The sequence below is a fragment of the Phenylobacterium sp. genome (assembly GCF_041913825.1).
Taxonomy (GTDB): domain Bacteria; phylum Pseudomonadota; class Alphaproteobacteria; order Caulobacterales; family Caulobacteraceae; genus Phenylobacterium.
On record NZ_JAYSEO010000013.1, the window covers coordinates 57,672 to 110,689 of the forward strand.

The following is a 53,018-nucleotide window of genomic DNA, read 5'->3' on the forward strand; positions in this document are numbered from 1 at the left end:
GCGCTCGCCGAGATCATCTGGGAGTGCGGCGCGCCGGCCGGCGTCTTCAACATGATCTTCGGACCCGGCCAGATGGGCGCGAAGCTGGTGGAGCACCGCGACGTGGACGGCATCTCGTTCACCGGCTCCCAGGGCGTGGGCGCGACGGTGGCCAACGCCGCCGTGGCCCGCCAGGCCCGCCTGCAGCTCGAGATGGGCGGCAAGAACCCGCTGGTCATCCTGGACGACGCCGACATCGACCGCGCGGTCATGGTGGCCCTGGACGGCTCCTTCTACGCCACCGGCCAGCGCTGCACCGCGTCGAGCCGGATCATCGTGCAGGACGGCATCCACGACCGCTTCGTCGCCGCCCTGGCCGAGAAGGTCGCCAGCCTTCGGGTCGGCGACGCGCTCGACCCGAACACCCAGATGGGCCCGGCGGTGAGCGAGTCGCAGATGGAGACCAGCTATCGCTACATCGACATCGCCAAGTCGGAGGGCGGCCGCATCGTCACCGGCGGCGGGCGGCTGAAGCTCGACAACCCCGGCTGGTACGTCCAGCCGACGCTGATCGCCGACACCCACAAAGACATGACGATCAACTGTGAGGAGGTGTTCGGGCCCGTGGCCTCCACCGTTCGCGTGAAGGACTACGACGAGGCGCTGGCGGTTGCCAACGACGGCGACTTCGGCCTGTCGGCCGGGATCGTCACGACCTCGCTCAAATACGCCAGGGACTTCCAGAGGAGAGCGAAGGCCGGAATGGTCATGGTCAACCTGCCCACCGCGGGCGTCGACTACCACGTGCCGTTCGGCGGCATCAAAAAGTCCAGCTACGGGCCGCGCGAGCAGGGCTTCGCGGCCGTCGAGTTCTACACCCAGACCAAGACGGCTTACTCATGGGCGTGATGGCGGACGTGAATGCGGACGTCGCCGCCGCGGGGCAGGGGGCGATCTACCCGAGCCTGAAAGGCAAACGGGTGGTGATCACCGGCGGCGGCTCCGGCATCGGCAAGGGCCTCGTGGAGGCGTTCGCCGGCCAGGGCGCGGAGGTGCACTTCCTGGACGTCCTGACGGAGGAGTCCGAGGCCCTCGTCAAGGCGCTGGAGGTGTCGCCGATCCAGCCGGTGTTCCACCGCTGCGATCTGAAGGACGCCGACGCCATCGCCGCGTGCTTCGACAAGATCGGCCCCGTGCACGTGCTGGTGAACAACGCCGGCAACGACGACCGCCACAGCCTGGATGAGGTCACGCCCGCATACTTTGACGACCGGATGGCGGTGAACCTGCGGCACATGCTGTTCTGCACCAAGGCGGTGGTGGACGGCATGAAGAAGGCCGGCGGCGGGGCGATCATCAACTTCGGCTCGATCTCCTGGCACCTCGGCCTGCCGGACCTGGTGCTCTACGAGACCGCCAAGGCCGGCATCGAGGGCATGACCCGGGCGCTCGCCCGCGAGCTCGGCCCCGATGGCATCCGCGTCACCTGCATCGCGCCGGGCAATGTGAAGACCCCGCGGCAGATGAAGTGGTACACGCCGGAAGGCGAGGCCGAGATCGTCGCCCAGCAGTGCCTCAAGGGGCGGATCGAGCCCAGGGACGTGGCCGCCCTGGTGCTGTTCCTGTCCTCGGACGACGCCCGGTTCTGCACCGGCCACGAGTACTGGATCGACGCAGGCTGGCGATGAGCGCGATCGACGAACCGCAATGCGTCTTCACCGCCGACGCCGAGCTCGGCGAAGGCCCGGTCTGGCGGTCCGCCGATGACGCGCTCTGGTTCGTGGACATAAAGGGGCTGCGGATCCACCGCTTCGAGCCGGCGACGGGCGCGGCGTGGAGCTGGGCCGCCCCCGCCCAGCCGGGGTTCATCGCGCCTGTCTCCGACGGTGGCTGGATCGCCGGCCTGAAGACCGGGCTGCACCGCTTCGATCCCCGCAGCGGACGGTTCGAGCTGATGACCTCGGTCGAGGACGCCAGCCTCGACAACCGCCTGAACGACGGCTTCGTCGACGGCCAGGGCCGGCTCTGGTTCGGCTCGATGCACGACGGCGAGACCAACCTCACTGGCGCGCTCTACCGCCTGGACGGCCGCGGTCTGGTGCGCTGCGACACCGGCTACTGCATCACAAACGGCCCGGCGGTCAGCCCCGACGGACGGACGCTCTACCACACCGACACGCTGAAGAAGGTGATCTACGCCTTCGACCTGTCGCCCGGCGGCGACCTCTCGAACAAGCGCGTCTTCGCCAAGGTGGATGAGGGCTATCCCGACGGCCCGGCGGTCGACGCCGAGGGCTGCATCTGGACCGGCCTGTTCGCCGGCTGGCACGTCCGGCGCTACGCCCCCGACGGCAAGCTGATCGAGAAGGTGCGCTTCCCGGTGGCCAACATCACCAAGCTGGCTTTCGGCGGCGACGACCTGAAGACCGTCTACGCCACCACCGCCTGGAAGGGTCTCTCCAAGGCCGAGCGCGACGCGCAGCCCCTGGCCGGCGGCCTGTTCAGCTTCCGGGTGGACGTGGCGGGCCTGCCGCAGCACGAAGTCCGCCATGCCTGATCGCACCCCCGTTCGGCCGTTCCGCTCGCGCGAGTGGTTCGCCGCCCCCGGCCGCTCCGACATGACGGCGCTCTATCTAGAGCGCTTCATGAACTACGGGATCACCCCGGAAGAACTGACCGGCGGCAAGCCGATCATCGGCATCGCGCAAACGGGCTCCGACCTGTCGCCGTGCAACCGAATCCACCTGGACCTCGCCCGCCGGGTGCGCGACGGCATCCGCGACGCCGGCGGGATCCCGATGGAGTTCCCGGTCCATCCGATCTTCGAGAACTGCCGCCGGCCGACGGCCGCGCTCGACCGGAATTTCGCCTACCTCGGCCTCACCGAGGTGCTCTACGGCTACCCCATAGATGCGGTGGTGCTGACCACCGGCTGCGACAAGACCACGCCCAGCGGGATCATGGCGGCCTCCACCGTCGACATCCCTGCCATCGTCCTCTCCGGCGGCCCGATGCTGGACGGCTGGCACGAGGGCGAACTGGTGGGCTCGGGCACGGTGATCTGGCGCTCGCGCCGCAAGCTCGCCGCCGGCGAGATCGACGAGGCCGAGTTCCTGCGCCGCGCCGCCGACAGCGCCCCCTCCGCCGGCCACTGCAACACCATGGGCACCGCCTCGACCATGAACGCCGTCGCCGAGGCGCTCGGCCTGTCGCTCCCCGGCTGCGCGGCCATCCCCGCGCCCTACCGCGAGCGCGGACAGATGGCCTACGAGACCGGCCGCCGGATCGTCGAGATGGCGTATGAGGACCTGCGGCCCTCGAAGATCCTGACGCGGGCCAGCTTCCTGAACGCCATCCGAGCGGTGAGCGCGCTCGGCGGCTCGTCCAACGCCCAGCCGCACATCGTCGCGATGGCGCGCCACGCCGGCGTCGAGGTGAGCCACGACGACTGGATGGTCCACGGCTACGACATCCCGCTGCTGGTCAACATGCAGCCGGCCGGCAAGTACCTGGGCGAGCGGTTCCACCGCGCCGGCGGCGTCCCCGCCGTGCTGTGGGAACTGCTCAGGGCCGGCAAGCTCGACGGCGACTGCCTGACGGTGACCGGCAAGCCGCTGGCGCAGAACCTGGAGGGCCGCGAGGCCCGCGACCGCGAGGTGATCACGCCCTACGATGCGCCCCTCAAGGCGCGCGCGGGGTTCCTGGTGCTGAAGGGCAACCTGTTCGACTTCGCGATCATGAAGACCAGCGTGATCAGCGAGGACTTCCGCGCCCGCTACCTGTCGGAACCCGGCCGGGAAGGGGTCTTCGAGGGGCGCGCCGTCGTATTCGACGGCTCCGACGACTACCACCACCGGATCAACGACCCGGCGCTCGGGATCGACGAGCGGACGATCCTGGTGATCCGCGGCTCGGGCCCGCTGGGCTGGCCGGGCTCGGCCGAGGTGGTGAACATGCAGCCGCCCGACGCTCTGATCCAAAAAGGAGTCATGAGCCTGCCCACCCTCGGGGATGGCCGCCAGTCGGGCACGTCCGACAGTCCCTCGATCCTCAACGCCTCGCCCGAGAGCGCGGCGGGCGGCGGGCTCGCCTGGCTGCGCACCGGCGACCTGATCCGCATCGACCTGAACGCCGGGCGCTGCGACGCGGTCGTGGATGAGGCCGAGATCGCCCGGCGCAAGGCCGAAGGTCCGCCGCCGATCCCGGAGAGCCACACCCCGTGGGAGGAGATCTACCGCGAGAAGACCGGCCAGCTCGCCGACGGCGGGGTGATGGAGATGGCGCTCAAGTATCGGGGCGTCGCCGCCAAGACTCCGCGGCACAACCACTAGCTCGGCGAACACCAGCATTTGGCTTGACGATGATAGCGCTATCAATCAGCGTCTGACCTGATCCGGCGGCGCAGAACCGCCGGGCATCACGAGGAAACCAGGGCCCCGAGAGGCCCGCCCAGGAGGCGTCAGTGACCACCACAGGGAATGCGCCGGCGACGCCCGCCGGCCTGAGCGGGGAGGCCGCCCGCGTCAACATGGCCTTCATCGCCGCCATCGTCGCCGTCGCGACCATCGGCGGGTTCATGTTCGGCTACGACAGCGGCGTGATCAATGGCACCCAGGAGGGGCTCGAAAGCGCCTTCCACCTGTCCAAGCTGGGCACCGGCTTCAACGTCGGGGCGATCCTGATCGGCTGCGCCGTCGGAGCCTTCATCGCCGGCCGCCTGGCCGACCGCATCGGCCGGCGCACGGTGATGATGCTGGCCGCCGTGCTGTTCATCCTGAGCGCGCTCGGCACCGGCGCGGCCGACACCTCGGCGGTGTTCATCGTGGCCCGCTTCATCGGCGGTCTGGGGGTGGGGGCGGCCAGCGTGCTGTCGCCGGTCTACATCTCCGAGGTGACGCCCGCGAGCATCCGCGGCCGGCTGTCCTCGGTGCAGCAGATCATGATCATCACCGGCCTGACCGGCGCCTTCGTGGCCAACTATGTGCTGGCGCGCACGGCCGGCGGCTCGACCGCCGAGTTCTGGTTCGGCCATCCGGCCTGGCGCTGGATGTTCTGGATGCAGGTGATCCCGGCCGGCGTCTTCCTGCTCACCCTGCTGCTGATCCCGGAGAGCCCGCGCTACCTCGTCGTGAAGGGCCGGGAGCGCGAGGCCGAGGCGGTGCTGTCGAAGCTGTTCGGTCCCGCCGAGGGCCGCCGCAAGGTGGAGGAGATCCGCGCCTCCCTCGCCGCCGACCACCACCGGCCGAAGCTTTCCGACCTCGTGGACAAGACCAGCGGCAAGCTTCGGCCCATCGTCTGGACCGGCATCGGCCTGGCCGTCTTCCAGCAGCTCGTCGGCATCAACGTGGTCTTCTACTACGGCGCGGTGCTCTGGCAGTCGGTGGGCTTCTCCGAGGACGACGCGCTGAAGATCAACATCCTTTCCGGCTCGCTCTCCATCCTCGCCTGCTTCGCGGCCATCGGCCTCATCGACCGCATCGGCCGCAAGCCGCTGCTGCTGATCGGCTCGGCCGGGATGGCCGTGACCCTGGGGATCATGGCCGTGGCCTTCTCCACCGCCAGCCTGGTGAACGGCGCGGTGCACCTGTCCGACGGCTGGGGGCTGACCGCCCTCGTCGCCGCGAACCTGTACGTCATCTTCTTCAACCTGAGCTGGGGCCCGGTGATGTGGGTCATGCTGGGCGAGATGTTCCCGAACCAGATCCGCGGCTCGGGCCTGGCGGTGGCCGGCTTCGCCCAGTGGATCGCCAACTTCGCCATCTCGGTCAGCTTTCCGGCGGTCGCCGCCTCGCTCGGCCTCGTCGTGACCTACGGCTTCTATGCGCTCAGCGCGGCCGTCTCCTTCCTCTTCGTCCGCGCCATGGTCCACGAGACCCGCGGCCGCGAACTGGAAGAGATGACCGGCTGACCACCGTGTCCCGGGGGCCGCACCCGAGCGGCCCCCGGCCTTCCCCGAACCGCGTTCTGTTGCGCCGCCGGAATCGGGGCGCCTAAGCTCGGCCGAGTCGCGGGCCTGACCCGCGGCGTGAAAGAGGGAAGGAAACCAAGATGCATTCCGTCGAACGGAAGCGCGTACGCCTGCGCCTGATGGCGGCCACGTCCCTGGCGGCCCTGCTGGCCGCGCCCGGGCTCGCCCTGGCCCAGACGCCCGCCGAGGTGGAGGAGGTGATCGTCACCGCCACCAAGCGGGCCACCACGATCCAGGACGTGCCCTTCTCGATCAACGCCCAGACCCAGGAAGACATCCAGCGCTCCGGCGCGACCACGCTCGAGGACCTGTCGCGGAACGTCGCCGGCCTGACGATCCAGAACCTCGGCCCCGGCCAGAGCCAGGTCTCCGTCCGCGGCGTCTCGGCGGGCCAGGTGGTCCGCGACCAGCCCGGCGTGAAGGAGCAGGTGGGCGTCTACCTCGACGAGTCGGTGATCTCCCTGTCGCTGTTCACGCCCGACCTCGACCTCTTCGACCTGAACCGCGTCGAGACCCTGCGCGGGCCGCAGGGGACGCTGTTCGGCTCCGGCTCGGTGGGCGGCACCATCCGCTACATCACCAACCAGCCGCAGATCGGCGTCTTCGAGGGCCAGATCGAGGGCAACCTCAACCTGGTGGACGGCGATGACATGGGCGGCCACCTCAAGGGGGCGGTGAACATCCCCGTCTCCGAGACCATGGCGGTCCGGGCGGTGGCCTACCACACCAAGTACGGCGGGTTCATCGACGCCCTGCGCGAGGGGGGCGGCCGCACGGAGGACGTGAACGACGGCACGCGCACCGGCGGGCGCCTGGCGGTGCTGTTCCAGCCCACCGAGAGCCTCAGCCTGACGCCCCGCGTGGTCTACCAGAAGATCGAGGCCGACGGCTTCAACCGGCAGGAGGTCTACAACCTCTTCGCCAACCCGTTCACCACCACCCGGCCGGCGGTCACCTTCGACGAGCGCGAGCAGTTCCTGCTGCTGGACGAAGCCTTCGAGGACGAGACCTTCATCGCCGACCTCACCGCCGAGGCGGACTTCGGCGCGGTGACGCTGACGTCGATCACCAGCTACATCGACCGCAACATCCTGGTGAGCCGCGACGCCAGCGCCCTGTCGGGCAGCGTCTCGGTGGACCTGGGCTTCCCGGCCGCGGCGGTGGTCCTGCCGTCGAACCTGGTCGACCGCACCGACCTCGAGCAGTTCTCGCAGGAAGTCCGGCTGAGCTCGAACAGCGACGGCCCGCTGCAGTGGCTGGTGGGCGCCTTCTACTCGCAGGTGGACCGCGTCTATGGCCAGCGCCTGCCGACCCCCGGCTACGACGCCTTCACCGACGCCACCCTCGGCGCCGGCACCTCGGCGGCGGTGGCCAACGGCTTCCCGGCCAACTCGCCCTACAACGCCGACATTCCCTACGACATCAAGCAGCGGGCCATCTTCGGCGAGGCCACCTACGACTTCGGGCGGCTCTCGGTGACCGCCGGCGGCCGCTACTACGACTTCGACGAGGAGCGGCGGTTCACCTCGGGCGGCCTGTTCGCCAACGGCGACGACCAGACCGACAAGACGAGCTCCAACGGCTTCACGCCGCGCGTCCTGGTCTCGTTCGACGCCAGCGAGAACATCACCCTCAACGCCCAAGCCGCCAAGGGCTTCCGCCTGGGCGGGGTGAACGACCCCCTGAACCTGCCGCTCTGCACCCCCCAGGACGCGGCCATCTTCGGCGGCTTCCAGAGCTACGATGACGAGACGCTGTGGAACTACGAGGCCGGCGTGAAGTCGACCTTCGGCGCGGTCACCTTCAACGCGGCAGGCTTCTACACCGACATCAAGAACCTGCAGACGACGCTGGACGCCGGCTCCTGCTCCTCGCGCGTGGTGTTCAACGTGCCCGAGGCCCACACCATGGGCGTGGAGGCGGAGTTCACCGCAAGGGTGGCAGAGGGGCTCGACCTCTCCGTCTCCGGCAGCCTTCTGGAGGCCGAGTTCGACTCGACGGTGCGCGACGGGACCGGCGCGGTGATCGGCGGCATCCGGGAAGGCAACCGCCTGCCCAGCGTGCCGAAGTTCCAGATCGCCGCCAGCGCCACCTACACCCGGCCGATCCGGGCCGGCATGGACGGCTTCATCAATGTCTCGGCCCAGCACGTGGGCAGCCGCTACACCCAGGCGAGCGACCAGGAGAACAACCCGCGCTCGTTCGTCTCCGGCCTGCCGTTCGGCGGGGCCACGGGCACGGCGGCCACGGTCGTGAACCTCAAGCTGCCCAGCTACGAGCTGGTGAACTTCAGTCTAGGGGTGGAGATGGACAACGGCACCGACATCGTCGCCTACGTGAACAACGTGTTCGACGAGAACCCGCTGCTGTCCTTCGACCGCGAGCGCGGCGGCCGCGCCCGCCTGGGCTTCCAGGTGGGTCAGCCCCGGACCATGGGCGTCACGGTCCGGCGGAGCTTCTAAAGGCCGCGCCGCGCGGAGGCGGCGGAATGTCCCGTCGCCTCCCGCGATACGATCCGCCTAGTGACGTGGGCCTTGCGCGCCGCCTTGGGGCCCCGCCTTGCGGTAGTGTTCGGCCAGGAGGGCGCTGTGGTCCTCCTCCTGGATCGTCTGGCCGATGCTGGCGCGCCAGGACTCCGACATGGCGCTGGCCTTCGGCAGGCCGTCCTCGTCGTGGGTGTCGGCGATCGGGGCCATCAGCGGGCTGAGCTTCGCCTCCGGCGGCGGAGCCTTCCGCGGCTTCTTCAGATGCACGACGGCGGCGAGCCCGGCCATCGGCCCGACGAGGAAGAACAGGCCTGCGAGTGGCGGCACAGGAACTCTCCAAGCAACGGCGATCCGAGGACCGCCCCCGATCCACGCCGAGCCGCGCATCACCACGAGATCGAGTCGGAATTGCGGCCGCGTGGCTTGAGAGCCGCCAGCTGCGCGCGTGCGCCGCTGTGTGAGCCCGTCACGCGACCGGCCACGCCTGCGGCAGAAGGGGCGGTTGGCAGACAAGGTGGCGGTGAGAGAGGGATTCGAACCCTCGATAGGCTTTCACCTATACACGCGTTCCAGGCGTGCGCCTTCAACCACTCGGCCACCTCACCACGCGCCACGAAGGGGAGCGGGCTCCCCTCGGGAGGCGCGCAATATAGTCAGGACGCCCCGCGGAGCAAGCGGCGTTCTTGGGTGTGGCGACAGGCCTCCGCGGCGCCGTGCAAGTCGGGCTTGGAGCGCCTATATTCCGGGACCAGTTCCAGGAGCCTTCCATGCTGTTCCAGAAGACGCTCGAGCTGCCGACGCAGGAGACCGCTCTCCCCGGCCGCGCGCACCCGATCCCCACCGCCGAGACCCACTTCGTCAACGGTCGGCCGCTGAAGGGACCCTATCCCGACGGGCTGGAGACGGCGGTCTTCGCCATGGGCTGCTTCTGGGGCGTGGAGCGCGTGTTCTGGAACCTGCCGGGCGTCTACGTGACGGCGGTGGGCTATGTGAACGGCATCACGCCCAATCCCTCCTACGAGGAGGTCTGCTCGGGCCGGACCGGCCACACCGAGGCCGTGCTGGTGGTCTACGATCCGAAGGTCGTCACGTACGAGGACCTGCTGAAGGCCTTCTGGGAGAACCACGATCCGACCCAGGGCATGCGCCAGGGCAACGACATCGGCACCCAGTACCGCTCGGGCATCTACCCGGTGAACGATGCCCAGGCCCAGGCCGCCGAGGCCTCCCGCGAGGCCTACCAGCAGGCGCTTTCGAAGAGCGGCCTTGGCCGCATCACCACCGAGATCGCGCCGGCCGGGCCGTTCTACTTCGCCGAGGACTACCACCAGCAGTACCTGGCCAAGAACCCGAACGGCTACTGCGGCATCGGCGGCACGGGCGTCACCTGCCCGATCGGCGTCGGCGTCCAGGCCTGACGCCGTGACGCCCACCGAGGTCGAGGCGTTCGCCCTGTCCCTGCCCGCCACCGCCAAGGTGGTCCAGTGGGGCGGGTCGGACGTCTACAAGGTGGGCGGCAAGGTGTTCGCCATCTGCGGCGAGGGAGCGATCTCGTTCAAGGTGACCGAGATCGGCTTCGTCGTGCTCACCGAGGAGGGCGGTCCCGCTCGCCAGGCGCCCTATCTGGCCAAGGGCCAATGGGTGATCGTGGACCTCGACGACGTGTCTCGTGACGAGCTGGAAGGCTGGCTCGTCACGGCTCATTCCCTGATAGCGGCGAAGCTGACGAAGAAGGCTCGGCTGGAACTGGGGCTCGCCTAGGCGTCGCCTCCAGCAGCCGGCGAAGGTCGCCGATGGCCTTGGCGGCCGGCGAACGCCGCTGGCGCCAGAACAGCAGGGTGATGGAGCCCAGGGTGGCGGCCATGAAGGCCCAGGGGCCGAACAGCCAGGCGCCGGCGGCGATGGCGAAGTAGTAGCCGCGGATCCCCGAGTTGAACGACGAGAGCGCCGGGTTCAGGAGCCGGGCCGAGATCTGCCCGAACTGCTCGGTCTCCTCCGTCGTCAGGCCGTCCGGCACCGCGCCCACGGTGGCGATGCAGTAGTTCATCTGACGGATCGACCAGATGAAGTCGAGCAGGCCGCGGGCCAGGCAGACCAGCACCAGGGCGAGCTGGAACTCGAACAGGAAGCGCGAGGAGGTGCGGATCACCTCCAGGGCCGAGACGCTGCGGAACGTCGCCTCGCCCCCGAACAGCGCCCCGGCGGCGGCGGCGATCAGGATCAGGTTGGACGAGGCGAAGAACGAGGCCGAGTTGAGGGCATGGCCGAGGAGCTGGCCGTCCATGAACCGGTTCTCGCGCCCCACCATGTTGCGCATCCAGGCCGCCCGGATGACCGTCATGTCGGTGTTGATCACCCCCCCGCGCTGCTTGGACACGAAGCCCAGCAGCGGCTGGTAGGCGAGCCAGCAGACGAGGAAGACGCCGAAGGCGGCGATGTCGAGCGGGCCCACGCCTCAGTCCTCCAGGATCAGGCTCTGCCGGTTGGTGTCGCGCAGCCTCAGGGCGACGAGAAGGCCAGCGGCCATCATCACCGAGACGTAGATATAGAAGCCGTGCTCCATGCCGGCGTCCTTGAACCAGAGGGCCACGTACTCGGCGGTGCCGCCGAACATGGCGTTGGCGACGGCGTAGGGGAGGGCGACGCCCAGGGCGCGGACGTGGGCGGGGAACAGCTCGGCCTTCACCAGGCCGCTGACCGCGGTGTAGCCCGACAGGATCACCAGCAGCAGGATGATCAGCGCCAGCGCGCCGGCCGCCGAGGTGGTCCCGGCCAGGGCGGTCATGACTGGATAGGTGGCGACGGCGCCACCGCCGAAGGCGATGGCGATGGCCCCGCGCCGGCCGATCTTGTCCGACAGCCAGCCGAACGCCGGCTGGGCGAGCATGTAGACGATGAGGGCCACGGCGGTGATCGAGGTCGCCGCGCCCTTGGTGAAGCCCGCGGTGTTGACCAGGAACTTCTGCATGTAGGTGGTGTAGGCGTAGAAGGCCAACGACCCCGCCGCCGTCAGGACGAAGATCATCGCGCTCTCCCGCGGGAAGCGGGCGAACAGCATCATGGTGTGGGCGCGCTCGGCGCCCTCGGCCTTGGCGGTCAGGTACGACGTGCTCTCGTCCATGCCGCGGCGGATCCAGAACACCACCACGGCCAGCGCGCCGCCGATGAAGAACGGGATGCGCCAGCCCCAGTCCTCCAGCGCGGCCCGCGGCATCAGGTTCTGGAGCAGGATCAGCACGCCCAGCGCCAGGAGCTGGCCCGCGATCAGCGTCACGTACTGGAAGCTCGCCCAGAAGCCGCGTCGGGCGCGGCTGGCCATCTCGGAGATGTAGGTCGCGCTCGCGCCGTACTCGCCGCCCACCGACAGGCCCTGCAGAATGCGGGCGGCGAGCAGGCCGAGCGGCGCCCAGGCGCCGATCTGGCGGGCGTCGGGCAGCACCGCGATGGCCAGCGCGCCGGCGCACATCATCGCGACGCTCATGGCCAGCGCCGCGCGTCGGCCGTGCCGATCGGCGTAGAGGCCCATCAGCCAGGCGCCCAGCGGCCGCGCGAAGAAGCCCACCGCGAAGATCGCCGCCGTCTGCAGGAGCTGGGCGGTGGTGTCGCCGGCCGGGAAGAAGTGCGGCGCGAAGTAGAGGGCGAAGGACGAGTAGGCGAACCAGTCGTACCACTCGACGAGGTTGCCGGCCGAGCCGCCGACGATGGCCCTCGCCCGCTGGAGGGGCGTCAGCCCGCCTTGCCGCAGCGCGCCGGGCGCCTGGGTGTCGACACCCGTCTCTTCCGCCGTCATCCGTCCCCCTGGTCCGATGGGGGGATGCTAAGGGATCAGGCGCGGCCGCGCCAATCGTCAGTCTGCGGCGTCCGCGGTATGCAGGCGCGCCTCGCGGTCGGTGACGCCCAGCGCATACATCAGCCCGATCCAGCCGCCCTTGATGCGCGGCAGGGCGAGCAGGGTGATGACGCCCAGCGAACCCAGCAGGATGGGCACGGAGTAGACCGCCGGGCTCTCCCAGACGATCGGGAAGAAGAACAGCGGCCCCACGATCAGGTGACCGACCAGCAGGATGGTCAGGTAGGCCGGGCCGTCGTCGGCCGGGTAGCGGGCCAGGTCGTGGTCGCAGGCCTCGCAGCGCGGCGTGACCTTCAGGTACTTCCGGAACAGCTTGCCTTGCCCGCAGGCGGGGCAGCGGTGCTTGAGGCCGCGGGAGACCGACGGGCCGAGCGGATAACGGATTTCAGCCATGGCCGCCCCATATGGCCCGCCGGACTCCGCGTGGGAAGGGCGCGAGACGAAGAGTCGCCGGCTTACGGATGGGAGCGTTGCTGCTCAATCGGCGTCGGCGCGCCGGTGGCGTCGGTGTCGTTGCCGACGTCGCCTTCCTCGGTGTTCTCGCCGTCCTGGCGCAGGATGTGCGGATCCTCGCCCGAGATGGTCGTGCCGCGCGAGGCGCCGATGCCGGGATCGTCCTGCAGGTCGTCGCGGGGCGGCTGGGCCTCGCCGGGGCCGGGGTGCTTTGACGTGCTCATGGGGACCTCCTCGTGGGCTTGGTCCCCGTCGAACGGCGCGCGCGGCGCGGCCGTTCCCTCCCGTCTCAGCGCTTGGCGTCCTCGGCCGCGCCGCTGACCGCCGAGCCCGCAGCCTCCAGGTCGCGCCCAATGCCCGACATGGTGTTGCAGCCCGACACCCACAGCGCCGAAAGAGCCGCGCCGAGCACGATCAGTTTCCGCATCCGGTTCCCCCACCGAGTTCTTGGCGAGCCATTTCCGGCGCCGTCATCAAATCGTCAAGTGCCCGGCGAAGCGAGCCCGCCGAGCCTCGCCGACATGCGCCGCACATGGCTGCCCGGCCAGTAGAGGCGCCCACAGGCGGGGCAGGCGCGGAACGGTCCGGGCAGGGCCTGGGCCTGCGGCGGCATGGTGTCGATCTCGTCGAGCGTGGCGGGCCGCAGGCGCGCATTGTCCATGACGCAGCGGGTGAACGGCGCGCAGGACCAGTCCAGGGCCACGGCGGCGCTCAGCGACTGCGCCTGGGCCTCGACGCCGCGGCCGGCGATCAGCACCGAGTCGGGCTCCGCCGCCTCGGCCAGGCGCCGGTCCTTGGTCAGCAGCAGCCGGCCCTCCTCGCGGGCGATGTGCAGCAGGGCCGCATCGTTCTGCCCGCCGCTCGCCAGGTAGGTGTCATACCCCGCCGCCCGGAGCAGGCGGGCGAGCCGCACCAGCATCTCGTCGCACAGGAACCGCATGCCAACCAATCGCCGCGGCGGGAAACGCGTTCCTTCTCTGCGCCGCAGGGCACGGGCAGGATGGGCGGATGAACGCCGCGCTCGGCCAGCTCGTCCTGCTGCTGCACCTGCTGGTGATCGCCTTCAACGTGCTGGGGCTTGTCGCCATCCCGGTGGGCGCGCGGTGCGGGTGGGACTGGGTGCGGATCCGCGCGTGGCGGGCGCTGCACGTGGTCTCGTGGGTAGTGGTGGCCCTGCAGGCCGTCCTCGGCCGTGCCTGCTTTCTCACCGTCTGGCAGGACGGCCTCACCGGGGGCGGAGCGCAGGACCCGCTGATCATGCGGGCTGTGAACCGGCTCATCTATTGGCCGCTTCCCATGTGGGCGTTCACGGCGATGTACCTGGCGTTGTTCGCGCTCGTGCTGGCGCTCTGGCGCGCCGTGCCGCCCCGCAGGCGCCCGGCCGCCGGGCAGGGGCCGCCTCACACCTGAGCATTGGGGGCAAACGGCGTTCAAAGAACGTTGCGTTGCAACAATGGCGGCTTACAAGAGTTTTTGCAGGTGCGAAGGGGCTGGGTTATAGGCGGCCCAGGTTCAGGAGTAGACACGTCCCATGCTCGAGGTCTCGATGCGCACCTTCCCCGGCCTGTTCGTGGGCCGCCGGACCGTGGTGGAGGCCCAGGATCAGGTCGCCGCCGGCGCCACCGCCAAGTTCGTTTGCGGGGCCTGCGACGACGTCATCTTCACCGCCCAGGACCGCTCGGTGCTGGCCGACATGGTGGTGAAGTGCCGCTGCGGCGAGTTCAACCAGCTCTGAGCCGGTTCTCTCCCGCGGCTCTAGCGGGAGAGGCGAGCATAGGATCCCCGCGTCAGTCCGCGTCCATCTTGAGGGCGGCGATGAAGGCTTCCTGCGGGATCTCCACCTTGCCGAACTGGCGCATGCGCTTCTTGCCCTCCTTCTGCTTGTCGAGGAGCTTGCGCTTGCGGGTGGCGTCGCCGCCGTAGCACTTGGCCGTCACGTCCTTGCGGAGCGCGCGCACCGTCTCGCGCGCGATGATCCGCCCGCCGATCGCCGCCTGGATCGGGATCTGGAACATGTGCGGCGGGATGAGTTCTTTCATCTTCTCGACCATGCCCCGGCCGCGGCTCTCGGCCCGGTCGCGGTGCACCAGCATGGAGAGCGCGTCCACCGGCTCGGCGTTGACCAGGATCGACATCTTCACGAGGTCGCCCGTGCGGTACTCCTCGATCGTGTAGTCGAACGAGGCGTAGCCCTTCGAGATGGACTTCAGCCGGTCGTAGAAGTCGAACACGACCTCGTTCAGCGGCAGGTCGTAGACGACCATGGCGCGGTTGCCCACGTAGGAGAGCTCGCGCTGCTGGCCGCGGCGGTCCTGGCAGAGCTTGATGATCGGGCCGAGGTAGTCGTCGGGCGTGAAGATGGTCGCCTTGATCCACGGCTCGGCGATGCTCTCGATCTTCACCGGGTCCGGCAGGTCCGCCGGATTGTGCAGCTCGATCTCGTCGCCGTTGGTCATCGTCACGCGGTAGACCACCGACGGGGCCGTGGCGATCAGGTCGAGGTCGAACTCGCGGCTCAGGCGCTCCTGGATGATCTCCAGGTGCAGCAGACCCAGGAAGCCGCAGCGGAAGCCGAAGCCCAGCGCCGCGCTGGTCTCCATCTCATAGCTGAACGAGGCGTCGTTCAGGCGCAGGCGCCCGATGGCGGCGCGCAGGTCCTCGAAGTCGGCGGCGTCCACGGGGAAGAGGCCGCAGAACACCACCGGCTGCACCTCGCGGAAGCCGGCAAGCGGCGCATCGGTAGGCTTGCGGGTGTCGGTGATGGTGTCGCCGACGGCGGCGTGGGCGACTTCCTTGATCGAGGCGGTGATGAAGCCGACCTCGCCCGGGCCGAGCTCGGCCACGTCCGTCTGCTTGGGCCGGAAGACGCCGAGGCGGTCGATCTGATACTCGGCCCCGGTCTGCATCATCTTGACCTTCTGGCCGACCTTCAGAGTGCCGTCGAAGACGCGGACCAGCACGACCACGCCCAGGTACTGGTCGTACCAGGCGTCCACCAGCAGCGCCTTCAGCGGCGCGTCGCGGTCGCCCTTCGGCGGCGGCAGGCGCTTCACGATGGCTTCCAGAACGTCGTGGATGCCGATGCCGGTCTTGGCCGAGCACTCCACAGCGTCCGAGGCGTCGAGGCCGATGACGTCCTCGATCTGCTGGCGCACCCGTTCCGGTTCGGCGGCCGGCAGGTCGATCTTGTTCAGGACGGGCACGATCTCGTGATTGTTGTCGATCGCCTGGTAGACGTTGGCGAGGGTCTGGGCCTCGACGCCTTGCGAGGCGTCCACCACCAGGATCGAGCCTTCGCAGGCGGCGAGCGAGCGGGAGACCTCGTAGGCGAAGTCCACGTGCCCGGGGGTGTCCATCAGGTTGAGGACGTAGGTCTCGCCGTCGTCGGCCTTGTAGTGCAGCCGGACCGTCTGGGCCTTGATGGTGATCCCGCGCTCGCGCTCGATGTCCATGTTGTCGAGCACCTGCTCGGACATCTCGCGCGCGGTCAGCGCGCCGGTCTCCTGGATCAGGCGGTCGGACAGGGTCGACTTGCCGTGGTCGATGTGCGCGACGATGGAGAAGTTGCGGATCTTGTCGAGGGAAGTCGTCATCAGGCGCGCCTCCTAGCACATATCGGGCGCTCTGCGAGGGACGCGGCGTCGCGTCACGGACGTGCGTGGTTAATCCGGCGTTAAGCTGCGCGCAGCCATCAGTCACCTGGGCGGGAGCTGGCTGAAGACCTCTGGAGGAATAGGCGCCCATGGATCGCCGCACCCTGATCATGACCGGCCTGGTGTCGCTCGGCGCCGCAGGCCTCGCCCGCGCCCAGTCCACCGAAGTCCGCGAACTGCCGCCCGTCCGCTCGGCTGACGACCCGGCCCCGCCGGCCGGCCGCGCCGAAGCGCCGCCGCCGCCGAACTCCACGCCCAGCTATCCGGCGCAACCGCCGGGCCAGGCGCAGACCTACACGCGCGACGAGATCGTCCAGAACGTTTCGGACTTCATGGGCGTGACCGCGGAGACGGCGGGCGCGGCGGTGGAGAAGATCTTCGCCAACAACGGCCGTCCCACCGCCTACATCGCCGGCGAGGAAGCCTCCGGCGCCCTGGTGTTCGGCGCCCGCTACGGCCGGGGCCTGCTGTACATGAAGGGCCGCGAGCCGGTGGAGGTGTTCTGGCAGGGCCCGTCGGCCGGCTGGGACTTCGGCGGCAACGCCAGCCGCGTGTTCACCCTCTGCTACGACCTGCAGGAGCCGGACACGATCTTCCAGCGGTTCCCGGGTGTCGAAGGCTCGGCCTATTTCGTGGGCGGCCTGGGCGTGAACTACCAGAAGGCGGCCGGGGTCACCCTCGCGCCGATCCGCGCAGGCGTCGGCGTCCGGCTGGGCGCGAACGTCGGCTACCTGAACTACTCGCGGAAGCGGAACGTCCTGCCGTTCTAGGCGGGGGCGCCGGTCAGGCGGCGTAGTCGGACCTCGGCACCGCCACGATGGCGCCGCCCTCTGGGAAGACCTCGGGATGCAGGGTGCGGGAATAGACCCGCCCGCTGGGTGCGAAGGCGTGGGTGGCGCAGCCGTGCGGGTCCGTAATCGTCACGACGCCGTTCCACGCCGTGGCGAGCGCGCTGAAGGCCGCCCGGTTTTCCGGCGTGTTCCAGGCGTGGCGGCGGCCGGGCAGCGACACGACCTGCACGGCGACCGGCCAGCGGTCGCGTTCGCCCGCCGCCAGCACGAAGCCGCACGACGGCGGAAATAGCCGCTCAGGCGCCTCGCCGTGCCGCCACAGGCAATGGAAGGTCTGGCACGAGGGCGGATGCTCGCCCCATACGGCGCAGCCGCGGGCCTCGCCCAGCAGATGCCGGCACGGCTCCCCCGCCGGCTTCGGCAGCTCGCGCACCGCCATCACCGTGCAGCAGGCGTCGCAGCCCAAGCAGGTGCGCGGCGGTGAGGGGGAGTCGCTCATCGTCCGAGCATGGCGGAGCGGCCGCCGCGGTCCAATGGGCCGCGGCGTCGCGCCGGGATTAGCCGCGGAGCTTCGCGCCCACGGCCTTTTCGGCCACCGCCACGATCTTGGCCGACAGGGCCTCGATCTCCGCGTCGGTCAGGGTCTTCTCGCGCGGCTGCAGGAGGACCTCCACGGCGACCGACTTCTGGCCTTCGGGAACGCCCTTGCCCTGGTAGACGTCGAAGATCCGCACGTCGGCGATCAGCGCCTTGTCGACGCCGGCGATCGGCCGGACGAGGTCGCCGGCCGGGGTCGCCTCGTCGACGACGAAGGCGAAGTCGCGGCGCAGCGGCATAAGCGCGGAGAGCTCCAGCGCCGGCTTGGTCTTCACCGCCTTCTTCTTGGGCTCGGGGATCGCCTCGAGGTTCAGCTCGAAGGCCAGCATCGGCCCCTCGGCGTCGAGCGCCTTGAGGATGCGCGGATGAAGCTCGCCGAACTCGGCGACGACGGTCTTGGGTCCGAGCTGCAGGCGGGCCGAACGGCCAGGGTGCCACCAGGGCGAGTTCTGGCCCTGGACCGTCTGCAACGCCGGCGCGCCCAGCTCCTCCAGCAGGAAGATCAGGTCGCCCTTGAGCCGGAACAGATCGTCGCCCGCCGCGCCCGCCCAGTGCTTGGGTCGGTGCGGCGCGAGCAGGGCGGCCACCGCCGTCCACTGGTCGCCCGGCTGGTCGCCGCGGAAGTTCGGGCCGACCTCGAACAGGGCGGCGTCGGGGAACCCCTTGCGCGCGTTGCGGGCCGCGGCCTCGATCAGATTGGGCAGCACGGACGGCCGCATGCAGGCGAGGTCCGCGGCGATCGGATTGGCGAGCACCAGTTGCGGCTGGCCGCCGCCGAAGAGCTGGGCCCACTCCGTACGCAGGAAGCTCCAGGTGACGGCCTCGGCATAGCCGCGCGCGGCCATGGCCCGGCGGGCGGTGCGCATGCGCGACTGGCGCACGGTGAGCGCGCCGCCGGCCGGGGCGGCGACCTCGGGAAGCGGCTCGAGCGGCAGGCGATCGTAGCCCTCGATCCGGGCGATCTCCTCCACGAGGTCGGCCTTGCCTTCCACGTCGCGGCGCCAGGAGGGCGGCTGGACGCGCTCGCCATCCAGCTCGAAGCCGAGCTTGCGCAGGATGTCGTCCGTGCGCTCGCGCGGCAGGTCGAGGCCGGAGAGCTTCTTCACGTAGCCGCGATCGAACTCGAACGCCGCCGGGCGGGCGGGGGCCTGGCCGGCGACCCGGATCTCCGACGGCTCACCGCCGCACAGCTCCAGGATCATCCGCGTGGCGAGCTCGAGGCCCGGCACGAGGCTCTCCGGGTCGACGCCGCGGGCGAAGCGGTACTGGGCGTCGGAGGTGATGCCGGTGGTGCGGCCGGTCTGGGCGGTGCGGATCGGGTCGAACCAGGCGCACTCGACGAACACGTCCACCGTCGTCTCGGAGCAGCCCGTGCTCTCCCCGCCCATGACCCCGCCGATGCCGATCGGCCGCTGCCCGTCGGCGTCGGCGATGACGCTCATCTCGGGCGTCAGGTCATAGGTCTTGCCATCGAGGGCGATGAGCTGCTCGTCCTTGTGGGCGTGCGGCGTCGGCGTGTCCTCGCCGGAAGGTTCGGCCGGGCCCTTGCCGAGCCGCGCCTCGATCACGTCGCCGACCATCAAGGCGCGGTCGTAGACGTGCAGCGGGCGGGCGCGGTCGTAGGTGATGTAGTTGGTGACGTCCACCAGGGCGTTGATCGGGCGCAGGCCCACCGACACCAGCCGCTGCTGCAGCCAGGCGGGCGAGGGGCCGTTCTTAACCCCGCGGATCACCCGGCCGGCGAACACCGGGCAGGCGTCGCCGTCGACGCGGATTTCGACGGGGCAGGGGTACCGCCCCGGGACCGGCTCCAGCGGATCGGGCTTCAGCGTGCCGAGGCCGGCGGCGGCGAGGTCGCGGGCGATGCCGCGCACGCCCAGCCAGTCGGGCCGGTTCGGCGTCACCTCGAAGTCGATGACGGCCTCCAGGCCGAAGGCCTCCACGGCCGGAGCGCCCACCGGCAGCTCGTCCGGCAGCTCGACAATGCCGTTCGACTCCTCCGAGACCTCCAGCTCCTTGGCCGAGCAGAGCATGCCGTTGGAGACCACGCCGCGCACCGGCCGCGGCTCCAGCGTGATGCCGCTGCCGGGCACATAGGCGCCGATGGGGGCGTAGATGGTGGTCAGGCCCGGGCGCGCGTTCGGGGCGCCGCAGACGATCTCCAGCCGGCCGTCCTTGGTGTCGACCTGGCAGACCCGCAGCTTGTCGGCGTTCGGGTGCTGCACGGCCTCGACGATCTTGGCGACCGAGAACTTGGCGAGCTTGGAGGCGGGGTCCTCGACCCCTTCGACCTCGAGGCCGGCCATGGTCATGGCGTCGACCACCTCCTGCACGGAGGCGGTCGTGTCCAGGTGCTCCTTGAGCCAGGAGAGGGTGAACTTCATCGCTTTATCCTCTCAGGCGCTCAGCTCAGGCCGGTGGCCGGGTTCGGCGCCTGGAAGGCCGAGAAGCCCCAGTGCTCCAGCCAGCGGGTGTCGGCGGCGAACATGTCGCGCAGGTCGGGCATGCCGTACTTCAGCGCGCCCAGGCGATCGATCCCGAGGCCGAAGGCGAAGCCCTGCCATTCGTCCGGGTCGAGGCCGCAGTTGATGAGCACCTTGGGGTGGACCATGCCGCCGCCGAGGATCTCCAGCCAGTCGGAGCCCTCGCCGATCTTGATCGAGCCGCCCGACCGGTCGCACTGCACGTCCATCTCGCAGGAGGGCTCGGTGAACGGGAAGTGGTGGGGGCGGAAGCGGGTGACCACCGCGTCCGTCTCGAAGAACCGGCGGGTGAAGGCGTCGAGCGTCCACTTCAGGTGGCCCATGTGGATGTTCCGGTCGATGACCAGGCCTTCCATCTGGTGGAACATGGGCGTGTGGGTGGCGTCGCTGTCCGAGCGGTAGACGCGGCCCGGCACGATGACGCGGATCGGCGGCGCCTGGCCTTGGGCGATCCAGCTCGGGAGCTTGGCGTTCTGGCCCTGCTGCATGACCCGCACCTGCACCGGGCTGGTGTGGGTGCGCAGGAGCTTGCGCTCGCCGTCGGCGTCCACGGGCAGCCAGAAGGTGTCGTGCATCTCCCGCGCCGGGTGCTTGGGCGGGAAGTTGAGCGCCGTGAAGTTGTGGAAGTCGTCCTCGATGTCCGGGCCCTCCGCCAGGCCGAAGCCCATGTCGGCGAAGATGGCGATCATCTCGTCCAGCACCTGCATGGTGGGATGCACGCGGCCCCGGCGCTCCGGCGGAGGGGGCAGGGTCAGGTCGACGCGCTCGGCGGCGAGCCGCGCCTCCAGCTCGGCGGCCTCCAGCTCGGCTTTGCGCGCGGCGATGGCCGCGGTGATCCGGTCGCGCAGCCCATTGATCAGCGGGCCGCGCTCGCGGCGCTCGTCGGGGCTGAGCTGGCCCATGGTCTTGAGCAGCTCGGAGACGGAGCCGGACTTGCCGAGGGCGGCGACGCGCACCGCCTCGAGGGCGGCCACATCGCCGGCGGCGGCGATCGCGCCGGTGAGGTCGGCTTCGAGTTGGGAAAGGTCGGTCATGACGGTGGGGTTCTTAGAGGGGGAAGGGACGTTCGTGAACCCGGAGCGCGCACAGCAAAAAGCCCTCCGGCGGTTCGGCCGGAGGGCTTTTCCTTAAGTCCCGGATCTCGAGGACCCCGTAGCCTTAAGCCAGCGCGGCGCGAACCTTGTCGGCGATGGCCTTGAACCCGGTCGGATCGTTACCCGCGATGTCCGCGAGGACCTTGCGGTCCATCTCGATCCCGGCCTGGCTCAGGCCGTGGATAAACTGCGAGTAGGTGAAGCCCTCGAGGCGCGCCGCGGCGTTGATCCGCTGGATCCACAGCGAACGGAAGTTGCGCTTGCGGACCTTGCGGTCGCGGTAGGCGTACTGGCCGGCCTTGTCCACCGCGGCCTTGGCCGCGCGGATGGTGTTCTTGCGGCGGCCGTAGAAGCCCTTGGCCTGCTCCAGGACCTTCTTGTGCTTGGCGTGGGCGGTGACGCCCCTCTTCACGCGAGCCATCTGTCAGATCTCCCTTAGAGGCCGTACGGCAGGAACTTCTTGATGATCTGAGCGTCGGCTTCGCTCATCACCTTGGTCCCGCGGTTCTGACGGATGTACTTGGCGTTGTGGCTGATCAGGCGGTGGCGCTTGCCGGCCACGCCGGCCTTGAGCTTGCCCGTCGCCGTCAGCTTGAAGCGCTTCTTCGCGCCCGACTTCGTCTTCAGTTTCGGCATTTCACGTCGGAGCCGCGAAGCTCCGTCCTTCTGGTCGTGTTTATGAACCGCCATGGCATGCCTTTGGCCAGGCGGCTCCGAAGGGGCGGGCTAATACGCGAAACGGGCCGGCGGCGCAAGGCGGCGGCCCTCAGGCCGTCATGGCGGGCCGGCGCCGCCGCGCCTGCGCCGGGCGATCTCGCCGGCGGCGAGCGCCAGCCACACGGCCGGCGCGACGGCCAGCGCCCCCTGGAGGAAGGGGCCGTGAATGGTCAGCCCTGCGAAGGAGAGACCGGCGCAGAACGGCCCGATCACCCGGGCCAGCGCGCTCATGGCGTTGTTGAGCCCGAGGATCTGACCCTGGCGGTGCGGGTCGGCGGACTCCGAGATCATCGCCGCCACGTTCGGCCAGGCGATGGAGGCGCCGATGGCGCTCAGCGACATGACGGCGATCGTCGCCGGCCCGCTGTTCACCACCGGCTGCAGCGCGAGACAGACCATGGTCAGCGCCATGCCGACCGCCAGCATCCGGCCCTGGCCGTAGCGCTCGGCCAGCGGCCCGGTGAACGTCATCTGGGTCACCGCCGAGGCCGCGCCGGCGAAGGCGAAGGCGATGCCGACCTCGCGCGGACCCCATCCGTAGCGCTCCTGCGCCCACAGGCCGAAGATCGACTCCACCCCGGTGAAGGCGAAGCCGACCAGGAAGGTGACCAGCATCAGCTTGCCGATCACCGGGTGGCGGGCCGCCTCGCCGGTGGCGCGCCACCGGCTCGGATGGCGGGGCGGGCCGACCTCGCGGGCCCGGCTCTCGCGGATGACCAGCAGGATGCCGAGTGCGCAGGCGCCGAACATGCCGGACGCGATGAACAGCGGGAGCTGGAAGCCGACAGGTCCCGCCTCGGGATGGGCGAACAGGCCGCCGAGCGAGGGGCCGACGATCAGGCCGACGTTCCAGGCCGCGCTCTGGTAGCTCAGCGCGCGCGTGCGGCGCTCGGGCGGCGTCACGTCGGCGATGTAGCCCTGGATCACCGACCCGTTGCCGGAGAACAGCCCGCCCAGCAGCCGGATGCCGAACGCCGCCCAGGCGTTGGGCGCGAACGCCAGCGCCAGGTAGCAGAGGCCATTGGCGATGATGGTCGAGATGAGCAGCGGCTTGCGGCCGTAGCGATCCGAAAGACGTCCCCAGAACGGCTCGCCGAAGAAGGTGCCGACGGAGAAGGCCGAGAAGATCAGCGCCACCTGCCAGGGCGGGGCGTCGAACGACTTCGCATAGAAGGGCAGCAGCGGGACGATGATCCCGAAGCCCAGCATGTTCAGGAAGATGAGAGAGATCAGGGACGCGGCCGCGAAGCGGGGCGGCTTCGTCGCCTCCCCAGGCGGCGTTTCGGACATGCCCTAGGCTAGGACTGAGCCGCGGCGATCAGCAACACCTCAGTTCGTCCGACTACTTCGCGGTCGTGGCCTTCTGCTGCTTCTCGAGCTCGGTCCGAAACGCCTTGTAGGAGGCCTGGTAGTAGGCCTTGCAGCCAGCGGGATCGACGAAGGCGTCGACCTTGCCACCCTTCAGGGCCTCGTGCTTGGCCTTGAGATCGAAGAACCGCGTGTGGCTGGCCAGGAACACCTCGCACGGGGCGTTCAGCCAGAAGCGGTGGCTCCGTTCGTAGTCGGCGGCCATGCCTGGATAGGTCTCGGGCGCCACCAGGCGGTAGCCCGGCAGGACGCTCGACGAGCAGTGGACCAGCGCCTGGCGCACCTTGCCGGCGACGGTGACCGGAAAGGTCCAGGTGGTGCAGCCCTTGGTGTGGCCGGGCGTCACGTGCGCGGTCAGGGTCACGCCGCCGAGGGTGATCTTCTGCCCGTCCTTGATAATCGCATCGACCTTGGTGGGCGCGTACTCCCACTGCGGGCCCTTCAGGTAAGGGTCGCCCTTGCCGCCGGCCTCGATGATCGGCGCGTCCGCGGCGCTGGCGTAGAGCTTCGCGCCCGGCGCGGCCCGCTTGACCTCGGCGAGGCCCGCCGCGTGGTCAAAGTGCTGGTGGGTGTTGACCAGCACCTTCACCGTCTTCGGGTCGAAGCCCAGGGTGCGGATGTTGGCCACCACCTGCCGGCCGGTGGGCCCGTCGCCGCCGTCGATGACGATCAGCCCGGCCCTGGTCGTGAGCAGGTAGGCCGCGTAGTCCGCCGCGCCCACGTAGTAGAGGCCCTCGGCGATCTTGAACGACGGGTAGGGTGCGTTCTCCGGCGTCGTCTTGTCTTGCGCGGCGGCGGGCAAATGAAAAGCGGCCGCCGTGACGGCGACCGCTCCCCAGATTCCGAGATGTCCCGGCTTCACGCGTCTACCGCGGCGCGAGGATCATGATCATCTGGCGGCCCTCCATCCGGGGCTCGTACTCCACCTTGGCGACCGGCTCGAAGTCGGCCTTCACCTTCTGGAGGAGCTTCATGCCCAGTTCCGGGTGGGCCAGCTCGCGACCGCGGAAGCGCAGGGTGACCTTCACCTTGTCGCCCTCTTCGAAGAACCGATGCATCGACTTCGCCTTGGTCTCGTAGTCGTGCGTGTCGATGTTCGGGCGGAGCTTGATCTCCTTGATCTCCACCACCTTCTGCCGCTTGCGCGCCTCGTTCTTCTTCTTCTGCTCCTGGAACTTGAACTTGCCGTAGTCCAGGATCTTGCAAACGGGCGGATCCGCATTCGGAACGATTTCCACCAGGTCGAGGCCGGCCTCTTCGGCGGCCTCCAGCGCGGCGGAGGTCGGCATCACGCCCTGCTTCTCACCGTTCTGGTCGATGAGGAGGACGCGGGGAACGCGGATTTCATCATTGATGCGCGGACCGTCTTTGACGGGCGGCGCCTGCATGGGGCGGCGAATAGGCGAGGCTCCGAGTGTTGTTTCAACGCAAAACGCCGGCGCGCTAACTGCGCTCCGGTCGCTCGATAAAGTATATGCGTGAGCGCCGCCCCGGTATCAACCCGCGCTGGCCGGGGTTGGCGCGAGAGAAACTGCAGCCTGTGCCACCTTGGCCACAGGAAGCTCCGACAGTTTCTCCGCCCGCAGGACGGCGACCTTCCCCCGCGGGGCCGACAGGGCGGGGTCCGACGCGCCCGAGAACAGCACCACGGTCGGGGCTCCGGCGGCGGCCGCGAGGTGCAGCGGGCCCGTGTCGTTCCCCACCGCCAGCGCCGCCTTGGCGCCCAGCACGGCGATGCGCGCGAAATCGGTGCGGCCCGTGAGGTCCCGGGCGCGCGGCACGGTGCGCTGGATCGCATGCGCCAGCGCCGTCTCCTGCGGACCGCCGATGATCACGATGTCGAAGCCGCGGCCGTAGAGGATGCGGGCCAGTTCGGCGTAGCGGTCCACCGGCCAGCGCTTCTCCGGGCGGTGCGCCGAGCCGCCGGGGACGAACATCACATAGGCCCTCGGCTTCACCGCACCCGGCACGGGCCGGTCGGAGGGCTGGTTCTTCCAGATCCACGACAGGTCGGGGGGCGGCGCCTCGCCGGGCGCGGTCGGCGCGTCGGGCCAGATGCCGGCGTACATCAACTGGTCGGCGTGCCGCTCCAGCGTGTGCATGTGGTCGCGCAGCTTGTTCCGGTGCGGCAGCGAGCAGCCGAGCGCGATGCCGGACCAGGCCGGCGGGTTGGGGCGCAGGATCTGGAAGATGCGGTTGGAGGCCGACGAGGTCTGCAGGTCGTAGACGCGGTCGTAGCCCGCCGCCTTCAGGCGCTTCCGGAGCGCCATCCACTGGGCGAAGGTCTCGGGGCGACCGTCCGTCTCCACCGCGTTGAAGTAGGGGCAGGACTTGGCCAGCGCCTCGAACGGCGGCGTGGTGAGCAGGGTGATGTGATCCTTGCGGTGCGCCTCGCGGATCTTCTTCATCGCCGCCAGCGCCAGGACGAAGTCGCCCAGCGCCCCCAGCTTGACGACCAGGATCTTCTTTACGCCGCGGGCCATCAGGCGCGGGCCTCCAGCACCCGTTCGTAGGCCGCCAGCGTCGCGGCGCACATGGCGTCCACCCGGTAGAGCTGACGGGCGCGGTCCATGGCGGTGCGGCCCATCTCGCCGCGTCGGGCGGGACCAGCGTCCACGGCGGTGCGAAGCGCCTCGGCCCAGGCCGGAGCGTCGCCCGGCGGGACCAGCCAGCCGGTCAACCCGTCGACCACCGTCTCCACCGTGCCGCCGTGGGCGGAGGCGACGACCGGCCGGCCCATGGCCTGCGGCTCAACCGCCGCGCGGCCGAAGGACTCCGGCACGGTCGTGGGCAGGATGGCCAGGTCGCAGAGCAGGAAGGCCGCGGGCATGTCGTCACAATGCCCGACGATCTTTACCGTGTCCTGAAGAGCGGCGGCGGCGATCTGCGCCTCCAGCTCCTGGCGGTACTCGGTGCGGCCCTGGTCGTCGCCGGCGAACAGGACGAGCAGGTCGCGCCGGCCCTCCGCCGCCAGCCGCGCGACAGCGTCGACGATGGTGGCGTGGCCCTTGATCCGCGTCAGCCGGCCGGCGAGCAGCACCTTGGTCCGTGGATCGCCGGGCGGGATCCCCCAGGCCTCGCGCAGGCGCGCGACGCGCTCGGGCGCCACCTTCTCCGGATCGAAACGGTCGAGATCCACGCCGCGGGGGATGGTCACGACCTTCTCAGCAGGCAGGTGGTGCTCGGCCAGGACGTGGGCGCGAGTGTAGTCGGAGTTGGCGATCACGAGGTCGCCGCGGGTCATCACCGCATTGTACCAGCGCTTCAGCCCGGACTTGGCCTTGTAGACCCCGTGGTAGGTGGCCACGAACGGCCTGCCGGTGGCGCGCGCCGCCCACAGGGCCGAGAAGGCCGGGGCCCGGCTGCGGGCATGGACGAGGCTGACCTTCTCCCGCCGGATCAGCGCCGCCAGGCGTCGCGCGTTGCCAAGTATCACCAGCGGGTTCTTGGACTGGGCCTCCAGCGGCACGAGCTCGCCGCCGTCGGCCGCCAGCCGCGCCGCCATGCGCCCGCCACGGCTCGCCACGATCGCCCGGCCGCCGGCCTGTACGACCGCGCGGGCCACCTCCAGGGTGGTCTGCTCGGCGCCGCCGGTCTCGAGCTCCGGGACGACCTGCAGGAGGGTGAAACCAGGGGGCAGGGCCACGTCCTTCCCATAGCGCGAAACGGGCGATGGTAAACACCGCCGGCCCCGGGCTAAGACCCCGCCATGAGCGAAGAGAGCGGACACCTCGCGCGGCCGGGCTACCGGATCGCCTGGAAGCGCGTCGCCGGCGAAGGCCCGACGGTCGTGTGGCTGGGCGGCTTCAAGTCGGACATGGCCGGCGCCAAGGCCGAGGCGCTGGCGGACTGGGCGCAGGCCCGCGGCCGCGCCTATGTGCGGTTCGACTACTTCGGCCACGGCGAGTCCGAAGGCGACTTCCGCTCCGGGACCATCACCCGCTGGCGCGAGGATGCGCTGGCGGTGATCGACGAACTCGCCGCGGGCGAGACCGTGCTGGTCGGCTCGTCCATGGGCGGCTGGATCGCCTGCCTGGCGGCCATGGCCCGGCCCGAGCGGGTGAAGGCGCTGGTGCTGATCGCGCCGGCGCCCGACTTCACCGAGAAGCTGATGAAGCCGGAGATCCCGCCGGAAGGGCTGGCCGACCTCGCGCGCGACGGGGTTTGGCTGAGGCCATCGGAGTACGGCGAGCCCTATCCGATCACCCGCGAGCTGCTGGAGGACGGGGCGCGCTGGTCGATCCTGGAGGCTCAGGAGATCCCCATCGAGGCGCCGGTGCGCATCCTGCAGGGCGGCGAGGACCCCGACGTCCCCTGGCGCCACGCACTGGAGCTGGCTCAGGGCCTGAAGGGCCGGGACGTGGTCTTCACCCTGATCAAGGACGGCGACCATCGCCTGTCCCGGCCGCAGGACATCGCCCGGATCGTCGCCGCCGTGGACGAGGCCGTCTCCTGAGCCCCGCCGCCCTCTGGCGCGCCGCGCCCCTGCTGCTCTGCCTGACCATGCTGTTCTGGGCGGGCAACTCGATCGCCGGCCGGGCGCTCGCCGGCGCCGTACCGCCCGTCGCCCTGTCGTTCTGGCGCTGGGCGGCGGCCCTGGTGCTGGTCACGCCGCTCGCCTGGCCGCACCTGAAGCGCGACTGGCCCGAGCTGCGCCGCCGGTGGAAGATGATCGTGGCGCTGGCCGCCATGGGCGTGGCGAGCTTCGGCGTCCTGCTCTACTTCGGCCTCCAGACCACCACGGCGCTCAACAGCGTGGTCATGCAGGCGGCGATCCCGCCGCTCGTGATGCTGTTCGGCTGGCTCGCGCTCCGCGACCGGGTGAACAGGTGGCAGATCGCCGGCATGGCGCTGTCGCTGGTCGGCGTGCTGGCGGTGGTGACCCATGGCCGGCCCTGGGACCTGCTGCACCTCGGGCTCAACGCCGGCGACGGCCTGATCCTGATCGGCGTGGTGCTCTACGCGGTCTACTCCCTGATGCTGCGCCAGCGGCCGCAGGTGCATGCCCTCAGCCTGCTGTGGGCGACCTTCGTGGCCTCCCTCGTCCTGCTCGCGCCGCTCTATGCGGTGGAGCTCGCCGCCGGACACCGGATCGTCGTCTCGCCGGCGAGCTTCGCGGGCATCGCCTATGTGGCGATCTTCCCGTCGTTCCTGTCCTACCTGTTCTACAATCGCGGCATCGAACTTTCGGGGGCAGCGCGGGCCAGCCAGTACCTGCACGTCCAGCCGATCTTCGGCGCGATCCTCGCGGTCCTTCTGCTGGGCGAGGCCTTCGGTCCACACCACGCTGTGGGCATGGTCCTGATCCTGGCCGGCATCCTCGTGGCCGCCCGTCGCCCGCCGGCCTAGCCGCCGGCGGCCAGGATCGCGGCCAGGCCTTCGCGGTAGGTCGGATAGGCCGGCCGCCAGCCCAGCTCGGCCTTGGCGCGGGCGTTCGAGACCCGTTTGCTCTCGGCGTAGAAGCGCATGGCCTGGGCGGACAGGCCGGCCTCGGCCAGCGGGATCTCCGGCGGCGGCGCAATCCCCAGCAGGCGCGCGGCGTAGGCGATCACGTCGGGGTTCGGCGCCGGCTCGTCGTCGCACAGGTTGTAGATCCCGCCGGCCCGCGGCCGGGCGATCGAGGCCTCGAGCCCCGCCGCCAGGTCGTCCACGTGGATGCGGGAGAACACCTGCCCCGGCGCCGTGATCCGCCGGGCCTGGCCGGCGCGCAGGCGGTCGAAGGCGGAGCGGCCCGGGCCGTAGATGCCGGGCAGCCGGAAGACGGTGACGCTCAGCCCCATGCCCCGGCCGACCTCCAGCCAGTCGCGTTCGGCCGCCACCCGCCGCGCGCCCTCCACTGACTGGGCGGCGAGCCGGCTGGTCTCGAACACCCAGCGGCCCCGGCGGTCGCCATAGACGCCGGTCGTGGAGAGATAGCCGGTCCAGTCCGGGAAGGCCCGGGCGTGGGCCAGCGCCGGAACCAGCACGGGCAGGGCGGGGCAGCCCTCGGGTCCCGGCGGGGCGGTGATCAGCAGCGCCTGCGCGCCGGCCAGGGCCGCCGCGATCGTGTCGGGCGAGCTCAGGAGGTGGGCGATCACACCTTCCGCGGCGAGCGCCGGCGCGTCCTCGGGCCGGCGGACCGTGCCGTGCACCTCCCAGCCGCACGGCTGCAGCCGTCTCGCCAGCGCCCGGGCGGTGAAGCCGTAGCCGAAGACGAACAGCCGCAAGCGCTATTCCGCGGCGACGGCGCCCGCCCGGGCGGCCGCCGTCGCGGCGGCGCGCTCCGCGTTCCAGGCCGAGACGCAGGGGATCTTCGACAGGTCCGCGCGCTCGGCGTAGGCCCGGGCGATCTCGGCGACCTCCAGCAGGAGGCCGTCCTCCAGTGTGATCGGGTCTAGCCCGTACGAGAGCAGGCGCCGGTTCTCGACCGCGAGGTCGTTCTCGTCCGCCTCCTGCCGGGGGTTCGGCAGGTGGGCCACCTCCGCGCCGGTCAGCCGCGCGATCATCTGGGCGAGGTCGCGGACCCGCCAGCATTCGGTCATCTGGTTCATCACCTTCACCCGCTCGCCGCGCTCCGGCGGGTGCAGCAGGGCGAGCTCCACGCAGCGCACGGTGTCCTGGATGTTGATGAAGGCCCGCGTCTGGCCGCCCGGCCCGTGCACGGTGAGCGGATAGCCGACCGCCGCCTGCATCAGGAACCGGTTCAGCACGGTCCCGTAGTCGCCGTCGTAGTCGAACCGGTTGATCAGCCGCGGATCGAGACGGGTCTCGGCGGTCTGGGTGCCCCAGACGATGCCCTGGTGCAGGTCTGTGATCCGGACGTGGTCGTTCTTGGCGTAGAACTGGAAGAGCAGGGCGTCCTGCGTCTTGGTCATGTGGTAGATCGAGCCCGGGTTCGCCGGATACAGGATCTCCCGCGGCGCCCAGCCCGAGGGCGTCTCCACCTTCACCGTCAGATAGCCTTCCGGGATGGCCATGCCGGCCGTGCCGTAGCCGTAGACGCCCATGGTGCCGAGGTGCGCCAGGTGGACGTCGAGGCCGCTGTCCACGATCGCCGCCAGGATGTCGTTGGTGGCGTTCAGGTTGTTGTCGACAGTGTAGCGCTTGTGCCGCGCCGACTTCATCGAATAGGGCGCCGCGCGCTGCTCGGCGAAGTGCACCACCGCGTCCGGCCGGAACGCCTGCAGCAGGGCCAGCAGCTCGTCGTAGTCCTTGCCCACCGTGAGCCGGTGGAAGCCGATGTCGCGGCCCGAGACCTCGCGCCAGGCGGCCAGCCGGGTCTCGATGTCGGCGATGGGGGTCAGCGACCAGGCGCGCAACTCGTCGTCGATCCGGCGTCGGGACAGGTTGTCGGCGATCGCCACCTCGTGGCCGCGCGCGGAGAGATGCAGCGCGGTCGGCCAGCCGCAGAATCCGTCCCCGCCGAGGATCAGTACGCGCAAGGCGCCGCTCCCTTCTCCCCCGTTTTGTGAACGGCTACCGCAGACCGCGGGTCTGCGGAAGCCTCTGGGGTTAAAGCAGTTCCCGGATCGCCGCGCGGGCCGCGTCGGCCAGGTCGGGGCGCCGGAGCGCGAAGGCGACGTTGGCCCGCAGCAGGCCGATCTTGTCGCCGCAGTCGTAGGTCGTGCCCTCGTACTCCAGCGCATGGAAGTCCTGGCGCTTCATGAGGTTGGCCATGCCGTCGGTGAGCTGGATCTCGCCGCCCGCGCCGCGCTCCTGGGTCTCGAGGATCTCGAAGATGTCCGGCTGCAGGATGTAGCGGCCCGAGATGAACAGGTTCGACGGCTCCGTCCCCGGCGCGGGCTTCTCGACCATGCCGGTCATCCGGTTGAGGCGGCCGTCCTGGCCGTCCAGCGCGACGATGCCGTACTTGTGGGCCTCGCCCTCCGGCGCCGGCTCCACCACCACGATGTTGCCGCCGACCTTGTCGTGGGCGGCCACCGCCTGGGCGAGGGCCGGGGTCTCGGCGGCCATCAGCATGTCGGGCAGCATCACGGCGAACGGCTCGTCGCCGATCACGTCGCGGGCGCACCACACCGCGTGGCCGAGGCCGAGCGGGGCCATCTGGCGGATGAAGCTCATCTGGCCGGGCTGCGGCAGGTCGCGGCGGACCTCCTCCAGGATCGCCGTCTTGCCCTTGGCCTCGAGCGCCTGCTCGATCTCGGGCGAGGCGTCGAAGTAGTCCTCGATCGCGCCCTGGCCCCGGCCGACGATGAACACGAAGTGCTCGATGCCGGCGGCGCGCGCCTCCTCGACGATGTACGACAGGATCGGCCTGTCGACGACGTTCAGCAGGTTCTTGGGCGTGGTCTTGGCCCCCGGCAGCACACGGGTCCCCAGCCCCGCCACCGGCAGGACAGCCTTACGGACGCGCTTCGTCATCGACACCCCTCTCCACCCGTTCCCCAAGCTTCGCCTTGCGGCGGACACCCAACGCCTGGACGCGCCGAGCGATCCCTCCGCGGTAGAGGACAGGCGCCCGGAAATCCACAGGCGCGTGCGACAAAAGTGATCAGGTCGACCCTGTTCACGATTTCGGGAACGTGTAACCTGCCGCCACAAGTCGGGGGAAAATCGTCCTCCAGGGGAGACACCCATGAAGCTCCGTATCCTCACCTCCGTCGCCGCCGCGGCCGTCCTCGCCGCGGGCCTGTCCGCCTGCGGCCAGAAGACCGAAGAAGCGCCGGCCACCGGCACCGCCGCGGACGCCTCCGCGACCGCTCCGGCCGCCGACACCTCCGCCATGGGCGCGGCGACCACCACCGATCCTGCCGCCGCCGGCGCCATGGGCACGACGACGGATCCGGCCGCGGCCGGCGCCACGACCGGCGCGACCACGGGCGACACCACCGGCGCCATGGGCGCGACCGGCACGACGGGGACCACCGGCACGACCGGAACCACGGGTACGACCGGCACGACCGGTTCGACGACCACCCCGTAAGACCTTTCCGGCCTCAGGCCAGGAACGGAGCGGCCGCCCCCTCAGGGGCGGCCGTTTTCGTAGGCGCTATTCGACGGTGACGGACTTGGCCAGGTTGCGCGGCTGGTCCACGTCGGCGCCCTTCTGAACGGCCACGTGATAGGCCAGGAGCTGCACCGGCGCCGACAGCACCAGCGGCGCGATCAGCGGATCGCAGCGGGGCGCGGTCACCACCACCCGCGCGCCCTTGGGGGCGTGGCGCTCGCCGTCCGGATCGGTGATGAAGATCACCTGGCCGCCGCGCGCCATGACCTCCTGCATGTTGGAGGCCGACTTCTCGAAGTAGCTGTCGAAGGGCGCCAGGATGACGATCGGCGTCTGCTCGTCGACAAGGGCGATCGGCCCGTGCTTCAGCTCGCCGGCCGCATACCCCTCGGCATGGATATAGCTGATCTCCTTCAGCTTCAGCGCGCCTTCCAGGGCCAGCGGGTACATCGGCCCGCGCCCGAGGTAGAGCACGTCCCGGGCCTTGGCGACCTCCTGGGCGATGCTGCGGACGGCGTCCTCCAGCTTGATGGATTCCGCGATCAGCCGCGGCGCCTCGAGCAGCACGCGCACCAGCCGCTGCTCCTCGGCGGCGTCGATGCGGCCGCGGGCGCGGGCCGCCGCGATGGCCACGGCGGTCAGCACGCTCACCTGGGCGGTGAAGGCCTTGGTGGAGGCGACGCCGATCTCCGGACCGCAGTGGATCGGCCACACCACGTCCACCTCCCGGGCCATGGTGCTCTCGGTCGCGTTGACCACCGCCGCCGTGGTCATGCCCTTGCTGGCGCAGAACCGCAGCGCCGCCAGCGTGTCGGCGGTCTCGCCCGACTGCGACATGGCGATGGCCAGGGCGTCCTTGCGCAGCGCCGGCTGGCGGTAGCGGAACTCCGAGGCGATCTCCACGTCCACCGGCAGGTCGGCCAGTTGCTCGATCAGGTACTTGCCCATCACCCCGGCGATGTAGGACGTCCCGCAGGCGACGATCTGGACGCGGTCGAGCTCGGCCCAGTCGATGTCGCCCGGCACCGCGGTGCTGGCCGACAGCGTGTCCACATAGGCCGCGATCGTGTGCTGGCACCCTTCGGGCTGGTCGTGGATCTCCTTCTCCATGAAGTGGCGGTAGTTGCCCTTCTCCACCAGAGCGGCCGAGGCGGGCACCTGGCGGACCGGGCGGTCGGCAGGCTGGCCGGTCTCGTCGAAGATCCGCGCCTGGCCGTGGTCGATGGCCACGTAGTCGCCCTCGTCCAGGTAGGCGATGCGGTTGGTGAACGGCCCGACCGCCAGGGCGTCGGAGCCGATGAACATCTCGCCGTCGCCGTACCCGACCACAAGAGGGCTGCCGCGGCGGGCGCCCATCACCAGCGAGTCCTCGCCCTCGATCAGCACGCCGATGGCGTAGGCGCCCTTGAGCTGGTCGAGCGTGGTCTTCAGCGCCTCCAGCGGCGGCCTGCCGTCCAGCTCGCAGTCCAGAAGCTGAGCGATCACCTCGGTGTCGGTGTCGCTCTCGAAGGTGCGGCCGCGCGCCTTCAGCGCCTCGCGCAGCTCGGCGTAGTTCTCGATGATGCCGTTGTGCACCAGGGTGACGCGGCCGGCCTTGTGCGGGTGGGCGTTGCGCTCGGACGGCGCGCCGTGGGTCGCCCACCGCGTGTGCCCAATGCCGACGGTGGCCTGCAGCGGCTCGGACGCCAGCCGCTCCTCCAGCGCGCGGATCTTGCCTTGGGCCCGCCGGCGCTCGACCTTGCCCCCGACGACGCCCGCCACGCCGGCGGAATCATAGCCGCGGTACTCCAGCCGCTTCAGGCTTTCGATCAGCCGATCCTGAACCGGACGCGTACCGACGATGCCGATGATGCCGCACATGAGCCCTTGATTCCTTTGTGGTAGAGCGCCGACTTGCGCACTCGGCTGTAACGCTGGGGCTTTAGCATCGGCTAAGCTGCCGGCCACTAAATCTCAGTTTCGGATCGTTTCGGGAGCATCGATGAGCAAGCGCGCCTATTTCGGCACCGACGGCATCCGCGGCCAGGCCAACCGTCACCCCATGACGGCGGAGGTCGCGCTGCGGGTGGGGATGGCCGCCGGCAAGCTGTTCATGTCCAAGGACGAGCGGCGGCACCTGGTGGTGATCGGCAAGGACACCCGGCTCTCGGGCTACATGATCGAGCCGGCGCTGGTGGCGGGCTTCACGAGCGTGGGGATGGACGTGCGCCTGTTCGGGCCGCTGCCGACGCCGGGGGTGGCGATGATGACCCGTTCGCTGCGCGCCGATCTGGGCGTGATGATCTCCGCCTCGCACAACCACTTCGCCGACAACGGCATCAAGCTGTTCGGCCCGGACGGCTACAAGCTCTCCGACGAGCGCGAGCTCGAGATCGAGGCCCTGATGGACCAGGGCCTGGAAGAGGGCCTGGCGGCTCCGAACGGCCTCGGCCGGGTGCAGCGCATCGACGACTGCCAGGCGCGCTATGTGGAGATCGCGAAGGCCTCGTTCCCGCGCCGGCTCAGCCTGGCGGGCATGCGGGTGGTGATCGATTGCGCCAACGGCGCCGCCTACAAGGTCGCCCCCGAGGCGCTCTACGAGCTGGGCGCCGAAGTGATCCGCATCGGCGTCGCGCCGGACGGCTTCAACATCAACGACGAGTGCGGCTCGACCGCCCCGGCCGCCATGCAGAAGGCGGTCAAGGAGTACCGGGCCGACATCGGCATCGCGCTGGACGGCGACGCCGACCGCCTGGTGATCTGCGACGAGAAGGGCCAGATCGTCGACGGCGACCAGATCATGGCCCTGATCGCCGACCACTGGGCGCGCACCGACCGGCTGACCGGCGGCGGGGTGGTGGCCACGGTGATGTCGAACCTCGGCCTCGAGCGGTTCTTGGCCGCCCGGCGGCTCAAGCTCGAGCGGACCAAGGTGGGCGACCGCTACGTCATGGCCCGCATGCGCGAGGGCGGCTTCAACCTGGGCGGTGAGCAGTCCGGCCACATCATCCTGTCGGACCTCTCCACCACCGGCGACGGCCTGCTGGCCGCCCTGCAGGTGCTGGCGGTGCTGAAGGAGAGCGACCAGCCGATGAGCGCGCTCGCCCGCCAGTTCGAGCCGGCGCCGCAGAAGCTGGAGAACGTGCGGTTCTCGGGCGGCAAGCCGCTGGAGAACGAGCAGGTGAAGAAGGCTATCGCCGAGGCCGAGGCGCGGCTGGACGGCGTCGGCCGGCTGGTCATCCGGCCCTCCGGCACCGAGCCCCTGATCCGGGTCATGGCCGAAGGCGATGACGAGAAGCTGGTCAGCCAGGTGGTCAAGGAGATCGTCGGCGCGGTGAAGAAGGCCGCCGCCTAGGCGCGGGGGGGCGGCCCGCTCTCCGCCGCGGCGCGCCGCCACCGCGCCCGTGCGCCATCCGAGCCCTCGCGAACAAGGTCTTGTCAGCTGCCGTGGCGGCAACCCTACCCATGGTTAGCGACTTGTGTCAGCATCGTCACAATGCTGCGTCGCTCGAACGGCGTGGCGCATAATGGGTTGGAGGAAACATGCGGCGCGACCTCGCTTTCGGCGGGGCGGCGCGGCCAATGGTCGGCAGGGGCGTCAGCTCCATCGCCTGCCTGGCCTTCGTCGTCGTCCTGGCGCTGGCCTTCTGGGCCGGTGCGGTCTGGCTCGGTCAGCTTCTGATGCAGGTGAGTTCCGGCGGGTTCTGAGCCCCGCCGTCACGTCCCTCAGGCGCGTCCCACGCTGGTGTACGCGAAGCCGCGCGCGCGCATGTCGTCCGGCTTGTAGATGTTGCGCAGGTCGACCAGCACGGGCGTCTTCATCAGCAGCTTGATGCGGTCGAGGTCGAGCGCGCGGAACTGGTCCCATTCGGTGATGATGACCAGCGCGTCGGCGCCCTCCGCCGCGGCGTAGGGGTCGTCCCGGAACGCCACGTCCTTCAGCATGTGCCTGGCCTCGTGGCCCTCGGGGTCGAAGGCCTGCACCCGCGCGCCGGCCGCCTGCAGGGCCGGGACGATGTCGAGGCTGGGCGCGTCGCGCATGTCGTCGGTGTTCGGCTTGAAGGTGAGCCCCAGCACGCCGATGGTCTTGCCGGCGAGGCCGTCGCCGTCCACCGCCTGGATGACCTTCTGGGCCATGGCCTTCTTGCGGGCGTCGTTGACCCGCACGGTGGTCTCGATCAGCTCCACGGGCGAGCCCGCGTCGCGGGCGGTGCGCACCAGGGCCAGGGTGTCCTTCGGGAAGCAGGAGCCGCCGTAGCCGGGCCCGGCGTTCAGGAACTTGGAGCCGATCCGGCCGTCCAGGCCGATGCCGCGGGCCACCTGTTGCACGTCGGCGCCCACCGCCTCGCAGAGGTCGGCGATCTCGTTGATGAAGGTGATCTTCATCGCCAGGAAGGCGTTGCCCGCGTATTTGATCAGCTCGCTGGTCCGCCGGCCGGTGAACTGGATCGGCGTCTCGTTGAGGTAGAGCGGCCGGTAGAGCTCGCGCATCACCGCCTCGGCGCGCGGATCGTTCGTGCCGACGACGACGCGGTCGGGGCGCTTGAAGTCCTCGATCGCCGCGCCCTCGCGCAGGAACTCGGGGTTAGACACCACGGCGACCTCGGCCTCGGGCCGCACGCGCTTGAAGATCGCCTCGATCTCGTCGCCCGTGCCCACCGGCACCGTCGACTTGGTCACCACCACGGTGAAGCCTTCCACCAGCCCGGCGATCTCCTCGGCGGCGGCGTAGACGTAAGACAGGTCCGCATGGCCGTCGCCGCGGCGCGAGGGCGTGCCCACCGCGATGAACACCGCGTCGGCGTTCTTGACCGCCTCAGCCGCGTCGGTGGTGAAGAACAGCCGGCCGGCCTTGACGTTGTTGGCCACCAGCACGTCGAGGCCCGGCTCGTAGATCGGGATGCCGCCGGCCTGCAGCCGCTCGATCTTGCCCGCATCCTTGTCGATGCAGGTCACGATGTGACCGAAGTCTGCGAAACAGGCGCCGCTGACCAGGCCCACATAGCCTGTGCCGATCATCGCCACGTGCATGAGTCGTATCCCCGACTGGAGTTGGCGCCTTTCACCACGCAGGCGCGGCCATAACAACGGGCCGCCGGACGGCGGCGGCACAATTCCGAAAGACGCAGCAAATCGGCCGCCGTCAGATTTCCTGGTTGTAGGCGCCCACCTGCGGCCGCTTGGCCAAGCGGGGCTTCACCTCCTCGCGGAAGAGGGCGCGCATGTCGTCCTCCGACTGCGAGCTTTCCACCACCACCACGATCTCCGGCTTATTGGACGAGGCGCGGACCAGCACCCAAGAGCCGTCCTCCAGCGCCACGCGCACGCCGTTGACCGTGATCACCTCGGTGATCGCCCGGCCCAGGATCTTGCCGCCGGACTTGGCGAATTCGGTGTATTCGCGGACCACGTCCTCGACGACGCCGTACTTCTCCTCGTCGGCGCAGTGCGGACTCATCGTGAGCGAGGTGTAGGCGACCGGCAGGGCCTTCTTCAGGTCCGACAGCTTCTTGCCCGGGTTGCGGTCGAGCATGGCGAGGATCGCGGCGGCCGCCACGATGCCGTCGTCGTACCCGCGCCCGATCGGCGGGTTGAAGAAGAAGTGGCCGCTCTTCTCGAAGCCCGCCAGCGCGCCCAGCTCGGCGGTCTTGCGCTTGATGTAGCTGTGGCCGGTCTTCCAGTAGACCGTCTTGGCGCCGTTCGCCTTCAGCACCTCGTCGGTGGCGAAGAGGCCGGTGGACTTCACGTCCACCACGAAGGTGGCGTTCTGGTGCAGGGCGCTGAGGTCGCGGGCCAGCATCAGGCCGATCTTGTCGGCGAAGATCTCCTCGCCCTCGTCGTCCACCACGCCGCAACGGTCGCCGTCGCCGTCGAAGCCCAGGCACACGTCGGCCCCGTACTCGCGGACGGCCTTGGCCATCTCGCTGAGCATGTGGTGGTCCTCGGGATTCGGGTTGTACTTGGGGAAGGTCCAGTCGAGATCGCAGTCCATCTCGATCACCTCGGCCACGCCCATCCGGCGCAGCGCCTCCGGCGCGAAGGCCCCAGCCGTGCCGTTGCCGCAGGCGGCGATCACCTTCAGGGGCCGGGTGATCTGCGCCCGGCTCGCCGCGTCGGCGATGTAGCGTTCGCGCACGCCGTCGATGTGGGCCACCGTGCCACCCGGCCGCTGCTTCCACTGGCCGCCGAGCACCAGCTCCTTCAGGCGGCCCATCTCGTCGGGGCCGAAGGTCAGCGGCCGCTGGGCGCCCATCTTCACGCCGGTCCAGCCGTTTTCGTTGTGGCTGGCGGTGACCATGGCCACGCAGGGCGCCTCCAGGTCGAACTGGGCGAAGTAGGCCATGGGCGAGGTGGCGAGGCCGATGTCGAGGACTTCGCACCCGGCCGCGACCAGGCCGATGGTCAGGGCCTGCTTGATGGACAGCGAGTAGGAGCGGAAGTCGTGCCCGACCACGATGCGGCTCTGGCCGAGCTCGTGGATGTAGGTGCCGAGGCCCAGCCCCAGGGCCTGCACGCCCAGCAGGTTGATCTCCGGCCCGAACAGCCAGCGCGCGTCGTACTCCCGGAAGCCCGTGGCCTTCACCAGGGCTTGCGTCTCGTATTCGAAGGTGTTGGGCGCGAGGTCGGCGCGGGGAGCGGGCAGCATCGGAACTCCGGAAAACGGCGTCAGGCGATCTTACTACTTGAGCGGAAGGCCCCTAGGCGACTCCCAACGCTCGCAGCGTAGCTTTGTGCCTTACATAACCCCGGCGCGCAGGATGTCGTGCACGTGCAGGATGCCGACCGGCCGGCCGTCGTCGACCACGAACAGCACGGTCACCGCCGGCGGCGGGTCGCTCATCAGCGCCAGGGCCTCCGAGGCCAGCATGTCGGGCGGCACGGTCTTCTTCGGCCCCGGCGTCATGACCTCGCCGGCCGTGTGGCCCATCAGGCCCTCGATGTGGCGGCGCAGGTCGCCGTCGGTGATCGCGCCCACGAGCCGGCCGGCTCCATCGGTGACCCCGACGATGCCCCAGCGCTTCTCGGTCATCACCAGCAACGCCTCGCGCATCGGCGTCGCCTCGTCCACCAGCGGCAGCTCGTGCGCGCCGTGCATCAGCGAGCCGGCGGTGCGCAGCATGGCGCCCAGCTTTCCGCCCGGGTGGAAGACGTGAAAGTCGGTGGGCTTGAAGCCCCGCCGTTCCAGCAGGGCCACGGCGAGCGCGTCGCCCAGCGCGATCTGCAGGGTTGTGGAGGTGGTCGGCGCATTCACCTCCGCCGTGGCTTCCGCCGCGTCGGTCAGGGCGAGGATCACGTCGGCCGCCTGGCCAAGCGCGCTGTCGGGGCGCGCGGTGATGGCGATCAGCGGGATCGCGAACCGCTTCGCGTAGGCGAGGATGTCGGCCAGCTCTCGCGACTCCCCGGACTTGGAGATCGCCAGGATCACGTCGGCTTCCGTGACCATGCCCAGGTCGCCGTGGCTGGCCTCGGCCGGGTGGACGAAGAAGGCGGGCGAGCCCGTCGAGGCGAAGGTGGCGGCGATCTTGCGGGCCACGTGGCCCGCCTTGCCCATGCCGGTGCAGATGATCCGGCCGCGGGCCTCGAACAGCAGGTCGACGGCACGGGCGAAAGTCGCGTCCAGGCCGCCGGCCTGGGCGGCCAGGGCCTCGGCTTCCTGGGCCAGGACGCGGCGGCCCACGGCGATGGCGTCGAAACTGCTCATTGGGTGGGCGCGATCGCCTGGCTCTGCAGGTCGCGGACGGCGTCGCGGGCCTGGCGGGCCCGCTCCTGCGCCGCCTCGTGCTCGCGCTGCATGGCCGCCTTCATGGCGGGCGTCTGCTGGACCGGCGTATGGCCGAACGGCCCCGGCGACCGGGCGCCAAGGCCCTGCGGCCAGACCATGGCCAGCGCCACTGCGCCCACGGCGGCGAGCCCCAGCAGCGGCAGGTAGAGGCGGTCGAGCATAGGGCGCATATAGCCGCTTCGCCGCTTGACGGCCAATGTCCCGGACCGCTAGCGGCTCTGGCCCAGCCTGAAGGAGACCTCCGCCTTGCCGACGCTCATCCTGCTCCGCCACGGCCAGAGCCAGTGGAATCTGGAGAACCGCTTCACCGGCTGGGTGGACGTGGACCTGACGCCTCAGGGCGAGGCCGAGGCGAAGAAGGGCGGCGAGCTGATCAAGGCCGCCGGGATCTTCCTCGACGGCTGCTACACCTCGGTCCAGACCCGCGCGATCCGCACCTCCTGGATCGCCCTGCACGCGGCCGGCCAGGCCTATGTGCCGGAGGTGAAGGACTGGCGGCTGAACGAGCGTCACTACGGGGGGCTCACTGGCCTCAACAAGGCGGAGACGGCCGAGAAGCACGGCGAGGAGCAGGTGAAGATCTGGCGCCGCTCCTTCGACATCCCGCCGCCCGAGCTCGCGCCGGGCGGGGCGTACGACTTCTCCAAGGACCGCCGCTACGCGGGCGTCGAGCTGCCCGCCACCGAGAGCCTGAAGACCACGCTCCAGCGCGTGCAGCCCTACTGGGAGGCCGAGATCGCGCCGCAGCTCAGGGCCGGCAAGACCCTGCTGATCGCCGCCCACGGCAACTCGCTGCGGGCCATCGTCAAGCTGCTGTTCAACGTGGCCGACGACGCCATCGTGGGCGTCGAGATCCCCACCGGCAATCCGCTGCTGATCGAGCTGGACGCGAACCTGAAGCCCACCGCCGCCCGCTACCTCGACGAGGCCCGCGCGCAGGCGCTGCCGGCGATCTGACCGGCATGGGCGCCGACGAGACCCACATGCGCCGCGCCATCGCGCTGGCCCGGGGCAACGTCGGCGCCACGGGCGAGAACCCGTCCGTCGGCTGCGTGATCGTCCGCGGCGACACGGTCGTCGGCGAGGGTGTCACCGCCCCCGGCGGACGGCCGCACGCCGAGGAGCTGGCGCTGGGCGTGGCGGGCGAGGGCGCCCGCGGCGCCACGGCCTACGTCACCCTGGAACCCTGCGCGGTGCGCTCCAGCGGCGCGCCCTCCTGCTCGCAGCGCCTGGTCGCGGCCGGCGTCGCGCGGGTGGTGATCGCCTGCGAGGACACCTCGGTGATGGCGGCGGGGCAGGGCGCCGCCCGTCTCCGGGGCGCGGGTGTCGAGGTGCTCGCCGGCCTCCTCGCCGATGAGGCCGCCGCCCTTTACGCGGACTATCGACCGCGCCAAGCCTGAGGCGGCCGCCAGGGCCGTTGCCAAGTCTGCCAAGGCTCGATATTGCGAATTAGTCGCAAGTATCGAGGTCCGGCTTCCATGATCCGCGCACGGCGCTTCCGTCCGGCCGTCTGCCCCCGTGCGTCGGGGGTGTGCGCGTGACCACGTCCGAGCTTGCGCCTGCCGACGCCGCCCAGGCCGAGCGCGCCCGCGCCAAGAAGCGCGCCCAGGCCCGCGCCGCCCTGCTACGCCAGGTCCTGCGCTGGCACTGGATCAGCGCCGCGGTGTGCCTCGTAGGCATGCTGCTGTTCGCCATCACCGGCATCACCCTGAACCACGCCGGGGCCATCAAGGCCGAGCCGAAGACCGTCACCCGCGAGAGCGTGCTGCCCGAGCCGCTGCGACCGGCCCTCCAGGCCGCCGAGGCCGCCGGCGGCGTCCTGCCCGAGCCCACGCGCCAGTGGCTCGCCCGCGAGATGCAGGTGAAGGCGCCGGCCGGCGCGAAGGTGGAGTGGTCGCCAGGCGAGGCCTATGTGGCCCTGCCGGGGCCGGGCTCCGACGCCTGGGTGACGATCGACACGGCCACGGGCGACGCCGCCTACGAGCGCACCGACCGCGGGGCGATCGCCTACCTCAACGACCTCCACAAGGGCCGCAACACCGGCCCGGCCTGGGCCTGGTTCATCGACATCTTCGCGATCGGCTGCGTGGTGTTCTGCGTCACCGGCCTGATCCTGCTGCAGCTCCACGCCCACGCCCGCAGGTCCACCTGGCCGCTGGTCGGGCTGGGCCTGGTCATCCCCCTGCTTCTCGCCCTGTTCCTGATCCACTGAGGAGAGCGTATGCGCGTCCCTGGTCCAAAGTTCGTCGCGGCCGTCACCGGGCTCGCCGCCGCGCCGGCCGCCGCCGAGGCCGCCCAGCTCGCGGTGAGCGTGGAGATCCCCCGCCTGGATGTCGCCGAGTACCACCGACCCTACGTGGCCATGTGGATCGAGAAGCCGGACAGCACGGCCGTGAAGACGCTCGCCGTCTGGTACGACGTGAAGCAGAAGAACAACGAAGGCGCCGAGTGGCTGAAGGACATGCGCACCTGGTGGCGGCGGGCCGGCCGCGGCCTGGCCATGCCCGCCGACGGGGTGAGCGGGCCGACGCGCGCGCCCGGCCGTCACCAGGTGGTGTTCAGCCAGGCCCAGATCGGAAACCTGCCGGCCGGCGACTACGCCCTGGTGGTCGAGGCCGCCCGCGAAGTGGGGGGGCGCGAGGTGGTGCGGGCGCCGTTCGTCTGGCCGCCCAAGGGCGTGAAGACCGGCCAGGCCCGCGGCTCCACCGAGCTGGGCGCCGTCGCCGTCACCGCCAAACCGTGATCATCGAGAGAAGAAGGACCGTCATGACCGCTTCCCGCGCCGCCGCCGTCCTGGCCGGCCTCGCCGTGCTGACCCTGCCGGTCGCCGCCCAGGCGCACCGCATGTGGATGGTGCCGTCCTCCACCGTGCTCTCCGGGACCGACGCCTGGGTGACGGTGGACGCCGCCGTGTCGAACACCCTGTTCTTCCCCGACCACGTGCCCATGCGCCTGAACGGCCTGCAGGTGATCGGTCCGGACGGCGCCGTGGCCAATCCGGAGAACCCCGCCACCGGCAAGTACCGCTCGACGTTCGACGTCCACATGACGAAGCCGGGGACCTACAAGATCACCACCGCCAACGAGGGCCTGATGGCCTCGTGGAAGGACGGGACGGAGACCAAGCGCTGGCGCGGTTCGGTGACCGACTTCGCCACTGCCGTGCCGCAGGGCGCGCCGGAGCTGAAGGTCACCGCCAACCAGCGCCGGCTGGAAACCTTCGTGACGCTGGGCGCGCCGACGACAGACGCGCTTAAACCCACCGGCAAGGGCCTCGAGCTCGAGCCCGTCACCCACCCCAACGACCTCGTGGCCGGTGAGGCCGCGAAATTCCGGCTGCTGCTCGACGGCAAGCCGGCGTCGGGCGTCGAGGTGGAGGTGATCCCGGGCGGCGCGCGCTACCGGAAGTCGCCGGGCGAGATCAAGGCCACGACCGGCGCCGACGGGGTCTTCCAGGTGACCTGGCCCGAGGCCGGAATGTATTGGATGGAAGCCGAGGTGCGCGGCGGGGCGGGCCCGGTGCCGGGCTCTGAGCGGAACGCCGGCTATGTGGCAACCTTCGAGGTGCTGCCGGACTAAGTCCGGCATGCGCATCGCCGTCCCGAACTCCATCGCGTCCGCGGCCGCCCGTCCGCGGGGCGGCCGCGAGGTCCGCCTGTCCGGCCCGACCATGGGCGTGAGCTGGACGGTGCGGGTGCTGGCGCCGGACGGCGCGTCGGACGCCGAGATCCGCGCCGCCGTCCAGAGCGCCGTGGACGGCGTGGTGGCCCAGATGAGCGACTGGGAGCCGGAGAGCGACCTATCCCGCTTCAACCGCGCCCCGGCCGGAAGCTGGGTCCGGGCGCCGGCCGACCTGGTCGACGTGGTGCAGGCGGGCGTCTTCCTGGCCACCCTGTCGGAGGGCGCCTTCGATCCGACAATCGGAGCCTTGACTGAGCTCTGGGGTTTCGGCCCGGCCGGGCCGGTCGCGGAAGCGCCCGAACGCGCCGCGCTCACCGCCGCCTGCGCGGGTTGGCGCGGCCTGCAGGTGGATGTGGCGGGCGGGCGCCTCTACCAGCCCGGCGGCCTGCGGCTCGACCTCTCCGGCATCGCCAAGGGCTTCGGCGTAGACAGGGCCTCGGCGGCGCTATCCGGGCTCGGGCTGCGCGACCACCTGCTCGAGATCGGCGGCGAGCTGAGGGGGGAGGGCGTGAAGGGCTCGGGCGAGCCCTGGTGGGTGGACGTCGAGCCGCCGCCGGGCTCCGCGCTGGAGCCGCTGCGGGTGGCCGCCCACGGCCTCTCGGTGGCCACCTCGGGCGACTGGCGACGCGGCTTCGAAGCCGATGGCCGGCGCTACAGCCACACCCTCGACCCCCGCACGCGCGCGCCGGTGGACGCGGCGCTCGCCGCCGTCACGGTGATCCACCGCGAATGCATGCAGGCCGACGCCCTGTGCACCGCCCTGATGGTGCTGGGCGCCGACGCCATGACCTTCGCCGAGCGGCACGAGGTGGCGGCGCTGATCGTCCGGCGATCCGGCAAGGGCTTCGTCGAGGAGGTGACGCCAGCGCTGCAGGCGCTGCTCGACTGACACGAAAAAGGGCGGCCCCTGGGGACCGCCCTTCGTTCGGGAGCTGAGAGGCGAGGCCTTAGGCGGCCTTTTCGCCTTCGATCAGTTGCGACCGGCCGGCGCCGATCTCGATCCGACGCGGCTTCAGCGCTTCGGGAAGCTCACGCTTCAGCGAGATGGACAGAAGGCCGTTGTCGAGGCTGGCGTCCGTGACCACGACGTAGTCCGCCAGCTGGAACCGGCGCTCGAAATTGCGCTCGGCCAGGCCGCGATGCAGGAAGCGGCGGGTGTCGTCGTTGGCGGCCTTGCGGCCCTGGACGGTGAGGAGGTTCTCCTTCACCTCGACGTTGAGTTCTTCGGGACGGAAGCCCGCCACCGCGATCTCGATGCGGTAGGCGTTCTCGTCGGTCCGCTCGATGTTGTACGGCGGATAGCCGGTCGCGGTTTCGGTCGTGGCCTGATCCAGCAGGTCGGCCAGGCGGTCGAAGCCCACGACGGAGCGGTAGAGGGGGGAGAAGTCGATCGTACGCATGCGGTCACATCCTTCTTTCAAAGCAAGGTTGCGTCTGTGGGACTGTCGGCGACCCCGAAGGCCTCGCGCGGCGTCCCGGAAGGCCCGGACATCCAGCGCCTTCCGTCAGTCTAGGTAGGGGCGCCGTTTGCGGGTTCAAGAGGGGCCCGCGCGCCGAAATCGAGCGCTTGCCAGCGCCGCCGTGGCCGCTAAGTCTTGCCGGCCATAACCAGGTTCATCGGGAAGAGAACGCCATGCTCCGCGCCCTCATCGCCGCGCCCGCCCTCGCGGTCGCGATCGCCGCCGCCGCGCCCAGCCAGGCCGCCGACGCCCAGTTGCAGAAGGCTGTGGCCAACCCAGCCCGCGCCGAGGAACACAAGGCTCGCGACAAGTGGCGCCACCCGACCGAGACCCTGGCCTTCTGGGGCCTGAAGCCCGGCCAGACGGTCATCGAACTGTCCCCCGGCTCCGGTTACTGGACCGAGATCCTGGCGCCCTACGCCAAGGCGACCGGCGGCGCCTACGTGACGACGGGCGCGGACCTCGAAAACCCGGCGACGTCGGAAGGCGCTCGCCGCGGCCGCGCCGCCTTCGAGGCCAAGTACGCCGACGCCGCGAAGTGGGGCCCGGTGAAGGTGGTGAACTTCGGCCCTCAGGCAAAGCCGCTCGGCGCGCCCGCCTCGGCCGACATGGTCATCACCGCCCGCAACATCCACAACTTCATGTACCAGCAGGGCATGCTCGATAAGGTGATGAAGGACGCCTACGACGTCCTGAAGCCGGGCGGCGTGCTGGCTGTCGAGGAGCACCGGGCCGACCCGCGCCCGGAGACGCCCGGAGTCACCGACGGCTATGTGGCGATGAAGACCGTGGTGGCCGCGGCCGAGAAGGCGGGCTTCAAGCTCGCCGCCCAGTCCGAGGTGAACGCCAATCCCAAGGACACCAAGGATCATCCCTTCGGGGTCTGGACCCTGCCGCCGGTGCGCCGCTCGGCCGCCCCGGGCCAGGCCGCGGATCCGAACTTCGACCGCACGAAGTACGACGCCATCGGCGAGAGCGACCGCATGACGCTCCGTTTCGTGAAGCCGGCGTGACGCTCGGCCTTTGACGGTAAAGGCGGAGCGGTCTACCACCACGGCGATGTCAGTTGCCGGGGGGCGTGACGAGGTCGGTTTGGCGCGCCCCATCTCCACCCTTTCCCGTCGCTCCATTCTGCTGGGCGCCGCCGCGCTGAGCGCTTGCGGCGGCAAGCCCGCCGAACAGGCGCAGGCCCCTGCGAAAAAGGGCCCGGCGAGCGGCATGACCCTGCAGCAGGCGGTGGCCGGCGACTGGCGGCTGCCGGCCGACCGGGCGCGGGACGCCTGGCGCCATCCCGTGGAGAGCCTGACCTTCTGGGGCCTCAAGCCCGGACAGACGGTGGTGGAGTTCTGGCCGGGCGCCGGCTGGTACACCGACATCCTGGCGCCGTTCCTGGCCGCCACCGGAGGCAAGCTCTACGCTGCCAACCTACAGCCCGATCCGGCCGACCCCGCCAGCGTCGCGGTGGTCGAGGCCTACCGCCGCCGGCTGACCGACAATCCCAAGCTCTACGGCCAGGTCGAGATCACCGCCTTTGGCCCCACCAGCGGCCCGGTGGCGCCCGTCGGCTCCGCGGACCTCGTGCTGTTTCTGCGCAACCTGCACAACTGGATGGCGGCCGGCGTGGCGGAGAAGGCGTTCCGCGACGCCTTCGCGGCGCTCAAACCCGGAGGACTGCTCGGGGTGGAAGAGCACCGCGCCAACGCCGGCGGCGTCCAGGACGTGATGGCGGCGGAGGGCTACGTCCAGCAGGCCTATGTGGTCCAGCTCGCCCAGGAGGCCGGCTTCCAGCTCGCGGAGGCGAGCGAGATCAACGCCAACCCCAAGGACACCAAGGACCATCCCTTCGGCGTCTGGACCCTGCCGCCGGTGCGCCGCTCCAGCCCGCGTGGCCAGCCGAACGACCCGGACTTCGACCATTCCCGCTACGACGCGATCGGCGAGAGCGACCGAATGACGCTGCGGTTCGCGAAGCCTGTCTGAACGCAACCCTGACGGTTTACTTCCCTCGCCTGCGAAGCGAAGCTCGACGGTGAGTCGGGAGGCCGGGGGGCTATGGCGACGATCGAGGAAATCACGGACCGGATCCGCCACGCGGCGGCGACGTCGGCTGGCCTCGACAAGACCATCAAGCTCGACCTGAAGGGCGAAGGCTACATCCACATCGCCGGCGCCGAGGTCACCAACGAGGACCGCCCGGCGGACCTCACGGTCACCGTCGCGCGCAAGGATCTGGAGGCGCTGGGCAGGCGCGAGCTCGACCCGATGCGGGCGGTGATGACCGGCCGGCTCAAGCTGTCGGACATGGGCCTCGCCATGAAGCTCCTGCCGCAGATTCAATCTCTGTTTTCCAACGCCGGGTAAGGCAGCGTCATGGCCGAGTCCGCGCCTCTGTTCGAGATCCCCGGCAACCCCATCCCGCGCGGCGGGACGGCGGAGTGGTTCAGCGGCCACGGCGGCGCCCGGCTGCGCGCCGCGCTGTTCCGTCCCGAGGGTAAGCCGCGCGGCTCGGTGGTGCTCTCCGGCGGCCGGACCGAGCCGATCGAGAAATATTTCGAGACGGTCTCCGACTTCCTGGAGCGGGGCTTCGTGGTGCTGGTCCACGACTGGCGCGGCCAGGGGCTCTCGCACCGCTCCCTCGGCGACCGGCTGAAGGGGCACGCCAACGGCTACAAGGCCTTCCTCGACGATTACCAGGCGCTGCTCGCCGCCTTCGCGGACCGTCTGCCCAAGCCCTGGCTGGCGGTCGGCCACTCCATGGGCGGTTGCCTGACGCTGCTGGCCCTGGCGCACGGGGAGAGGCGCTTCGCCGGGGCGCTCCTGTCGGCTCCGATGCTGGGCATCCGCACCGCGCCCACGTCCCAGCGCGCGGCGCGGATGGCGACGCGGATGAATTTGCTGCTGGGCCGCGCCGCCCGCTACGCCCGGGACCCCAAGCGGGCGCTGCCCGAGGACGACTTCGAGACCAACATCCTGACCCACGACCGCGCGCGCTTCGAGCGCAACTGCGCCCTCGTGGCCGCCCACCCCGACCTGGCGCTCGGCGCGCCGACCTGGGGCTGGCTGGACTTCGCCTTCCGCGCCACCGCCTTCCTCGCCCGGCCCGAGCGGCTGCGCGAGGTCACCTTGCCGGTGACGATCGTGTCCGCGGGGGAAGAGAAGCTGGTGGACAACGCCGCCCAGGCGGCCGCGGCCCGACACCTGCCGCAGGGCAAGCTGATCGCCGCGCCCGGCGCCTACCATGAAATCCTGATGGAGACCGACGAGATGCGAAACATCTTCATGAAGGCCTTCGACATGCTGACCGGCCGCACCGCGCCGAAGCCCGTCGAGACGCCGAAGCCCACCGTCGCCGCGTCCGCGGCGCCGAAGCCGGCGGAGGCCCCCAAGCCCGCCCCGGCGCCCGTGGCCGAGGCCCCGAAGCCCGCCGCCGCCCCGGCTCCGGCGAAGGCCGAGGTGAAGCCGGTCGCCGCCAAGGCTCCGGCCGCCAACAAGCCCGCGGCCAAGAAGCCCGCCGCCAAGGCCGCAGCGCCGAAGCCTGCGGCTCCGAAGGCCGCGGCTCCGGCCAAAAAGGCTCCGGCCAAGGCCGCCGCGAAGCCGGCCGCCGCCAAGGCCGCGGCTCCGAAGACCGCACCGAAGCCCACCGCCAAGCCTGCGGCCGCCAAGGCTCCCGTGAAGGCCGCCGCCCCGAAGGTCGCCGCGAAGCCCGCGGCTAAGCTGGCGAAGGTCTCCAGCCCGAAGGCGGTTGCGCCCAAGGCTCCGGCGGCGAAGGTCGCGGCTCCGAAGGCGGCTGCGAAACCCGCGGCCAAGCCGGCCGCGCCGAAGCCGGCGGCGGCCGCCAAGCCCGCGGTCGCCAAGAAGCCGGTCGCCGCCGCGGCGAAGAAGCCGGTTGCGAAGAAGCCCGCGCCGGCCATGTGAGCCGCAGCCCCCCGCTTGGCGGGAGGGTGGGCGGGCAGGGATTGGGGTCCAGGCGGACTCGTCGGCGCTTGCGCCCGATGCCCTTGCCGCCCGTGCGAGAGGTTCAGGCCCTCCCCGCCAGGGGAGGGCTTTCCTATTTGGCCGAGCGCTTCAGGGCCACCAGGGCCTCGTCGAGGCAGGCGCGGTCCCCGGCGATGGCGATCTGGCCGCCGCGCTCTGGCATCGGCTGACCGCGCCAGTCGGTGACGATCCCGCCCGCGCCCTCGATCAGCGGCACGAGGCCGGCGACGTCCCAGGGGGCGAGCCCCGCCTCCACCACCAAGTCCATCGTGCCGGCCGCCACCATGGCGTAGGCGTAGGCGTCGCAGCCCAGCCGGGCGAGCCTGGCGGCCGCGCGGACCTGCCGCCAGGCGCCCAGCTCGGCGCCGTCGAAACAGGCTTCCGGGTCGGTGGTGGAGATGATGGCGTCGGTCAGCCGAGGGCACGGCCGGACCTTCAGGGGGCGCTCCTCGCCCCGGACGACCAGCCGGGAGCCGCCGGGCGTGCCCACATAGACTTCGCCGAGATAAGGCTGGGCGATCGAGCCCAGCACCTGGCGGCCCTCGACCCGCAGCCCGATCAGGGTGCACCACAGCGGCAGGCCGGAGATGAAGGCGCGGGTGCCGTCCACCGGATCGGTGATCCACACGAACTCGGCGTCCGCCCGGTCCTCGCCGTACTCCTCGCCCACGACCCCGTGCTCGGGATAGCGCTCGGCGATCAGCTTGCGGATGGCGCGCTCGGCGCCCTTGTCGGCCTCGGTGACCGGATCGAAGCCCTTGGCGCCGCCCTTGTCCACCAGGCCATGGTCGGCGCGGAAGTAGGGCGCGATGGCGGCGGCGGCGGCGGCGTTCAGCTCGAGCAGGAAGGCGTCCAGCTCGGCGATTTTCTCGGGGGAGAGGGCGGGCATGGCCCGCCCTTTATCAGCCTTCCGCCTCGCCGTTGAGCGACTTGGCGAGGTCGAGCAGCCGGCGGCGGGGACGCTCGCCGAGCTGGTAGTAGGCCTGGATAAGGTCGCGGGTCTCCTTGCGGGCGAACATCTCGCCGCCGCCCTCGCTGGCCAGCACCTGCTCGCGCTGGGCCTTGGACAGCCCCTCGTAGAAGTAGCTGACAGGCACCTCGAGCACCTCGGCAAGCTGCCACAGCCGGGCGGCCGACATGCGGTTGGCGGCGCACTCGTATTTCTGGATCTGCTGGAAACGCACGCCGCAGACCGCCGCCAGTTGCTGCTGCGTCAGGCCGAGCAGGCGCCGGCGACGGCGCAGCCTGCGGCCGAGGTGGACATCGATCTCACTGCTCATGACGGTCTACGGCCCCCAGTCCCCGTCCCGATGCGGGACAACCCGCTCCAGCGCCGCAAGTCGCTTGCCACGCGGGTTGGAGGGATCGCCCGCCCCCGCTAGGTAGGGGGCCATGGCGGAGAACAAGCCCTCGCTCGGGCGCGACATCGGTTGGCGGCTGGAGGCCTTCGCCTACGACGTGGCCGAGGCGCTGGCGCGCGCCTTCCCTATCGACGCCGTGTCCGATTTCGGCGCCTGGCTGTTCAGCCGCCTGGGCCCGCTGACCAGCGCGCACCGGGTGGCCGAGACCAACCTGCGGATCGTCTTCCCCGAGAAGTCCGACGCCGAGATCGCTGCGTTGCTGGCCGAGCAATGGCGCCATCTCGGCCGCTGGTTCGCCGAGTTCCCGATCCTCGACCGCATCCTGGCCGACCCCTCCCGGGTGGAGGTCGTGGGCGCCGTCCGGCTGGCGGAGATCCGCGACGGGGGTGGGCCCGTGGTGTTCATCTCCGGCCACTTCTCGTCGTTCGAGCTGATGTCGGCGGTGATCGTCCGCTCGGGCGTGCCGTGCCAGATCACCTACCGCGCCACCAACAACCCGTACGTCGACGCCCGCATCCGCCGCGGCCGCATCCGCTACGGGGTCAGGCTGTTCGCGCCGAAGGGGACCGAGGGCGCCCGCGAGCTGCTGCGCGCGCTCTCACGTGGCGAGTCCGTGGCGCTGATGAACGATCAGAAGTTCAACGGCGGGGTCCCCGCGCCGCTGTTCGGGGTGACGGCGCACACCGCGCCGGGACCGTCCTCCTTCGCGCTTCGCTACGGCATCCCGCTGCAGCCGATGAGCGTCCAGCGGATCGACCGGGCGCGGTTCCGGGTGATCGTCCACGAGCCGATCTTCCTCACCGACACCGGGGACCGGAACGCCGACATCGAGGCCGGCGTGCGGGTGGTCAACGCCTGGATGGAGGCGCGCATCCGCGAGCGCCCGCCCGAGTGGTTCTGGGTCCACAAGCGTTGGCCGAACGAGGTGTACAAGCGGGCGAAGGCGCCGCCGCCGGCTAACTAGGGGTTGGTTTCCTTCCACCGCTGCAGCGCCTCGGCCGGCCCGGCGTAGGCCTCCTGCAGCGGGGCGCTCCAGTAGCGGAGCTGCTCGAGCGGGATCTTCTTGCCCGTCACCGCGCAGATCACGTAGCGGCCCGGCTTCAGCACGGCGAAGTCGCCGTCGCCGTAGTGCAGCTTGGCGAGGTCCTGTCCCGAGAAGTCGCGATCGTGGGCGTTCATGGGCCTGGATATAGCGCGCCGGCCCGGCTCAGAACAGGTCGCCCTGCGCGGGGTCCGCCGCCTTCGGGCGGGGCTTGGCGGGCTTGGCCGGCGATGGCCGCTGGACCGGGGGCTGGACTGGGGGCTCGGGGGGCGCGCCGCCGGCTCCGTCGATCACCGCCTGGCGCGTGACCTTGTCGCCGAACTTGATCGCGACCGTCTCGCCGAACGCCAGCGCCGCGCCCTGGTGGACGATGGACCCATCGGCGCGCGTGACCCGGGCGAAGCCACGCTCGAGCGGTCGCTCGGGGTCTACAGAGGCGTGCAGCTTGCCCAGCGCCGTCAACCGTTCGGCGAGACGCTCCAGCCGGCGTTCGGCCGCGGGCTGCAGGCGGACGGCCACGGCGTCCAGCCGATCCTTCTGGACGGCCTGCGGACGCTGCAGCAGCAGCGGCGACAGCCGGGCGGAGACCCGCACCAGATCCCGTTCGTGGGCGGCGGCGTTCTTGGCCAGGCCGGCGCCCAGCCGGCTCGACACGACGCCGAAACGCTGGGCGGCAAGCTCCACCAGGTCGGGCACCCGCTTTAGGGCGCGGTCGGCGTGCTGCACGCGCACCCTGCGATCGTCCACCGCGCGGCCGCCGCAGCGGTGCATCCGGGCGCCGAAGTCGCTGACCAGAGCCTTCAGCTCCGAGAGCACGGGGGTGGCCATCTCGGCGGCCGCGGTCGGGGTGGGCGCGCGCCGGTCCGACACGAAGTCGATCAGCGTGGTGTCGGTCTCGTGGCCCACGGCGCTGATCAGCGGGATGGTGCAGGCCGCCACCGTGCGGGCGAGCTGCTCGTCGTTGAAGGGCCAGAGGTCCTCCACCGAGCCCCCGCCGCGGGCGACGATCAGCACGTCCGGCTTCGGGATCGGGCCGGCCCGGTCCAGGGCGCAGAAGCCGCGGATGGCGGCGCACACCTGGGCGGCGGCGGCATCGCCCTGCACCACCACGGGCCAGACCACCACCCGGCAGGGCCAGCGGTCGCGGATGCGGTGCAGGATGTCGCGGATGACCGCGCCGGTGGGGCTGGTGATCACGCCCACCACGGCCGGCATGGAGGGCAGCGGTTTCTTGCGGGCCGGCTCGAACAGCCCCTCGCCCTGCAGCTTGGCCTTCAGCCGCTCGAGCTGGGCGAGCAGGGCCCCGACGCCGGCCGGCTCCATGGTCTCGATGACGATCTGGTAGCGGGAG

General features: G+C 70.6%; 57 protein-coding genes, 1 tRNA gene and 1 pseudogene (2 of these 59 cut by a window edge). 27 read left to right on the forward strand and 32 right to left on the reverse strand.

Features of this window, described 5'->3' with window-relative positions; all coding sequences use genetic code 11:
• The 6 genes and pseudogenes from ACE3Q8_RS12785 to ACE3Q8_RS12810 all read left to right on the forward strand — a co-directional run.
• Positions 1–888, forward strand: the 3' portion of a protein-coding gene (locus tag ACE3Q8_RS12785; protein WP_374470659.1) for an aldehyde dehydrogenase family protein. It extends 549 nt beyond the left edge of the window; the window shows 888 of its 1,437 coding nt (coding positions 550–1,437); the start codon falls outside the window, past its left edge; its stop codon occupies positions 886–888.
• Positions 888–1,667 (forward strand): SDR family NAD(P)-dependent oxidoreductase, encoded by a 780-nt coding sequence (locus ACE3Q8_RS12790; protein WP_374470743.1) that lies wholly within the window; start codon positions 888–890, stop codon positions 1,665–1,667. The genes ACE3Q8_RS12785 and ACE3Q8_RS12790 overlap by 1 nt, the downstream gene beginning before the upstream one ends.
• Positions 1,664–2,536 (forward strand): SMP-30/gluconolactonase/LRE family protein, encoded by an 873-nt coding sequence (locus tag ACE3Q8_RS12795; protein ID WP_374470660.1) that lies wholly within the window; start codon positions 1,664–1,666, stop codon positions 2,534–2,536. Before ACE3Q8_RS12790 ends, ACE3Q8_RS12795 begins: the two co-directional genes overlap by 4 nt.
• Positions 2,529–4,310, forward strand: coding sequence for an IlvD/Edd family dehydratase (locus tag ACE3Q8_RS12800; RefSeq protein ID WP_374470661.1), 1,782 nt, complete (start codon positions 2,529–2,531; stop codon positions 4,308–4,310). Before ACE3Q8_RS12795 ends, ACE3Q8_RS12800 begins: the two co-directional genes overlap by 8 nt.
• A 122-nt stretch (positions 4,311–4,432) precedes the next feature.
• Positions 4,433–5,887 (forward strand): annotated as a pseudogene (locus ACE3Q8_RS12805) (sugar porter family MFS transporter); the annotation flags it as partial.
• Positions 5,888–6,027: 140 nt separating this feature from the next.
• The gene (locus tag ACE3Q8_RS12810; protein WP_374470662.1) at positions 6,028–8,409 is read left to right on the forward strand and encodes a TonB-dependent receptor; all 2,382 of its coding nucleotides are present in this window, start codon (positions 6,028–6,030) and stop codon (positions 8,407–8,409) included.
• Positions 8,410–8,466: 57 nt separating this feature from the next.
• Here the strand turns inward: ACE3Q8_RS12810 and ACE3Q8_RS12815 are convergent, their stop codons facing one another.
• Both ACE3Q8_RS12815 and ACE3Q8_RS12820 read right to left on the reverse strand, forming a co-directional pair.
• Positions 8,467–8,760 carry a hypothetical protein gene (locus ACE3Q8_RS12815; protein ID WP_374470663.1) on the reverse strand — a complete coding sequence of 98 codons (294 nt, stop codon included), beginning with the start codon at positions 8,758–8,760 and terminating at the stop codon, positions 8,467–8,469.
• A 188-nt stretch (positions 8,761–8,948) separates the two neighbouring features.
• Positions 8,949–9,038: transfer RNA gene (locus ACE3Q8_RS12820), tRNA-Ser, on the reverse strand.
• Positions 9,039–9,200: 162 nt separating this feature from the next.
• On the opposite strand from ACE3Q8_RS12820, the gene msrA reads away from it, so the two are divergent.
• Both msrA and ACE3Q8_RS12830 read left to right on the forward strand, forming a co-directional pair.
• On the forward strand, positions 9,201–9,851 hold the full coding sequence (gene msrA, locus ACE3Q8_RS12825) for a peptide-methionine (S)-S-oxide reductase MsrA (protein WP_374470664.1): 651 nt from the start codon (positions 9,201–9,203) through the stop codon (positions 9,849–9,851).
• Between the two features lie 4 nt (positions 9,852–9,855).
• Positions 9,856–10,194, forward strand: a complete 339-nt coding sequence (locus ACE3Q8_RS12830) for an MmcQ/YjbR family DNA-binding protein (RefSeq protein WP_374470665.1) — start codon at positions 9,856–9,858, stop codon at positions 10,192–10,194.
• Here ACE3Q8_RS12830 and ACE3Q8_RS12835 read toward each other — a convergent pair.
• The 6 genes from ACE3Q8_RS12835 to ACE3Q8_RS12860 form a co-directional block, all read right to left on the reverse strand.
• Positions 10,127–10,885 carry a DUF599 domain-containing protein gene (locus ACE3Q8_RS12835; RefSeq protein ID WP_374470666.1) on the reverse strand — a complete coding sequence of 253 codons (759 nt, stop codon included), beginning with the start codon at positions 10,883–10,885 and terminating at the stop codon, positions 10,127–10,129. The genes ACE3Q8_RS12830 and ACE3Q8_RS12835 overlap by 68 nt on opposite strands.
• Before the next feature lie 3 nt (positions 10,886–10,888).
• A complete protein-coding gene (locus tag ACE3Q8_RS12840; protein ID WP_374470667.1) occupies positions 10,889–12,223 on the reverse strand; it encodes an MFS transporter in 1,335 nt (444 codons plus the stop codon).
• Positions 12,224–12,280: 57 nt separating this feature from the next.
• Entirely contained in the window at positions 12,281–12,676 is a 396-nt protein-coding gene (locus tag ACE3Q8_RS12845; RefSeq protein ID WP_374470668.1) for a DUF983 domain-containing protein, read from the reverse strand.
• A gap of 62 nt (positions 12,677–12,738) precedes the next feature.
• Complete coding sequence (locus ACE3Q8_RS12850) at positions 12,739–12,960, reverse strand: hypothetical protein (protein ID WP_374470669.1); 222 nt, start codon at positions 12,958–12,960, stop codon at positions 12,739–12,741.
• Between the two features lie 65 nt (positions 12,961–13,025).
• Positions 13,026–13,163: an entericidin A/B family lipoprotein gene (locus ACE3Q8_RS12855; RefSeq protein WP_374470670.1), complete on the reverse strand. Its 138-nt coding sequence runs from the start codon at positions 13,161–13,163 to the stop codon at positions 13,026–13,028.
• Positions 13,164–13,217: 54 nt separating this feature from the next.
• Positions 13,218–13,676 carry a Mut7-C RNAse domain-containing protein gene (locus ACE3Q8_RS12860; protein ID WP_374470671.1) on the reverse strand — a complete coding sequence of 153 codons (459 nt, stop codon included), beginning with the start codon at positions 13,674–13,676 and terminating at the stop codon, positions 13,218–13,220.
• Positions 13,677–13,744: 68 nt separating this feature from the next.
• Here ACE3Q8_RS12860 and ACE3Q8_RS12865 point away from each other — a divergent pair, with 68 nt between their 5' ends.
• Both ACE3Q8_RS12865 and ACE3Q8_RS12870 read left to right on the forward strand, forming a co-directional pair.
• Complete coding sequence (locus ACE3Q8_RS12865) at positions 13,745–14,146, forward strand: DUF2784 family protein (RefSeq protein ID WP_374470672.1); 402 nt, start codon at positions 13,745–13,747, stop codon at positions 14,144–14,146.
• A 121-nt stretch (positions 14,147–14,267) separates the two neighbouring features.
• Positions 14,268–14,471: a hypothetical protein gene (locus ACE3Q8_RS12870; protein ID WP_374470673.1), complete on the forward strand. Its 204-nt coding sequence runs from the start codon at positions 14,268–14,270 to the stop codon at positions 14,469–14,471.
• Between the two features lie 52 nt (positions 14,472–14,523).
• Here the strand turns inward: ACE3Q8_RS12870 and lepA are convergent, their stop codons facing one another.
• Positions 14,524–16,332, reverse strand: coding sequence for a translation elongation factor 4 (gene lepA, locus ACE3Q8_RS12875; protein ID WP_374470744.1), 1,809 nt, complete (start codon positions 16,330–16,332; stop codon positions 14,524–14,526).
• 146 nt (positions 16,333–16,478) lie between these two features.
• Here lepA and ACE3Q8_RS12880 point away from each other — a divergent pair, with 146 nt between their 5' ends.
• Positions 16,479–17,159 carry a DUF1134 domain-containing protein gene (locus ACE3Q8_RS12880; protein WP_374470674.1) on the forward strand — a complete coding sequence of 227 codons (681 nt, stop codon included), beginning with the start codon at positions 16,479–16,481 and terminating at the stop codon, positions 17,157–17,159.
• A 13-nt stretch (positions 17,160–17,172) separates the two neighbouring features.
• Here the strand turns inward: ACE3Q8_RS12880 and ACE3Q8_RS12885 are convergent, their stop codons facing one another.
• The 10 genes from ACE3Q8_RS12885 to ACE3Q8_RS12930 form a co-directional block, all read right to left on the reverse strand.
• Positions 17,173–17,679, reverse strand: a complete 507-nt coding sequence (locus ACE3Q8_RS12885) for a hypothetical protein (protein WP_374470675.1) — start codon at positions 17,677–17,679, stop codon at positions 17,173–17,175.
• 58 nt (positions 17,680–17,737) lie between these two features.
• Positions 17,738–20,161 carry a phenylalanine--tRNA ligase subunit beta gene (gene pheT / locus ACE3Q8_RS12890; RefSeq protein WP_374470676.1) on the reverse strand — a complete coding sequence of 808 codons (2,424 nt, stop codon included), beginning with the start codon at positions 20,159–20,161 and terminating at the stop codon, positions 17,738–17,740.
• A gap of 20 nt (positions 20,162–20,181) precedes the next feature.
• Positions 20,182–21,294 (reverse strand): phenylalanine--tRNA ligase subunit alpha, encoded by a 1,113-nt coding sequence (pheS, locus tag ACE3Q8_RS12895; RefSeq protein ID WP_374470677.1) that lies wholly within the window; start codon positions 21,292–21,294, stop codon positions 20,182–20,184.
• A 124-nt stretch (positions 21,295–21,418) separates the two neighbouring features.
• Positions 21,419–21,775, reverse strand: a complete 357-nt coding sequence (gene rplT, locus ACE3Q8_RS12900; RefSeq protein WP_374470678.1) for a 50S ribosomal protein L20 — start codon at positions 21,773–21,775, stop codon at positions 21,419–21,421.
• A gap of 14 nt (positions 21,776–21,789) precedes the next feature.
• Positions 21,790–21,990 (reverse strand): 50S ribosomal protein L35, encoded by a 201-nt coding sequence (rpmI, locus tag ACE3Q8_RS12905; protein WP_332046955.1) that lies wholly within the window; start codon positions 21,988–21,990, stop codon positions 21,790–21,792.
• Between the two features lie 138 nt (positions 21,991–22,128).
• Positions 22,129–23,361, reverse strand: a complete 1,233-nt coding sequence (locus ACE3Q8_RS12910; protein WP_374470679.1) for an MFS transporter — start codon at positions 23,359–23,361, stop codon at positions 22,129–22,131.
• A 52-nt stretch (positions 23,362–23,413) separates the two neighbouring features.
• Positions 23,414–24,241: a subclass B3 metallo-beta-lactamase gene (bla, locus tag ACE3Q8_RS12915; protein WP_374470680.1), complete on the reverse strand. Its 828-nt coding sequence runs from the start codon at positions 24,239–24,241 to the stop codon at positions 23,414–23,416.
• A 64-nt stretch (positions 24,242–24,305) separates the two neighbouring features.
• Entirely contained in the window at positions 24,306–24,827 is a 522-nt protein-coding gene (gene infC, locus ACE3Q8_RS12920) for a translation initiation factor IF-3 (RefSeq protein WP_374470681.1), read from the reverse strand.
• 108 nt (positions 24,828–24,935) lie between these two features.
• Positions 24,936–25,922 (reverse strand): glycosyltransferase family 9 protein, encoded by a 987-nt coding sequence (locus tag ACE3Q8_RS12925; RefSeq protein ID WP_374470682.1) that lies wholly within the window; start codon positions 25,920–25,922, stop codon positions 24,936–24,938.
• Positions 25,922–27,085, reverse strand: a complete 1,164-nt coding sequence (locus ACE3Q8_RS12930; RefSeq protein WP_374470683.1) for a glycosyltransferase family 4 protein — start codon at positions 27,083–27,085, stop codon at positions 25,922–25,924. Before ACE3Q8_RS12930 ends, ACE3Q8_RS12925 begins: the two co-directional genes overlap by 1 nt.
• Before the next feature lie 63 nt (positions 27,086–27,148).
• Between ACE3Q8_RS12930 and ACE3Q8_RS12935 the strand changes: the two genes are divergently transcribed.
• Positions 27,149–27,895 (forward strand): alpha/beta fold hydrolase, encoded by a 747-nt coding sequence (locus tag ACE3Q8_RS12935; RefSeq protein ID WP_374470684.1) that lies wholly within the window; start codon positions 27,149–27,151, stop codon positions 27,893–27,895.
• Between the two features lie 41 nt (positions 27,896–27,936).
• Positions 27,937–28,788: a DMT family transporter gene (locus ACE3Q8_RS12940; protein ID WP_374470745.1), complete on the forward strand. Its 852-nt coding sequence runs from the start codon at positions 27,937–27,939 to the stop codon at positions 28,786–28,788.
• On the opposite strand, the gene ACE3Q8_RS12945 is transcribed toward ACE3Q8_RS12940, so the two are convergent.
• The 3 genes from ACE3Q8_RS12945 to ACE3Q8_RS12955 form a co-directional block, all read right to left on the reverse strand.
• Positions 28,785–29,645, reverse strand: coding sequence for an SDR family oxidoreductase (locus ACE3Q8_RS12945; RefSeq protein ID WP_374470685.1), 861 nt, complete (start codon positions 29,643–29,645; stop codon positions 28,785–28,787). The genes ACE3Q8_RS12940 and ACE3Q8_RS12945 overlap by 4 nt on opposite strands.
• Positions 29,646–29,648: 3 nt before the next feature.
• Complete coding sequence (locus tag ACE3Q8_RS12950) at positions 29,649–30,860, reverse strand: NAD-dependent epimerase/dehydratase family protein (RefSeq protein ID WP_374470686.1); 1,212 nt, start codon at positions 30,858–30,860, stop codon at positions 29,649–29,651.
• 70 nt (positions 30,861–30,930) lie between these two features.
• The gene (locus ACE3Q8_RS12955; RefSeq protein ID WP_374470687.1) at positions 30,931–31,800 is read right to left on the reverse strand and encodes a UTP--glucose-1-phosphate uridylyltransferase; all 870 of its coding nucleotides are present in this window, start codon (positions 31,798–31,800) and stop codon (positions 30,931–30,933) included.
• Between the two features lie 214 nt (positions 31,801–32,014).
• On the opposite strand from ACE3Q8_RS12955, the gene ACE3Q8_RS12960 reads away from it, so the two are divergent.
• Positions 32,015–32,362, forward strand: a complete 348-nt coding sequence (locus tag ACE3Q8_RS12960) for a hypothetical protein (RefSeq protein ID WP_374470688.1) — start codon at positions 32,015–32,017, stop codon at positions 32,360–32,362.
• A gap of 66 nt (positions 32,363–32,428) precedes the next feature.
• Here the strand turns inward: ACE3Q8_RS12960 and glmS are convergent, their stop codons facing one another.
• Positions 32,429–34,246, reverse strand: coding sequence for a glutamine--fructose-6-phosphate transaminase (isomerizing) (glmS, locus tag ACE3Q8_RS12965; RefSeq protein ID WP_374470689.1), 1,818 nt, complete (start codon positions 34,244–34,246; stop codon positions 32,429–32,431).
• 121 nt (positions 34,247–34,367) lie between these two features.
• Between glmS and glmM the strand changes: the two genes are divergently transcribed.
• Together glmM and ACE3Q8_RS12975 are read left to right on the forward strand one after the other, a co-directional pair.
• On the forward strand, positions 34,368–35,720 hold the full coding sequence (gene glmM, locus ACE3Q8_RS12970) for a phosphoglucosamine mutase (protein WP_374470690.1): 1,353 nt from the start codon (positions 34,368–34,370) through the stop codon (positions 35,718–35,720).
• Positions 35,721–35,908: 188 nt separating this feature from the next.
• Positions 35,909–36,073, forward strand: a complete 165-nt coding sequence (locus tag ACE3Q8_RS12975; RefSeq protein WP_374470691.1) for a hypothetical protein — start codon at positions 35,909–35,911, stop codon at positions 36,071–36,073.
• 18 nt (positions 36,074–36,091) lie between these two features.
• On the opposite strand, the gene ACE3Q8_RS12980 is transcribed toward ACE3Q8_RS12975, so the two are convergent.
• From ACE3Q8_RS12980 to ACE3Q8_RS12995, 4 genes are all read right to left on the reverse strand, one after another.
• On the reverse strand, positions 36,092–37,396 hold the full coding sequence (locus ACE3Q8_RS12980; protein WP_374470692.1) for a UDP-glucose/GDP-mannose dehydrogenase family protein: 1,305 nt from the start codon (positions 37,394–37,396) through the stop codon (positions 36,092–36,094).
• 112 nt (positions 37,397–37,508) lie between these two features.
• A complete protein-coding gene (locus ACE3Q8_RS12985; RefSeq protein WP_374470693.1) occupies positions 37,509–39,011 on the reverse strand; it encodes a phosphomannomutase/phosphoglucomutase in 1,503 nt (500 codons plus the stop codon).
• A 90-nt stretch (positions 39,012–39,101) separates the two neighbouring features.
• Positions 39,102–40,067 (reverse strand): SIS domain-containing protein, encoded by a 966-nt coding sequence (locus ACE3Q8_RS12990; RefSeq protein ID WP_374470694.1) that lies wholly within the window; start codon positions 40,065–40,067, stop codon positions 39,102–39,104.
• The gene (locus tag ACE3Q8_RS12995) at positions 40,064–40,318 is read right to left on the reverse strand and encodes a hypothetical protein (protein WP_374470695.1); all 255 of its coding nucleotides are present in this window, start codon (positions 40,316–40,318) and stop codon (positions 40,064–40,066) included. The genes ACE3Q8_RS12990 and ACE3Q8_RS12995 overlap by 4 nt, the downstream gene beginning before the upstream one ends.
• A 76-nt stretch (positions 40,319–40,394) precedes the next feature.
• On the opposite strand from ACE3Q8_RS12995, the gene gpmA reads away from it, so the two are divergent.
• The 6 genes from gpmA to ACE3Q8_RS13025 all read left to right on the forward strand — a co-directional run bounded on the left by gpmA (position 40,395) and on the right by ACE3Q8_RS13025 (position 44,718).
• On the forward strand, positions 40,395–41,105 hold the full coding sequence (gene gpmA, locus ACE3Q8_RS13000) for a 2,3-diphosphoglycerate-dependent phosphoglycerate mutase (RefSeq protein ID WP_374470696.1): 711 nt from the start codon (positions 40,395–40,397) through the stop codon (positions 41,103–41,105).
• Positions 41,106–41,110: 5 nt separating this feature from the next.
• A complete protein-coding gene (locus ACE3Q8_RS13005) occupies positions 41,111–41,548 on the forward strand; it encodes a bifunctional diaminohydroxyphosphoribosylaminopyrimidine deaminase/5-amino-6-(5-phosphoribosylamino)uracil reductase RibD (protein ID WP_374470697.1) in 438 nt (145 codons plus the stop codon).
• Positions 41,549–41,685: 137 nt separating this feature from the next.
• Positions 41,686–42,360 (forward strand): PepSY-associated TM helix domain-containing protein, encoded by a 675-nt coding sequence (locus ACE3Q8_RS13010; RefSeq protein ID WP_374470698.1) that lies wholly within the window; start codon positions 41,686–41,688, stop codon positions 42,358–42,360.
• 9 nt (positions 42,361–42,369) lie between these two features.
• Positions 42,370–42,891, forward strand: coding sequence for a DUF2271 domain-containing protein (locus ACE3Q8_RS13015; RefSeq protein WP_374470699.1), 522 nt, complete (start codon positions 42,370–42,372; stop codon positions 42,889–42,891).
• 23 nt (positions 42,892–42,914) lie between these two features.
• Positions 42,915–43,727, forward strand: coding sequence for a DUF4198 domain-containing protein (locus tag ACE3Q8_RS13020; protein ID WP_374470700.1), 813 nt, complete (start codon positions 42,915–42,917; stop codon positions 43,725–43,727).
• Positions 43,728–43,734: 7 nt separating this feature from the next.
• Entirely contained in the window at positions 43,735–44,718 is a 984-nt protein-coding gene (locus tag ACE3Q8_RS13025) for an FAD:protein FMN transferase (protein ID WP_374470701.1), read from the forward strand.
• Positions 44,719–44,776: 58 nt separating this feature from the next.
• On the opposite strand, the gene ACE3Q8_RS13030 is transcribed toward ACE3Q8_RS13025, so the two are convergent.
• Positions 44,777–45,229, reverse strand: a complete 453-nt coding sequence (locus ACE3Q8_RS13030) for an Hsp20 family protein (protein ID WP_374470702.1) — start codon at positions 45,227–45,229, stop codon at positions 44,777–44,779.
• Between the two features lie 233 nt (positions 45,230–45,462).
• Between ACE3Q8_RS13030 and ACE3Q8_RS13035 the strand changes: the two genes are divergently transcribed.
• The 4 genes from ACE3Q8_RS13035 to ACE3Q8_RS13050 all read left to right on the forward strand — a co-directional run bounded on the left by ACE3Q8_RS13035 (position 45,463) and on the right by ACE3Q8_RS13050 (position 49,204).
• On the forward strand, positions 45,463–46,302 hold the full coding sequence (locus ACE3Q8_RS13035) for a class I SAM-dependent methyltransferase (protein WP_374470703.1): 840 nt from the start codon (positions 45,463–45,465) through the stop codon (positions 46,300–46,302).
• Between the two features lie 79 nt (positions 46,303–46,381).
• Complete coding sequence (locus ACE3Q8_RS13040) at positions 46,382–47,269, forward strand: class I SAM-dependent methyltransferase (protein WP_374470704.1); 888 nt, start codon at positions 46,382–46,384, stop codon at positions 47,267–47,269.
• Positions 47,270–47,341: 72 nt separating this feature from the next.
• The gene (locus tag ACE3Q8_RS13045; RefSeq protein WP_374470705.1) at positions 47,342–47,650 is read left to right on the forward strand and encodes an SCP2 sterol-binding domain-containing protein; all 309 of its coding nucleotides are present in this window, start codon (positions 47,342–47,344) and stop codon (positions 47,648–47,650) included.
• Between the two features lie 9 nt (positions 47,651–47,659).
• Positions 47,660–49,204, forward strand: a complete 1,545-nt coding sequence (locus tag ACE3Q8_RS13050) for an alpha/beta fold hydrolase (RefSeq protein ID WP_374470706.1) — start codon at positions 47,660–47,662, stop codon at positions 49,202–49,204.
• A 133-nt stretch (positions 49,205–49,337) separates the two neighbouring features.
• Here ACE3Q8_RS13050 and hisN read toward each other — a convergent pair whose 3' ends face one another.
• Together hisN and ACE3Q8_RS13060 are read right to left on the reverse strand one after the other, a co-directional pair.
• Positions 49,338–50,153 carry a histidinol-phosphatase gene (gene hisN / locus ACE3Q8_RS13055; protein ID WP_374470707.1) on the reverse strand — a complete coding sequence of 272 codons (816 nt, stop codon included), beginning with the start codon at positions 50,151–50,153 and terminating at the stop codon, positions 49,338–49,340.
• A gap of 13 nt (positions 50,154–50,166) precedes the next feature.
• Positions 50,167–50,544 carry a helix-turn-helix domain-containing protein gene (locus ACE3Q8_RS13060; RefSeq protein WP_374470708.1) on the reverse strand — a complete coding sequence of 126 codons (378 nt, stop codon included), beginning with the start codon at positions 50,542–50,544 and terminating at the stop codon, positions 50,167–50,169.
• A gap of 112 nt (positions 50,545–50,656) precedes the next feature.
• Here ACE3Q8_RS13060 and ACE3Q8_RS13065 point away from each other — a divergent pair, with 112 nt between their 5' ends.
• A complete protein-coding gene (locus tag ACE3Q8_RS13065; RefSeq protein WP_374470709.1) occupies positions 50,657–51,589 on the forward strand; it encodes a lysophospholipid acyltransferase family protein in 933 nt (310 codons plus the stop codon).
• Here ACE3Q8_RS13065 and ACE3Q8_RS13070 read toward each other — a convergent pair.
• Together ACE3Q8_RS13070 and xseA are read right to left on the reverse strand one after the other, a co-directional pair.
• Positions 51,586–51,804, reverse strand: a complete 219-nt coding sequence (locus ACE3Q8_RS13070) for a DUF2093 domain-containing protein (protein WP_374470710.1) — start codon at positions 51,802–51,804, stop codon at positions 51,586–51,588. The two genes, ACE3Q8_RS13065 and ACE3Q8_RS13070, sit on opposite strands and share 4 nt — an antisense overlap.
• 28 nt (positions 51,805–51,832) lie before the next feature.
• On the reverse strand, positions 51,833–53,018 hold the 3' portion of the coding sequence (gene xseA, locus ACE3Q8_RS13075) for an exodeoxyribonuclease VII large subunit (protein WP_374470711.1). 302 nt of this gene lie beyond the right edge of the window; only the last 1,186 of its 1,488 coding nucleotides appear in the window; its start codon lies off the right edge, out of view — the gene reads right to left on this strand; it ends in the stop codon at positions 51,833–51,835.

What these genes read in the sequence shown, in the direction of transcription:
- ACE3Q8_RS12925 (WP_374470682.1), bottom strand. Translation starts at nt 25,922, where the DNA reads ATGGCCCGCGGCGTAAAGAAGATCCTGGTCGTCAAGCTGGGGGCGCTG.
- ACE3Q8_RS12980 (WP_374470692.1), bottom strand. Translation starts at nt 37,396, where the DNA reads ATGCACGTGGCGATGATCGGCACAGGCTATGTGGGCCTGGTCAGCGGC.
- ACE3Q8_RS12795 (WP_374470660.1), top strand. Translation starts at nt 1,664, where the DNA reads ATGAGCGCGATCGACGAACCGCAATGCGTCTTCACCGCCGACGCCGAG.
- infC (WP_374470681.1), bottom strand. Translation starts at nt 24,827, where the DNA reads ATGCAGGCGCCGCCCGTCAAAGACGGTCCGCGCATCAATGATGAAATC.
- ACE3Q8_RS12910 (WP_374470679.1), bottom strand. Translation starts at nt 23,361, where the DNA reads ATGTCCGAAACGCCGCCTGGGGAGGCGACGAAGCCGCCCCGCTTCGCG.
- ACE3Q8_RS13015 (WP_374470699.1), top strand. Translation starts at nt 42,370, where the DNA reads ATGCGCGTCCCTGGTCCAAAGTTCGTCGCGGCCGTCACCGGGCTCGCC.
- ACE3Q8_RS12790 (WP_374470743.1), top strand. Translation starts at nt 888, where the DNA reads ATGGCGGACGTGAATGCGGACGTCGCCGCCGCGGGGCAGGGGGCGATC.
- ACE3Q8_RS13060 (WP_374470708.1), bottom strand. Translation starts at nt 50,544, where the DNA reads ATGAGCAGTGAGATCGATGTCCACCTCGGCCGCAGGCTGCGCCGTCGC.
- ACE3Q8_RS12840 (WP_374470667.1), bottom strand. Translation starts at nt 12,223, where the DNA reads ATGACGGCGGAAGAGACGGGTGTCGACACCCAGGCGCCCGGCGCGCTG.
- ACE3Q8_RS12960 (WP_374470688.1), top strand. Translation starts at nt 32,015, where the DNA reads ATGAAGCTCCGTATCCTCACCTCCGTCGCCGCCGCGGCCGTCCTCGCC.
- rpmI (WP_332046955.1), bottom strand. Translation starts at nt 21,990, where the DNA reads ATGCCGAAACTGAAGACGAAGTCGGGCGCGAAGAAGCGCTTCAAGCTG.
- ACE3Q8_RS12985 (WP_374470693.1), bottom strand. Translation starts at nt 39,011, where the DNA reads ATGCTGCCCGCTCCCCGCGCCGACCTCGCGCCCAACACCTTCGAATAC.
- ACE3Q8_RS13050 (WP_374470706.1), top strand. Translation starts at nt 47,660, where the DNA reads ATGGCCGAGTCCGCGCCTCTGTTCGAGATCCCCGGCAACCCCATCCCG.
- pheS (WP_374470677.1), bottom strand. Translation starts at nt 21,294, where the DNA reads ATGACCGACCTTTCCCAACTCGAAGCCGACCTCACCGGCGCGATCGCC.
- ACE3Q8_RS12855 (WP_374470670.1), bottom strand. Translation starts at nt 13,163, where the DNA reads ATGCGGAAACTGATCGTGCTCGGCGCGGCTCTTTCGGCGCTGTGGGTG.
- msrA (WP_374470664.1), top strand. Translation starts at nt 9,201, where the DNA reads ATGCTGTTCCAGAAGACGCTCGAGCTGCCGACGCAGGAGACCGCTCTC.
- ACE3Q8_RS12955 (WP_374470687.1), bottom strand. Translation starts at nt 31,800, where the DNA reads ATGACGAAGCGCGTCCGTAAGGCTGTCCTGCCGGTGGCGGGGCTGGGG.
- ACE3Q8_RS13020 (WP_374470700.1), top strand. Translation starts at nt 42,915, where the DNA reads ATGACCGCTTCCCGCGCCGCCGCCGTCCTGGCCGGCCTCGCCGTGCTG.
- ACE3Q8_RS12800 (WP_374470661.1), top strand. Translation starts at nt 2,529, where the DNA reads ATGCCTGATCGCACCCCCGTTCGGCCGTTCCGCTCGCGCGAGTGGTTC.
- ACE3Q8_RS12850 (WP_374470669.1), bottom strand. Translation starts at nt 12,960, where the DNA reads ATGAGCACGTCAAAGCACCCCGGCCCCGGCGAGGCCCAGCCGCCCCGC.
- ACE3Q8_RS12995 (WP_374470695.1), bottom strand. Translation starts at nt 40,318, where the DNA reads ATGCGCCCTATGCTCGACCGCCTCTACCTGCCGCTGCTGGGGCTCGCC.
- ACE3Q8_RS12865 (WP_374470672.1), top strand. Translation starts at nt 13,745, where the DNA reads ATGAACGCCGCGCTCGGCCAGCTCGTCCTGCTGCTGCACCTGCTGGTG.
- ACE3Q8_RS12870 (WP_374470673.1), top strand. Translation starts at nt 14,268, where the DNA reads ATGCTCGAGGTCTCGATGCGCACCTTCCCCGGCCTGTTCGTGGGCCGC.
- ACE3Q8_RS13045 (WP_374470705.1), top strand. Translation starts at nt 47,342, where the DNA reads ATGGCGACGATCGAGGAAATCACGGACCGGATCCGCCACGCGGCGGCG.
- ACE3Q8_RS12885 (WP_374470675.1), bottom strand. Translation starts at nt 17,679, where the DNA reads ATGAGCGACTCCCCCTCACCGCCGCGCACCTGCTTGGGCTGCGACGCC.
- ACE3Q8_RS12990 (WP_374470694.1), bottom strand. Translation starts at nt 40,067, where the DNA reads ATGAGCAGTTTCGACGCCATCGCCGTGGGCCGCCGCGTCCTGGCCCAG.
- ACE3Q8_RS13070 (WP_374470710.1), bottom strand. Translation starts at nt 51,804, where the DNA reads ATGAACGCCCACGATCGCGACTTCTCGGGACAGGACCTCGCCAAGCTG.
- ACE3Q8_RS12845 (WP_374470668.1), bottom strand. Translation starts at nt 12,676, where the DNA reads ATGGCTGAAATCCGTTATCCGCTCGGCCCGTCGGTCTCCCGCGGCCTC.
- ACE3Q8_RS12860 (WP_374470671.1), bottom strand. Translation starts at nt 13,676, where the DNA reads ATGCGGTTCCTGTGCGACGAGATGCTGGTGCGGCTCGCCCGCCTGCTC.
- ACE3Q8_RS12975 (WP_374470691.1), top strand. Translation starts at nt 35,909, where the DNA reads ATGCGGCGCGACCTCGCTTTCGGCGGGGCGGCGCGGCCAATGGTCGGC.
- pheT (WP_374470676.1), bottom strand. Translation starts at nt 20,161, where the DNA reads ATGAAGTTCACCCTCTCCTGGCTCAAGGAGCACCTGGACACGACCGCC.
- hisN (WP_374470707.1), bottom strand. Translation starts at nt 50,153, where the DNA reads ATGCCCGCCCTCTCCCCCGAGAAAATCGCCGAGCTGGACGCCTTCCTG.
- ACE3Q8_RS12810 (WP_374470662.1), top strand. Translation starts at nt 6,028, where the DNA reads ATGCATTCCGTCGAACGGAAGCGCGTACGCCTGCGCCTGATGGCGGCC.
- ACE3Q8_RS13025 (WP_374470701.1), top strand. Translation starts at nt 43,735, where the DNA reads ATGCGCATCGCCGTCCCGAACTCCATCGCGTCCGCGGCCGCCCGTCCG.
- ACE3Q8_RS12935 (WP_374470684.1), top strand. Translation starts at nt 27,149, where the DNA reads ATGAGCGAAGAGAGCGGACACCTCGCGCGGCCGGGCTACCGGATCGCC.
- glmS (WP_374470689.1), bottom strand. Translation starts at nt 34,246, where the DNA reads ATGTGCGGCATCATCGGCATCGTCGGTACGCGTCCGGTTCAGGATCGG.
- ACE3Q8_RS12880 (WP_374470674.1), top strand. Translation starts at nt 16,479, where the DNA reads ATGGATCGCCGCACCCTGATCATGACCGGCCTGGTGTCGCTCGGCGCC.
- ACE3Q8_RS13030 (WP_374470702.1), bottom strand. Translation starts at nt 45,229, where the DNA reads ATGCGTACGATCGACTTCTCCCCCCTCTACCGCTCCGTCGTGGGCTTC.
- rplT (WP_374470678.1), bottom strand. Translation starts at nt 21,775, where the DNA reads ATGGCTCGCGTGAAGAGGGGCGTCACCGCCCACGCCAAGCACAAGAAG.
- ACE3Q8_RS13005 (WP_374470697.1), top strand. Translation starts at nt 41,111, where the DNA reads ATGGGCGCCGACGAGACCCACATGCGCCGCGCCATCGCGCTGGCCCGG.
- ACE3Q8_RS13065 (WP_374470709.1), top strand. Translation starts at nt 50,657, where the DNA reads ATGGCGGAGAACAAGCCCTCGCTCGGGCGCGACATCGGTTGGCGGCTG.
- glmM (WP_374470690.1), top strand. Translation starts at nt 34,368, where the DNA reads ATGAGCAAGCGCGCCTATTTCGGCACCGACGGCATCCGCGGCCAGGCC.
- ACE3Q8_RS13035 (WP_374470703.1), top strand. Translation starts at nt 45,463, where the DNA reads ATGCTCCGCGCCCTCATCGCCGCGCCCGCCCTCGCGGTCGCGATCGCC.